General features: G+C 68.7%; 51 protein-coding genes (1 of these 51 running past the window's edge). 22 read left to right on the forward strand and 29 right to left on the reverse strand.

The features are described from left to right. Window positions 1-114 precede the first annotated feature (114 nt). A complete protein-coding gene (locus NNZ72_RS09125) occupies window positions 115-3447 on the reverse strand; it encodes a caspase family protein (RefSeq protein ID WP_257314981.1) in 3333 nt (1110 codons plus the stop codon). Window positions 3448-3531: 84 nt separating this feature from the next. After that, window positions 3532-4563, reverse strand: a complete 1032-nt coding sequence (locus tag NNZ72_RS09130; protein WP_257314982.1) for an extracellular catalytic domain type 1 short-chain-length polyhydroxyalkanoate depolymerase — start codon at window positions 4561-4563, stop codon at window positions 3532-3534. Window positions 4564-4799: 236 nt separating this feature from the next. On the opposite strand from NNZ72_RS09130, the gene NNZ72_RS09135 reads away from it, so the two are divergent. The 4 genes from NNZ72_RS09135 (at window position 4800) to NNZ72_RS09150 (ending at window position 8404) form a co-directional block, all read left to right on the forward strand. After that, window positions 4800-6023 (forward strand): acyl-CoA dehydrogenase, encoded by a 1224-nt coding sequence (locus NNZ72_RS09135; protein WP_257314983.1) that lies wholly within the window; start codon window positions 4800-4802, stop codon window positions 6021-6023. A gap of 229 nt (window positions 6024-6252) precedes the next feature. Further along, the gene (locus tag NNZ72_RS09140) at window positions 6253-6606 is read left to right on the forward strand and encodes a hypothetical protein (protein ID WP_257314984.1); all 354 of its coding nucleotides are present in this window, start codon (window positions 6253-6255) and stop codon (window positions 6604-6606) included. 109 nt (window positions 6607-6715) lie between these two features. Further along, entirely contained in the window at window positions 6716-7141 is a 426-nt protein-coding gene (locus NNZ72_RS09145) for a PilZ domain-containing protein (protein ID WP_257314985.1), read from the forward strand. A 141-nt stretch (window positions 7142-7282) separates the two neighbouring features. Beyond that, window positions 7283-8404, forward strand: a complete 1122-nt coding sequence (locus NNZ72_RS09150) for a pyridoxal phosphate-dependent aminotransferase (protein ID WP_257314986.1) — start codon at window positions 7283-7285, stop codon at window positions 8402-8404. Between the two features lie 90 nt (window positions 8405-8494). Here NNZ72_RS09150 and NNZ72_RS09155 read toward each other — a convergent pair whose 3' ends face one another. Continuing rightward, window positions 8495-8764, reverse strand: coding sequence for an SEL1-like repeat protein (locus NNZ72_RS09155; protein WP_257314987.1), 270 nt, complete (start codon window positions 8762-8764; stop codon window positions 8495-8497). A 460-nt stretch (window positions 8765-9224) separates the two neighbouring features. On the opposite strand from NNZ72_RS09155, the gene NNZ72_RS09160 reads away from it, so the two are divergent. The 6 genes from NNZ72_RS09160 (at window position 9225) to vapC (ending at window position 12285) form a co-directional block, all read left to right on the forward strand. Continuing rightward, a complete protein-coding gene (locus NNZ72_RS09160) occupies window positions 9225-9389 on the forward strand; it encodes a hypothetical protein (protein ID WP_257314988.1) in 165 nt (54 codons plus the stop codon). Between the two features lie 32 nt (window positions 9390-9421). Beyond that, entirely contained in the window at window positions 9422-9598 is a 177-nt protein-coding gene (locus tag NNZ72_RS09165) for a hypothetical protein (RefSeq protein ID WP_257314989.1), read from the forward strand. A gap of 100 nt (window positions 9599-9698) precedes the next feature. Further along, the gene (locus NNZ72_RS09170) at window positions 9699-10019 is read left to right on the forward strand and encodes a YnfA family protein (protein ID WP_257314990.1); all 321 of its coding nucleotides are present in this window, start codon (window positions 9699-9701) and stop codon (window positions 10017-10019) included. Between the two features lie 87 nt (window positions 10020-10106). Next, window positions 10107-11609, forward strand: coding sequence for an AMP nucleosidase (locus NNZ72_RS09175; RefSeq protein ID WP_257314991.1), 1503 nt, complete (start codon window positions 10107-10109; stop codon window positions 11607-11609). 59 nt (window positions 11610-11668) lie between these two features. Beyond that, entirely contained in the window at window positions 11669-11899 is a 231-nt protein-coding gene (locus NNZ72_RS09180; protein WP_257314992.1) for a type II toxin-antitoxin system VapB family antitoxin, read from the forward strand. Next, window positions 11896-12285, forward strand: coding sequence for a type II toxin-antitoxin system VapC family toxin (gene vapC, locus NNZ72_RS09185; RefSeq protein WP_257314993.1), 390 nt, complete (start codon window positions 11896-11898; stop codon window positions 12283-12285). The genes NNZ72_RS09180 and vapC overlap by 4 nt, the downstream gene beginning before the upstream one ends. A 3-nt stretch (window positions 12286-12288) precedes the next feature. On the opposite strand, the gene NNZ72_RS09190 is transcribed toward vapC, so the two are convergent. Continuing rightward, entirely contained in the window at window positions 12289-13662 is a 1374-nt protein-coding gene (locus NNZ72_RS09190; protein WP_257314994.1) for an aspartate aminotransferase family protein, read from the reverse strand. A 147-nt stretch (window positions 13663-13809) separates the two neighbouring features. Here NNZ72_RS09190 and NNZ72_RS09195 point away from each other — a divergent pair, with 147 nt between their 5' ends. Next, complete coding sequence (locus NNZ72_RS09195) at window positions 13810-15168, forward strand: glutamine synthetase family protein (RefSeq protein WP_257314995.1); 1359 nt, start codon at window positions 13810-13812, stop codon at window positions 15166-15168. Between the two features lie 185 nt (window positions 15169-15353). Here the strand turns inward: NNZ72_RS09195 and NNZ72_RS09200 are convergent, their stop codons facing one another. After that, window positions 15354-16292 (reverse strand): diacylglycerol/lipid kinase family protein, encoded by a 939-nt coding sequence (locus NNZ72_RS09200; RefSeq protein ID WP_257314996.1) that lies wholly within the window; start codon window positions 16290-16292, stop codon window positions 15354-15356. A gap of 330 nt (window positions 16293-16622) precedes the next feature. Here NNZ72_RS09200 and NNZ72_RS09205 point away from each other — a divergent pair, with 330 nt between their 5' ends. Continuing rightward, window positions 16623-17861 carry an MFS transporter gene (locus NNZ72_RS09205; RefSeq protein ID WP_371747741.1) on the forward strand — a complete coding sequence of 413 codons (1239 nt, stop codon included), beginning with the start codon at window positions 16623-16625 and terminating at the stop codon, window positions 17859-17861. Window positions 17862-18018: 157 nt separating this feature from the next. Then, a complete protein-coding gene (locus NNZ72_RS09210; RefSeq protein WP_257314997.1) occupies window positions 18019-18435 on the forward strand; it encodes a DoxX family protein in 417 nt (138 codons plus the stop codon). 112 nt (window positions 18436-18547) lie between these two features. Here the strand turns inward: NNZ72_RS09210 and NNZ72_RS09215 are convergent, their stop codons facing one another. After that, complete coding sequence (locus NNZ72_RS09215; RefSeq protein WP_257314998.1) at window positions 18548-19018, reverse strand: Lrp/AsnC family transcriptional regulator; 471 nt, start codon at window positions 19016-19018, stop codon at window positions 18548-18550. A gap of 136 nt (window positions 19019-19154) precedes the next feature. Here NNZ72_RS09215 and NNZ72_RS09220 point away from each other — a divergent pair, with 136 nt between their 5' ends. Then, on the forward strand, window positions 19155-20063 hold the full coding sequence (locus tag NNZ72_RS09220) for a DMT family transporter (protein ID WP_257314999.1): 909 nt from the start codon (window positions 19155-19157) through the stop codon (window positions 20061-20063). A gap of 60 nt (window positions 20064-20123) precedes the next feature. Here the strand turns inward: NNZ72_RS09220 and NNZ72_RS09225 are convergent, their stop codons facing one another. Next, window positions 20124-21011, reverse strand: coding sequence for an ABC transporter permease (locus NNZ72_RS09225; RefSeq protein WP_257315000.1), 888 nt, complete (start codon window positions 21009-21011; stop codon window positions 20124-20126). Here NNZ72_RS09225 and NNZ72_RS09230 point away from each other — a divergent pair. After that, on the forward strand, window positions 20998-21144 hold the full coding sequence (locus NNZ72_RS09230) for a hypothetical protein (RefSeq protein WP_257315001.1): 147 nt from the start codon (window positions 20998-21000) through the stop codon (window positions 21142-21144). The genes NNZ72_RS09225 and NNZ72_RS09230 overlap by 14 nt on opposite strands. Before the next feature lie 30 nt (window positions 21145-21174). Here the strand turns inward: NNZ72_RS09230 and NNZ72_RS09235 are convergent, their stop codons facing one another. From NNZ72_RS09235 to NNZ72_RS09245, 3 genes are all read right to left on the reverse strand, one after another. Continuing rightward, window positions 21175-22173 carry an ABC transporter substrate-binding protein gene (locus NNZ72_RS09235; RefSeq protein ID WP_257315002.1) on the reverse strand — a complete coding sequence of 333 codons (999 nt, stop codon included), beginning with the start codon at window positions 22171-22173 and terminating at the stop codon, window positions 21175-21177. Window positions 22174-22517: 344 nt separating this feature from the next. Then, window positions 22518-23147, reverse strand: a complete 630-nt coding sequence (locus NNZ72_RS09240; protein ID WP_257315003.1) for a L,D-transpeptidase — start codon at window positions 23145-23147, stop codon at window positions 22518-22520. A gap of 243 nt (window positions 23148-23390) precedes the next feature. Continuing rightward, window positions 23391-25055, reverse strand: a complete 1665-nt coding sequence (locus NNZ72_RS09245; protein WP_257315004.1) for an electron transfer flavoprotein-ubiquinone oxidoreductase — start codon at window positions 25053-25055, stop codon at window positions 23391-23393. 216 nt (window positions 25056-25271) lie between these two features. On the opposite strand from NNZ72_RS09245, the gene NNZ72_RS09250 reads away from it, so the two are divergent. Both NNZ72_RS09250 and NNZ72_RS09255 read left to right on the forward strand, forming a co-directional pair. Further along, window positions 25272-26675, forward strand: a complete 1404-nt coding sequence (locus NNZ72_RS09250; RefSeq protein WP_257315005.1) for an FAD-binding oxidoreductase — start codon at window positions 25272-25274, stop codon at window positions 26673-26675. 18 nt (window positions 26676-26693) lie between these two features. Next, the gene (locus NNZ72_RS09255; RefSeq protein ID WP_257315006.1) at window positions 26694-27482 is read left to right on the forward strand and encodes an SDR family oxidoreductase; all 789 of its coding nucleotides are present in this window, start codon (window positions 26694-26696) and stop codon (window positions 27480-27482) included. Between the two features lies 1 nt (window position 27483). On the opposite strand, the gene NNZ72_RS09260 is transcribed toward NNZ72_RS09255, so the two are convergent. Beyond that, a complete protein-coding gene (locus NNZ72_RS09260; protein WP_257315007.1) occupies window positions 27484-27804 on the reverse strand; it encodes a BrnA antitoxin family protein in 321 nt (106 codons plus the stop codon). Then, a complete protein-coding gene (locus tag NNZ72_RS09265; protein ID WP_257315008.1) occupies window positions 27794-28048 on the reverse strand; it encodes a BrnT family toxin in 255 nt (84 codons plus the stop codon). Before NNZ72_RS09265 ends, NNZ72_RS09260 begins: the two co-directional genes overlap by 11 nt. A 113-nt stretch (window positions 28049-28161) precedes the next feature. On the opposite strand from NNZ72_RS09265, the gene NNZ72_RS09270 reads away from it, so the two are divergent. Next, entirely contained in the window at window positions 28162-28998 is an 837-nt protein-coding gene (locus NNZ72_RS09270; protein ID WP_257315009.1) for a uracil-DNA glycosylase, read from the forward strand. A 186-nt stretch (window positions 28999-29184) separates the two neighbouring features. Further along, window positions 29185-29361 carry a hypothetical protein gene (locus NNZ72_RS09275; protein WP_257315010.1) on the forward strand — a complete coding sequence of 59 codons (177 nt, stop codon included), beginning with the start codon at window positions 29185-29187 and terminating at the stop codon, window positions 29359-29361. Window positions 29362-29428: 67 nt separating this feature from the next. On the opposite strand, the gene NNZ72_RS09280 is transcribed toward NNZ72_RS09275, so the two are convergent. Next, on the reverse strand, window positions 29429-30367 hold the full coding sequence (locus NNZ72_RS09280) for a DMT family transporter (protein ID WP_257315011.1): 939 nt from the start codon (window positions 30365-30367) through the stop codon (window positions 29429-29431). 261 nt (window positions 30368-30628) lie between these two features. Between NNZ72_RS09280 and pepN the strand changes: the two genes are divergently transcribed. Beyond that, a complete protein-coding gene (gene pepN / locus NNZ72_RS09285) occupies window positions 30629-33277 on the forward strand; it encodes an aminopeptidase N (protein WP_257315012.1) in 2649 nt (882 codons plus the stop codon). Window positions 33278-33592: 315 nt separating this feature from the next. Next, entirely contained in the window at window positions 33593-35935 is a 2343-nt protein-coding gene (locus tag NNZ72_RS09290) for a PAS domain-containing sensor histidine kinase (RefSeq protein WP_257315013.1), read from the forward strand. Between the two features lie 12 nt (window positions 35936-35947). On the opposite strand, the gene NNZ72_RS09295 is transcribed toward NNZ72_RS09290, so the two are convergent. The 10 genes from NNZ72_RS09295 to ccmI form a co-directional block, all read right to left on the reverse strand. Continuing rightward, entirely contained in the window at window positions 35948-36409 is a 462-nt protein-coding gene (locus tag NNZ72_RS09295; RefSeq protein ID WP_257315014.1) for a type II toxin-antitoxin system VapC family toxin, read from the reverse strand. After that, window positions 36406-36672, reverse strand: a complete 267-nt coding sequence (locus NNZ72_RS09300; RefSeq protein ID WP_257315015.1) for a type II toxin-antitoxin system Phd/YefM family antitoxin — start codon at window positions 36670-36672, stop codon at window positions 36406-36408. The genes NNZ72_RS09295 and NNZ72_RS09300 overlap by 4 nt, the downstream gene beginning before the upstream one ends. Before the next feature lie 65 nt (window positions 36673-36737). After that, window positions 36738-39695, reverse strand: a complete 2958-nt coding sequence (locus NNZ72_RS09305) for a bifunctional [glutamine synthetase] adenylyltransferase/[glutamine synthetase]-adenylyl-L-tyrosine phosphorylase (protein ID WP_257315016.1) — start codon at window positions 39693-39695, stop codon at window positions 36738-36740. Window positions 39696-39919: 224 nt separating this feature from the next. After that, window positions 39920-41341 (reverse strand): sensor histidine kinase, encoded by a 1422-nt coding sequence (locus tag NNZ72_RS09310; protein ID WP_257315017.1) that lies wholly within the window; start codon window positions 41339-41341, stop codon window positions 39920-39922. 3 nt (window positions 41342-41344) lie between these two features. Continuing rightward, on the reverse strand, window positions 41345-42028 hold the full coding sequence (locus tag NNZ72_RS09315; RefSeq protein ID WP_257315018.1) for a response regulator transcription factor: 684 nt from the start codon (window positions 42026-42028) through the stop codon (window positions 41345-41347). Between the two features lie 219 nt (window positions 42029-42247). Next, entirely contained in the window at window positions 42248-43816 is a 1569-nt protein-coding gene (locus NNZ72_RS09320) for a Do family serine endopeptidase (protein ID WP_257315019.1), read from the reverse strand. Between the two features lie 220 nt (window positions 43817-44036). Continuing rightward, window positions 44037-44492, reverse strand: coding sequence for a cytochrome c-type biogenesis protein (locus NNZ72_RS09325; protein WP_257315020.1), 456 nt, complete (start codon window positions 44490-44492; stop codon window positions 44037-44039). Then, a complete protein-coding gene (locus NNZ72_RS09330; protein WP_257315021.1) occupies window positions 44489-46474 on the reverse strand; it encodes a heme lyase CcmF/NrfE family subunit in 1986 nt (661 codons plus the stop codon). Before NNZ72_RS09330 ends, NNZ72_RS09325 begins: the two co-directional genes overlap by 4 nt. Continuing rightward, window positions 46471-46920, reverse strand: a complete 450-nt coding sequence (ccmE, locus tag NNZ72_RS09335; RefSeq protein WP_257315022.1) for a cytochrome c maturation protein CcmE — start codon at window positions 46918-46920, stop codon at window positions 46471-46473. Before ccmE ends, NNZ72_RS09330 begins: the two co-directional genes overlap by 4 nt. Further along, window positions 46917-48047: a c-type cytochrome biogenesis protein CcmI gene (gene ccmI, locus NNZ72_RS09340; RefSeq protein ID WP_257315023.1), complete on the reverse strand. Its 1131-nt coding sequence runs from the start codon at window positions 48045-48047 to the stop codon at window positions 46917-46919. Before ccmI ends, ccmE begins: the two co-directional genes overlap by 4 nt. A gap of 167 nt (window positions 48048-48214) precedes the next feature. Here ccmI and NNZ72_RS25440 point away from each other — a divergent pair, with 167 nt between their 5' ends. Then, window positions 48215-50680 carry a calcium-binding protein gene (locus NNZ72_RS25440; RefSeq protein ID WP_306766238.1) on the forward strand — a complete coding sequence of 822 codons (2466 nt, stop codon included), beginning with the start codon at window positions 48215-48217 and terminating at the stop codon, window positions 50678-50680. A 17-nt stretch (window positions 50681-50697) separates the two neighbouring features. Here the strand turns inward: NNZ72_RS25440 and NNZ72_RS09360 are convergent, their stop codons facing one another. The 6 genes from NNZ72_RS09360 to NNZ72_RS09385 all read right to left on the reverse strand — a co-directional run. Then, window positions 50698-51111, reverse strand: coding sequence for an RT0821/Lpp0805 family surface protein (locus NNZ72_RS09360; RefSeq protein WP_257315024.1), 414 nt, complete (start codon window positions 51109-51111; stop codon window positions 50698-50700). Window positions 51112-51184: 73 nt separating this feature from the next. Beyond that, window positions 51185-52618 (reverse strand): ATP-binding protein, encoded by a 1434-nt coding sequence (locus NNZ72_RS09365; protein WP_257315025.1) that lies wholly within the window; start codon window positions 52616-52618, stop codon window positions 51185-51187. Continuing rightward, window positions 52608-53279, reverse strand: a complete 672-nt coding sequence (locus NNZ72_RS09370; protein WP_257315026.1) for a response regulator transcription factor — start codon at window positions 53277-53279, stop codon at window positions 52608-52610. The genes NNZ72_RS09365 and NNZ72_RS09370 overlap by 11 nt, the downstream gene beginning before the upstream one ends. A 48-nt stretch (window positions 53280-53327) precedes the next feature. Next, the gene (locus NNZ72_RS09375; protein WP_371747742.1) at window positions 53328-53579 is read right to left on the reverse strand and encodes a hypothetical protein; all 252 of its coding nucleotides are present in this window, start codon (window positions 53577-53579) and stop codon (window positions 53328-53330) included. A 77-nt stretch (window positions 53580-53656) separates the two neighbouring features. Beyond that, window positions 53657-53863 (reverse strand): hypothetical protein, encoded by a 207-nt coding sequence (locus tag NNZ72_RS09380; RefSeq protein ID WP_257315027.1) that lies wholly within the window; start codon window positions 53861-53863, stop codon window positions 53657-53659. Window positions 53864-54220: 357 nt separating this feature from the next. Further along, window positions 54221-55730: the 3' end of a baseplate multidomain protein megatron gene (locus NNZ72_RS09385; protein ID WP_257315028.1), read on the reverse strand. 2330 nt of this gene lie beyond the right edge of the window; the window shows 1510 of its 3840 coding nt (coding positions 2331-3840); the start codon falls outside the window, past its right edge; it ends in the stop codon at window positions 54221-54223.

Genomic DNA, 55730 nt, shown 5'->3' on the forward strand with positions numbered 1-55730 from the left:
CTCGACCACGATGTAGAACTCGTCCAGTCCTCCACCGGAGGTGGAGGTTTACTTTGGTTACAACGAAAACGCCGGGGCCCCGCCCCGGCGTTTCTCGTTGCGGGCATGCCCACCTCAGGTGCGCGAGGCGAGCCGGTCGATCGCGTTCTGGGTGGCGATGCCGAAATCGCCGTCGATCGGGCCGGTATAGTAGCCGCGCTGCTTGAGGAGTTGCTGGAATTCCTTGCGGAACTGCGGCGTGAAGTTCGCGGGCGAGCCCTTCAGCTCCTGCAGCTTGCCCTGGTCGCCGCCCTCCACGCTCGCCGCCGCCCAGCGCGCGGCCTCCTTGGCGTCGGCGCGCGTGCCGAGGCCGTGGTCGTAGAGCCGCGACAGGTTGCCCATGGCGTAGGTGTTGCCGCCGTCGGCCGCCTTGCGGTACCAGTCGATCGCCTGGACGTAGTCCTGCTTCACGCCGTTGCCGACGTCGTAGAGCCAGCCGAGCGAGGCCATCGAGTAGAAGTCGCTGAAGGCGGCCGCCTTCTCGTACCACTTGCGTGCCTCGGCATAGTCGACCGGCACGCCGAGGCCGGACTGGTAGGCGTAGCCGAGCGAGGACATGGCGTTGATGTCGCCGTTCTCCGCGCCCTTCGTGTACCAGTCGAGCGAGGCGGCGAGATCCTTCGCCACGCCGACCCCCTCGCGGTAGAACCAGCCCATGGTAGCCTGCGCGTTGCCGTAGCCCTGCTCGGCCGCCATGCGGTACCACCTGACGGCCTCGACATGGTCCTGCCGCGTGCCGTTGTAGCCCTCGCGGTAGAGCCAGCCGAGCGAGGCCTGGGCATAGGCGTTGCCGGCATTGGCCGCCTGCTCGAACATGCGCGTGCCCCTGGCCATGTCGACCGCGCCGTCCGTGCCGTAGATCGAGTACCAGGCGAGGTTCGTCAGCGCGTAGAGGTTCCCGGCGTCCGCGGCCTTCTGGTAATGCTCGCGCGCCTGCGCGTAGTTGCGCGCGGCGTCATGCGCCCGCCCGAGCATGTTGCGGATCATGTCGTCGCCCGGATTGGCCGAGAGCGCCGCCTCGCAGGCGGGGATCGCCCGGCCGTAGTCGATCTGGGCGAAGAGCTTGCCGAGGAAGCCCGGCCGGAGGTTCGGCTCGCCGGCGAGCTCGTAGCACTGGTCGGCGTCCGAGCCGCCGGAGAGCGCCGTCGACGACTGGCCGGCATCGGTGTTGGAGACCGTGCCGCCGTCGCGGCCGCCCGCCAGGCTGTCGATGGCGGCGAGGGTCGCGGCGCCGAACTCGCCGTCGGCCGCGCCGGTGTAGAGGCCGCGGTCCTTGAGGAGGTTCTGCATCTCCTTGCGGAAGGCGAGCGTGAAGTTGCCGGGGGTCTCCTTCAGCTCCTTGAGCTTGGTGGCGTCGCCGCTCTCCACGCTCGCGGCCGCCCAGCGCACGGCCTCCTTCGCGTCGGCGGGCGTGCCGAGGCCCTGGTCGTAGAGGCGCGACAGGTTGCCCATGGCGTAGGACGAGCCGGCGTTCGCCGCCTTCTCGTACCAGTAGCGGGCCTCCACGTAGTCCTGCTTGACGCCGTTGCCGACGTCGTAGAGCCAGGCGAGCGAGGCCATGGAGTAGGAATCGCCGACATTGGCGGCCTTCTCGTACCAGACCTTGGCCTCGGCATAGTCCTGCGCGGTGCCGAGCCCGTTCTGGTAGGCCCAGCCGAGCGAGGACATGGCGTTGGCGTCGCCGGCGTCGGCCGCCTTGCGGTACCAGGCGAGCGACTGGACGTAGTCCTGCGGGACGCCGAGGCCCTCGCGGTGGAACCAGCCCATCGTCGCCATGGCGTTGGCATAGCCCTGGTTGGCCGACTGCTGGTACCAGCGCACCGCCTCGTTGTAGTCCTGCCGCGTGCCGCCGTAGCCCTCGCGGTAGAGCCAGCCGAGCGAGGCCTGGGCATAGGCGTTACCCGCCGTCGCCGCCTTCTCGAACATGGAGAGGCCCTTCGGCACGTCGACGGCGCCGTCGGTGCCGTAGACCGAGAACCAGGCGAGGTTCGTCAGCGCGTACATGTTGCCGAGCTCGATCGCCTTCTCGTAGTTGCGCCGCGCCTCGACATAGTTGCGGTCGGCGTCGTGCGCGCGGCCGAGCAGGTTGACGAGCATGCCGTCGGACGGGTTCTCGTTGACGGCCTGCGCGCAGGCGGTCAGCGCCCGCTTGGCGTCGATCTTCAGGAAGGTGACGCCCATGAAGCCCGGCAGCGACTGCGGCTCGCCGGCAAGCAGGTAGCAGTCGCGGGAGGCCGGCGTCTCCTTCGAGGCGACGTCGACGCTGAGCCCCTTCTTCGGCTCCAGTGCGGCGATGAGCTCCTCGGCCTCGCCGCGGTGGTGGCTGTCGGGATAGCGCTCGATGAAGCGCTGGAGCGCCGCCGCGTCGGTCGAGCCGCGCAGCGCCTCCCAGGCGATGGCGTCGGCGTCCTGGCCCTCCTTCTGGGTGGCCTCGGCGAGGCTCGCGAGCTTCTTCTCGGCCAGCATCTTGTAGACCGGGTCGCGGCCGTGCTTGGCGATGAAGGCTTCAAGCAGGTCCTTGTCGGCGAGGTCGCGGATGTTCTGCCAGTCGGCGGCCGCTTCGGACTGACCGTTCGGCGAGACCTCCTGCGTGTTGCCGCTGTTGGTGACGTTGATGTTGACTTCCTTGATGTTGAGGAAGATCTGCGCGCCGCCGAGCGAGCCGTAGACGAAGGGCTCCTGCTCGCGGTTGGTCGCCTGCACCACCTCGTCGCGCACCTTGCCGAGCGCGATGCGCACGTCGACGCCGGGCTCGACGAGATGCTTGGCGAGCGCGGTGGCGAAGGGGCTGTTCATGCCCTCGCCGTCGAGCGCCACGGTGCCGGCCTTCGAGGCGAAGGCGATCAGCGTGTCGGCCGATTCGGGCTCGACGCGGGCGAGGCCCCGGGTGACGGCGCGCGTGCCGATCGAGCGCGTCATCGACTGGGCGAACGGGTTGTTGCGGCAGGCGTCGAGGATGAAGAGCTTCAGCTTCTTGGCGCCTTCGAGCGAGCGCTGCACGCGGTCGATCGGCACGCTCTCGTCCTCGACGTCGCGGTCGCTCTTCAGCTGCGCGTCGACCGGCAGCAGGTAGTTGATGCCGTTCATCTCCATCGCGTGGCCGGAGAAATAGACGACGGCCACCTCGGCGTCGATCGCCTCGTCCTCGAAGTCGCGCAGCGCCTTGACCATGGCGGCGCGGTCGAGGTCGAAGACGGTCTTCACCGAATCGAAGCCCGCATTCTGGAACGATTCGCGCATCAGCTCGACGTCGTTGGCGGGGTTGTTGAGCTGGGCGGTCGCTTCGTATTTCTGGTTGCCGATCAGAAGCGCGACGCGCCTGGCCTCCGCGGCCCCCGCGTGGAAGACGACGATTGCGATCGACACGAAGAATACCGGCGCCCAGCGTTTTTGCAGTCGCTTGAACATGCCCTTCCCTCCGGCATTATTGCCGAAGAGTATTACGTATGGCCCCTGCCGTTTCAATGTGGACGCGGCCGGAATTTTTCGTCCTCAGCGCCGCCAGCGGCGCGTGATGCCCCAGGTCCTGGCGATCTCGCGCGTCGAGGAAAAGCCGGCCTCCAGCATGAACGGCTCGTCCGAGACGGCGAAGCCGCCGCCCGCGCCGCGGGTGACGGGCGTGCCGTGGCCGAGGCCCTCGATCTCGGTGAGGCTGACGAGCGCCCTGCCCTCGCCGTCCGGCCAGACGCGGGTGCGCCGGCTCTTCGTGCGCTTCTCGACGAAAGCCTCCTCCGGCAGGCGGTGGAGGTCGCGCCACTGCTCGACGAGCGCCGCGGCGTTGGAGAGCGCGACGGTGTCGTCCGCCGTGCCGTGCCAGATCGAGATCGCCGGCCTGCGGCCGCCGTCGGGTACCGCCGCGCGCACGAGGTCGCCCCATTCGCGGGCGCTGCGGCCGGGGGCCTCCGCCATCGCCTCGAAGGCGCGCGTGGCGTCGCGCGCCGCGCCGAAGGGAAGCCCGGCGATGACCGCACCGCCGGCGAAGACGTCCGGATAGTTGGCGAGCGCCGCCGCCGCCATCGCGCCGCCGGCCGACAGGCCGGTGACGAAGATGCGCCCGGCGTCGCTTGCGGCGAGATCGGCGGCATGCGCCACCATCTGGCGGATCGACATCAGCTCGCCGCGGTCGCGCGTCACCTCGCTCGGCCGGAACCAGGTGAAACAGAGACCGGGATTGTTGGAGCGCTTCTGCTCGGCATAGACGACGGCGAAACCGCGCTCCTCGGCGAGCGTCGACCAGCCGGCGGCCCGGTCGTAGCTCGCCGCATCCTGCCGGCAGCCGTGCAGCACGAGCACCAGCGGCCGGCCGGCGGGCAGGCCCTCGGGGATATGGGCGAACATCGAGAGGTTGCCGGGATTGGAACCGAAATCCGCCACGGCGGCAAGCACCGGCGGCGCGGCCTGCCGCCGCCGGCGCGGGCGGGCCGGCTTCGCCGGCTCGGGGCGGGAGAAGGGCCAGAGGGAGGCGCTGTCGGGCAGGTGGCCCTGCAGGAGGCGCATGACGGATCGCCGGAATCGGTTGCGCATGCGCCTGCTCGTGAATGAATTGCTCATCGTCAGGTAAATGACGCCCGCAGCCGCCACAATCAAGGCCCGAGGCTTGCAAGTCGCGGTAAAATTGCGCGCCGCTCATTCTGCCGGCTCATGAGGGCATTCGCAAATAGGGAGAGCGGCGGCCGCCGCCGCGGGCCCGTTCGTCTTCCGGTCCGCGCCAAGCTGGTGTAGCACTTCTGCCAGTCAAAACCCGCGACAGGACCGAAACGATGAGCGAGCACCACAGCGCCACCCCGCAACAGGCCCGCGCCAGGATGGCGCCCTTCGACTGGGCGGACCCCTTCCTGATCGAGGACCAGCTCAGCGACGAGGAGCGCATGATCCGCGACACGGCACGCGCCTACTGTCAGGACAAGCTCGCCTCCCGCGTGACCGAGGCCAACCGCCACGAGGTCTTCCACCGCGAGATCATGAGCGAGATGGGCGAGCTCGGCCTGCTCGGCCCGACGATCCCGGAAGAATACGGCGGCGTCGGTGCCAACTACGTCTCCTACGGCCTCGTCGCCCGCGAGGTGGAGCGGGTCGATTCCGGCTACCGCTCGGCGATGTCCGTGCAGTCCTCGCTCGTCATGCACCCGATCTTCGCCTACGGCACGGAGGAGCAGCGCAGGAAATACCTGCCGAAGCTCGCGTCCGGCGAATGGGTCGGCTGCTTCGGCCTCACCGAGCCCGACCACGGCTCCGACCCCTCGTCGATGATCACCCGGGCCAGGAAGGTCGACGGCGGCTATCTCGTCTCCGGCGCCAAGAACTGGATCACCAATTCGCCGATCGCCGACGTCGCCGTCGTCTGGGCGAAGTCCGGCGCGCATGACAACAAGATCAAGGGTTTCGTGCTGGAACGCGGCATGAAGGGCCTGGAAACGCCGAAGATCGAGGGCAAGTTCTCGCTGCGCGCCTCCGTCACGGGCATGATCATGATGCAGGACGTCTTCGTGCCGGAGGAGAACCTGCTGCCGGAGGTCTCCGGGCTTGCCGGCCCGTTCGGCTGCCTCAACCGCGCCCGCTACGGCATCGCCTGGGGCGCCATGGGCGCCGCCGAATTCTGCTGGCACGCCGCGCGCCAGTACACGCTCGACCGCAAGCAGTTCGGCAGGCCGCTCGCCGCCACCCAGCTCGTCCAGAAGAAGCTCGCCGACATGGAGACCGAGATCGCGCTCGGCCTGCAGGGGGCGCTCCGCCTCGGCCGCCTGTTCGACGAGCACCGCGCGCCCGCCGAGCTCATCTCGCTGATGAAGCGCAACAATTGCGGCAAGGCGCTCGACATCGCCCGCGTCTCGCGCGACATGCACGGCGGCAACGGCGTCTCCGACGAATACGGCGTCATCCGCCACGTCATGAACCTCGAAGCCGTCAACACCTACGAGGGCACGCACGACATCCATGCGCTGATTCTCGGCCGTGCCCAGACGGGGCTGCAGGCCTTCCAGTAAGGGACCAGCCCCCTCATCCGCCTGCCGCACCTTCTCCCCGAGGGGGAGAAGGCGGAAAGCGAGATGGCGTGCTCCTCCCTTCTCCCCTCGGGGAGAAGGTGGCCCGAAGGGCCGGATGAGTGAGATCGCCCTTGCGGCCGTTCGTTCAAATGCGAGCGGCCGTCTTCACGCTTTCTCCATCCCGTTTCGATACAGTCCGGACAGTTCCAACGAGGAGCGGGAGGGCGCCATGCCTCTCGAACACGTCCACGAGCAGGTCCGCCTGCACAACCCCAAGCGCAGCTTCGTCCAGTATCGCGTCGACAGGCCCGGCCGCATCATTCCCGTCGGCCACCGGCTCAGCGCCACGACGGCCCATCCCTGCGTCATCAGGAGCCTGTCGAGCGCGGGCGCCGTCATCGCCATCAGCGGGACGATCGGCCTGCCGGAGAACTTCTACCTGGAGGTGGAGGGCATCCGCGACGAGATCCCCTGCACGGAGTTCAAGCGCAGCGGCGACGAGCTGGTCGTCCGCTTCAACATGTTCCTCGACCCGGATTTCCTCGACCTCGCGCTCGGGCGGGCGGGCAGGAAAACGGAGTAGGAACGGGCGGTTAAACTTTTAGTCATTTGTTTTAACAAAAGACAATATCCGCCTGCGACAGTTCGCCCATCTCTGCCGGACATGACGTCCACGAATGGGGAATGCCGCAATGAACGACGATGCCAAAAGACCGTCGGGCCTCGGCCTCTACGAGCGCAAATGGGAGCGCTTCGCCGTCAACCGGCAGGGCATGCTGCTCACCGTCAACCTCGACCTCGCCCTCCCCAAGACGCGGCCCTGCCAGCTGATCGACATCTCGCTCGGCACCGCCACCTTCACCGTCAACACGACGATCGGCCTTCCGAGCCACTACTACCTCACCATCGTCGGCATCGCCGCGCGCATCGGCTGCGCCGAGGTCTATCGCAACGATCACCGCATCGCCGTGCAGTTCATCAAGGAGATCGACGAGGAGCTCCTGCGCGCGATCGTCCGCTCCGACTACTTCACCGGCGGCATCACCGGGCGCAAGAAGGAGGCGCGCGCCTACATGGCGGGCGTCGAGAAGGCCCCGATCGGCTCGGCCGTGCGCTGATCGCTCCGCCGGCCGGCGTCGTCGGCCGGGCATCTTTTCCGCACACGGCGATTCCGCCCGCGTGCGGGATGTTCTAGGGTTGCCGCGGGACGAGTCGCTTCCTCCTCCCGCTCCCGTCTCTTCCTTTCCAGGCAGCCCCTCATGTCCGCATTCTCCCGCTTCACCGCCCTTGCCCACAGCCTGCCCGCCACCGTTCCCTTCGTCGGGCCGGAGGCGATCGAGCGCAGCCGCGGCCTCGCCGTCACCGCCCGCATCGGCGCCAACGAGAGCGGCTTCGGCCCGGCGCCCTCCGTGCTGGAGGCGATGCGGGAGAAGGCCGGCACCACCTGGATGTATGCCGATCCGGAGAACGTCGCGCTGCGCGAGGCGCTCGCCTTCCACCACGACATCTCGCGCGACAACATCGCCGTCGGCGGCGGCGTCGACGGCCTGCTCGGCGAGATCGTCCGCCTCGTCGTCGAGCCCGGCACGCCGGTCGTCACCTCGCTCGGCGGCTATCCGACCTTCAACTACCACGTCAACGGCTTCGGCGGCCGCCTCGTCACCGTGCCCTATGTCGGCGACCGCGAGGACCTCGACGGTCTCGCGCAGGCCGTGCGCCGCGAGAACGCACCGCTCGTCTATCTCGCCAATCCCGACAATCCGATGGGAAGCTGGTGGGATGCCGATAGCGTCGTCGCCTTCGCCCGCGCGCTGCCGGAGACGACGCTGCTGGTGCTGGACGAGGCCTATTGCGAGACGGCGCCCGCGGACGCGATCCCCGCGATGGAAACGCTGATCGGCCAGCCGAACGTGCTGCGCATGCGCACCTTCTCCAAGGCCTACGGGCTTGCCGGCGCGCGCGTCGGCTATGCCGTCGGCACGCTCGGCAACGCGCAGGCCTTCGACAAGATCCGCAACCATTTCGGCATGGCCCGCCTGTCGGTGGAGGCGGCACTCGCCGCGCTGAAGGACCAGGCCTATCTTGCCGTCGTCGTCGACAAGATCGCCGCCGCGCGCGAGCGCATCGCCGCGATCGCCGCGGAAAACGGCCTGAAGCCGCTCGCGTCGGCCACCAATTTCGTCACGATCGACTGCGGCCGCGACGGCGCCTACGCCCGCGCCGTCGTCGACGGGCTGATGGAGCACGGCGTCTTCATCCGCATGCCCGGCATCGCGCCCCTCAACCGCTGCATCCGCGTGAGCACCGGCCCGGAGGAGGACATGGCACTGTTTTCGGCGGTGTTGCCGAAGGTCTTGAAGCGAATAGCGAATAGCGAATAGCGAATAGCGAATAGCGAATAGCGAATAGTTGGGCGGGAAATCGTTCTCGCTGTCAAACTATTCGCTACTCGCCATTCGCCATTCGCCCCTTCAATGCATCGTCATCCATTCCCGCGCCGCGCGCAGCGCCAGCGCGAGGTCGGCCTTGGTCATCGTCTGGGCGAGATCGGCGCGGAGTTCCGCGGCGCGCTCGCAGCCCTTGATGGCGGCGATGTTCAGCCACTTGTGGGCGGCGACCAGATCGACGTCGCATCCGCGTCCGGTCGCATACATCAGACCCATGTCGCAGAAGATCTCGGCGCGGGTCTCGCCGCCCGTCATGGCGGCCGTCTCGGAGGTCTGGAAGTCAAAGCGTGCCATTTCGATTGTCCCTGTCTTATGGTTTCGCGCTTGCAGTGCCCTGTCTTACCCCGCCTCGGGCGCCCGCCGTCTTCCGCGGCTCGGGTCTTCCCTCGGCGTTTTCGGGCCGGTTCGTTCCGGCTCGTCTTATGGCTCCACTATGCCACCGGCCCTTCAATGCACGCTTAAAATGCATGCTTAATTTGCGACAAACAAAGTCCAAACGCTTGGTAAAGTTGGATTTTCGTTAAACATCGCGATCCCTCTGAATCAGCGCATTCGCCTCAAAATTTACCGATCGTTCAACCCGCGGCTTCAACCCTTCGCTAACCACGAAGCGAGCCGGCGCTTTCCTTCCGCCGCCCGAAAGGCCGTCCACGCCTTTCCTGAACGGGAGATGAACCGCCCTCTCAGGACCCGTTCAGTCCCATCGTGCGACAAGAGCCGCACGACAGGACAGACAGACAGACGGACGGACATCATGGACATCCTCGCACGCCGCCTCACGATCATCACGCTGCTTCTGGCGATCTTCGCGATCCTGCTCGCGGCCGCCGTCGAGACGGACTACCGCCGCAACCAGAAAAGCCGCCACGGCGCACTCTCGGCCTGCGCGGTGCCGACCCTCTGCCGCGCCACCCTCTGACCCGCCACACCATCGAAGGACGAAACCGAGCCATGACGAGCACCCTCTCCCGGACCGCCTCCACCGCGCTGCGCATCCTCGCGCTCTCGGCGATGATGGTCGCGCCCTTCGGCGCACTCGCCTGGAGCAGCTCGGGCGGCCTCGGCATCGGGAAGCAGGGCGCCGGCCTCGTCCTCTTCGTGACCCTGCAGCGCCAGTCGATGAGCTGAGCGGGGAGTCTCTCCCCTTCCCCTTCCCCTTCCCCTTCCCCTTCCCCCGCCGCCGTTCCGTGCTAAACCGGAGACCTCCTCCAGCCGTCCGGGACCGCGCATGAAATCCTTCCTCGTCTTCTCCGCCGCCGCGCTCGCCGAGATCGCCGGCTGCTTCGCCTTCTGGGCCTGGTGGCGGCTCGACCGGACGGCGCTCTGGCTGCTGCCGGGCATGGCGTCGCTCGCGCTCTTCGCCTGGCTGCTGGCGCAGGCCGACAGCGCCTTCGCCGGCCGCGCCTATGCGGCCTATGGCGGGGTCTACATCGCCGCCTCGCTCCTCTGGCTGTGGCTTGCCGAAGGCATGCGGCCCGACCGCTTCGATCTCGCCGGCGCCACGCTCGTGCTCGTCGGCGCCGGCATCGTGCTTGCCGCGCCGCGCTGAGGCGTCCACATTTCGGGCGGGCGGGAGGGCTTGCGGCCCACGGCAACTTGTCGTTTGCTTGTCAGCGACGGCAAACTATAGTGATTCATGAGCAAACAGACCTTTTCCCTGAAGCCTCTCCCCTTCGCCACGCCCGAGCCCTTCGAGCCGCAGTCCTTCGACGATCCGGTCGCCGCGGTCGACGCGCTCGACGCGCTCTACGAGCGCAACACCCGCTTCCTCACCGAGGCCTTCGCCTCGCTCGGCGAGAACGGCGCGCCCGACCGGCGTTTCCGCGCCTGCTATCCGCAGGTCGGCATCGAGACGACGAGCTTCGGCCTCGTCGATTCGCGCCTGTCCTACGGCTACGTCGCCTCACCCGGCCTCTACACGACGACCGTGACGCGGCCGAAGCTGTTCCGCCACTATCTCAAGGAACAGCTCGGACACCTGATGCGCAATCACGGCGTGCGCGTCACCGTCTCCGAATCGGCGACGCCGATCCCGCTGCACTTCGCCTTCGGCGAGGGTGCGCATGTCGAGGCGGCGGTGGCGGAGAACATCGACCTGCCGCTGCGCGACCTGTTCGACGCGCCCGACCTCGGCAACACCGACGACGAGATCGCCAACGGCTCCTACGAGCCGGGTCCCGGAGAACCCTCGCCGCTCGCCCCCTTCACGGCGCAGCGCATCGACTATTCGCTCGCCCGCCTCAGCCACTACACGGCGACGAGCGCCAACCACTTCCAGAACTTCGTGCTCTTCACCAACTACCAGTTCTACATCGACGAGTTCTGCGAATGGGCGCGCCAGCAGATGGCGGAGGGCGGCAACGGCTACACCGCCTTCGTCGAGCCCGGCAACATCATCACGCCGGCCGGCAGCGATCGGCCGGAGCCGAACATCTCGCCCGGCCGGCTGCCGCAGATGCCGGCCTATCACATCAAGAAGAAGGGCCACGGCGGCATCACCGTCGTCAATATCGGCGTCGGCCCCTCCAACGCCAAGACGATCACCGACCATATCGCCGTGCTGCGCCCGCATGCCTGGCTGATGCTCGGCCATTGCGCGGGGCTCAGGAACAGCCAGACGCTCGGCGACTACGTGCTCGCCCATGCCTATGTGCGCGAGGATCACGTGCTCGACGACGACCTGCCGGTCTGGGTGCCGATCCCCGCACTCGCCGAGGTGCAGGTGGCGCTCGAGAGCGCGGTCGAGGAGGTGACGGGCTTCAAGGGCTACGACCTCAAGCGCATCATGCGCACCGGCACCGTCGCCACGATCGACAACCGCAACTGGGAACTGCGCGACCAGCGCGGGCCGGTCAAGCGCCTGTCGCAGTCGCGCGCCATCGCCCTCGACATGGAATCGGCCACCATCGCCGCCAACGGCTTCCGCTTCCGCGTGCCCTACGGCACCCTGCTCTGCGTCTCCGACAAGCCGCTGCACGGCGAGCTGAAACTCCCCGGCATGGCGACCGCCTTCTACCGCACGCAGGTCAACCAGCATCTGAGGATCGGCATCCGCGCGCTGGAGAAGCTTGCCGGCATGCCGCCGGAGAAGCTGCATTCGCGCAAGCTGAGGAGCTTCTTCGAGACGGCGTTCCAGTGAGATTGTGAGCGATCGGGCTTTGGTGTATGATTTTATAAGTTCATACACACGAGGTGGCCATGCGTACCAATATCGAGCTTGACGACGCCTTGATGGCCGAAGCCATGGAACTCACGGGGCTGACGACGAAAAAGGCCATCGTGGAGAAGGCCTTGCGCGAGATGGTCGAGGAACTTCGCCGGAGAAATGCGCTGAACGAGTTGCAGGGAATGGGCTGGGAAGGCGATCTCGACGCGATGCGCCTCGGCTGGGGGCCGGACTCGGACCACGCAAAAGACGCGGCTGAATGATCGTTGTCGACAGCTCCGTCTGGATCGCGCATCTGCGCGACCTCTCGACGCCGGAAACGTCTATGCTCCAGGCAGGCCTGAAACTCAAGCAAGTCGTTCTGGGTGACGTTGTTCTGCTGGAAATCCTGCAAGGCGCACGAAACGACGGCCACGCCGCCAATCTTCACAAGCGGCTGGCCGCCTTCGGCACCGTTTCGATGCTATCTCCCGAGCTCGCGGTGAAAGCCGCCGGAAATTTCCGCCGGCTTCGCGCGAAGGGCATCACCATCCGCAAGACCACGGATCTCGTCATCGGCACCTATTGCATCGAGCACGGCCACAGCCTGCTCCACGCCGACAGGGACTTCGATCCGATGGCCGAGCATCTCGGCCTTCGGATCGCCTGAACCTCAGGCCCTCAGCACCGCCCACGCGTGATCCAGCCCCTTCTTCGTGATGTCGATCATCTCGTCCACCTCGGCGTGGCTGATGACGAGCGGCGGGGAGAAGAGCATGCGGTCGCCGGTGGCGCGCAGCACGAGGCCGTTCTCCAGGCAATGGTTGCGCACCGTGACGCCGGCCTTCTCCCTGTCCTCGAAGCGCCTGCGGCTCGCCTTGTCCTCGGCGAGCTGGATCGCCGCCATCAGGCCGACCTGCTGGATCTCGCCGACGATCGGGTGATTCACAAGCGACCCGAAGCCCTCGGCGAGATAGGGGCCGATGTCGTCGTGGACGCGCTCGACCAGCCTCTCCTCCTCGATGATGCGCAGGTTCTCCAGTGCGGCGGCGGCGCAGACGGGATGGCCGGAATAGGTGAAGCCGTGGTTGAAGTCGCCGACCTCCTCGACCAGCACGTCGCCGACGCGGTCGGAGACCATGACGCCGCCGATCGGCAGATACCCCGAGGAGAGGCCCTTGGCGATCGGTGCCAGATCCGGCTCGACGCCGAAATGCTGGTGGCCGAACCATCGGCCGGTACGGCCGAAGCCGCAGATCACCTCGTCGGCGACGAGCAGGATTTTCCGCGCCTTGCAGATGCGGGCGATCTCCGGCCAGTAGGTGGCGGGCGGCACGATGACGCCGCCGGCGCCCTGGATCGGCTCGGCGACGAAGGCGGCGACGTTGTCCTCGCCGAGCTCGTCGATCTTCTCCTCCAGCTCGCGCGCGACCTTCAGGCCGAAATCCTCCGGCGAGAGGTCGCCGTCCTCGCCGTACCAGTAGGGCTGGCCGATGTGGTGGATGCCGGCGATCGGCAGGTCCCCCTGCTCGTGCATCCACTTCATGCCGCCGAGCGAGGCGCCGGCGACGGTGGAGCCGTGATAGCCGTTGCGCCGCGCGATCACCGCCTTCTTGGTCGGCCTGCCGACGGCGGCCCAGTAGACGCGGGCCATGCGGAACCAGGTGTCGTTCGCCTCCGAGCCGGAGCCGGTGAAGAAGACGCGGTTGATGGCCGGGCCGGCATGCGAGGCGATCTTCTGCGCCAGCAGCACGGCGGGCGGCGTCGTGGTGCCGAAGAAGGTGTTGTAGTAGGGAAGCTCGTTCATCTGGCGGACGACGGCGTCGGCGATCTCCCCGCGGCCGTAGCCGATGTTGACGCACCAGAGGCCGGCGAAGCCGTCGAGATAGCGCTTGCCGTGATTGTCGAAGATGTGGCAGCCCTCGCCGCGCTCGATGATGCGCGTGCCGGTCGCATTCAGCTTCTTCATGTCCGAGAAGGGATGAAGATGATGGGCGGCATCGAGGGCACCGAGGTTCGAGACGGCTGCTGCACTGCTGGTCGACATGGGAGACATCCTTCGAGAAGCGCCCCCCGTGTTGAACGGCGGGACAGAATGGGCTAGGAAAATGCCCTTGCAACAGGCATTTGGCAAGAGATCGGCCACCCCCCGGCCGGTCTGTCCAAAGGCTTCCAGCCAGACGAAGCAGGCATCATGACAAACGACAAGACGGCGGCCGGTTCCCCGCCCGCCAATGCGCCGCCCCGTATCGAAATCCTCCTCGTCGGCATGAACGGGGACCTGCGCGGCAAGCAGGTGCCGCCGGAGGGCGAGGCGAAGATCTGGGACGGTTCCGTCCGCCTGCCCTCCTCCACCCAGTCGCTCGACATCTGGGGCGACGACAACGACGACATCACCGGCCTGTCGCTCTCCGCCGGCGATCCGGACGGCGTATGCATCCCCGACCGCCGCTCGCTCGCGCCGATGCCCTGGGCGCCGGAAGGCTCGCGGCAGGTGCTCGCCACCATGCACGAGTTCGACGGCACGCCCTCCTTCATGGACCCGCGCGCCATCCTGGCGCGCATGATCGAACGCTTCGCCGAACGCGGGCTGACGCCGGTCGTGGCGACGGAGCTCGAATTCTACGTGGTCGAGGACGACTGGCGCGAGACCGGCCGCCCGCGCCCGCCGGCGGCGCTGACGTATCACGGCGAGCCGAACGGCTTCCAGCTCTACGACATGCGCGCCACCGACGCGCTCGACGGCTACCTCCAGACCGTGCGCGCCTGGGCGAAGGCGATGGACCTGCCGGCCGACGCCACGACGGCGGAATTCGGCCCCGGCCAGTTCGAGGTGAACCTGCTGCACCGGCCGGACGCGCTGGCGGCGGCCGACGACTGCATCTATCTCAAGCGCATCGCCGAGGAAGCCGCCCGCCGCTTCGGCCTCAAATCCACCTGCATGGCCAAACCCTATGCCGAGCATGCCGGCTCCGGCCTGCACGTGCATGCGAGCATCGTCGACGGGGACGGCCGCAACATCCTCGACGCCAGGGGCGGCGAGCCGGCGCTCCTGAAATCGATCACCGCCGGCATGCTTGCGACGATGCGCGCCGCGCAGCTCGTCTTCGCGCCGTTCGCCAATTCCTACCGCCGCTTCCAGCCGGGCTCGTTTGCGCCGGTCGACCTCACCTGGGGCTTTGGCCATCGCGGCACGGCGATCCGCATCCCCGACAAGGACGGGCCGGCGGCGCGCGTCGAGCACCGCGTGGCGGGCGCCGACGTCAATCCCTACCTGCTGCTGACGGCGATCCTCGGCGGCATCCTCTCGGGCCTCGACGGCGACCTCGATCCGGGGCCGGCGACGGAGCCCGGCAAGGACGTGCCCGGGGCGACGCGGCTCACGCACGACTTCCTGACGGCGGTCGAGGAGTTCGCCGCCTCGCCCTTCATCGCCGACGCCTTCGGCGCGGCCTACCAGAAGCTCTATGCCGACACGAAGCGCAAGGAGGCGATCACCTACCTGCGCACCGTCTCGGACTTCGACTACCGGACCTATCTGCCGCGGATCTGAGGCGTCGGCCCCTCATCCGGCCTGCCGGCCGCCTTCTCCCCGCAAGCGGGGAGAAGGAGATATGCCGCATCGTTTTCCTCGACCAACGACCGTTCGCAGGGCACGTCCCCTCTCCCCGCTTGCGGGGAGAGGGTTAGGGTGGGGGGCAAATCGCATATGTCCTATCGGGCAGAAGGGGTCGCATCCTACGCCGCCGCCGTCTCGCTCGGCGCGGTGCTCTCCGCCCCCGCCTTCGGCACGATGACCTTCAGTTCGCCGGGATGGAGGCGGATCGAGACGTCGCGGCCCATCGGCAGCAGCTCGCCGTCGATGACGCAGTTGATCGACCGGTCGACGCTGGGGAAATGCAGGTCGACGGCCGTGCCGGTCATCTCCGTCACGTCGGCGTTCTCGCGCAGCCGGCCGCGCAGGATGTCGGCGGCGAGGCGCGCGACGCCCGCGGGCTTCAGCGGCGCCGTCGTGTAGAAGCCGAGATGGCCGCCGGAGATGTCGTCGGCATAGAGCAGGCCGTTCTCGCCGAAGCGGTTGTTCGACACGTTGATGGCCGAGACCTTGGTATGCGCCTCGATGCCGTCGACGGCGTATTCCACGTCGAATTCCGGCGGGTCGAGAATGACGCCGACGGCCGCACGCACGTTGGCGGCGATCTTGCCGAGGCGGGAACGGAAGGTCATGGCGTTCCTGAGGCGCACCATGCGGGCATGCAGCCCGGCGGAGAACTGGTGCACGAAGGCGCGCCCGTCCGCCGTGCCGATGTCGGCGGCGGCGACCTCGCCGGCGGCGAGCGCTTCGAGCGCCAGACGGATGTCGAGCGGGATCTTCAGCGAGCGGGCGAAGAGGTTCATCGTGCCGGCCGGGACGATGCCTAGCGGCATGCCGCTTTCCCAGGCGACGCCCGCCGCCGCCGAGATCGTCCCGTCGCCGCCGCCCGCGAGCATCGCGTCGAGGTCGGTACGGTCGGCGCAGCGGCGCAGCGCCATCTCCATGTCGGCGCCCTCGACGATGTCGCAGTCGAGATGGTGGCCCGCGTCGCCGAAGATGCGTTCCGCCTCGCGCGCATAGGCCTCCATGTCGGTCGTGCGGAACGTTCCGCCGTCCTTGTTGAAGATCGCCTGAATTCTCATCCGCATACTCCGCGTGAAGCCGGAAGCCGGGCACGTTTCCATAGATAGCCGAGAAAGCGGCGATTAGCAGGCAACGGCCTGCAAGAAATCTTGATCGGATAACCGGGCCGAGGCGAAAATTGGCAATAGGCAAGGCCGCCGGCTCTGCTATATCTGGTGGCGGCCGCGGGTGTCGGGAGAGCGCCTGGCCGGCCGGACCATTCTTCATTTCCAGACCTATTCCGGACACGGCCTTCGGCCAGACCACCGCAGAGGCAGCCGGGAGGAGCGGCCTTCGCCCAAGGGTCCGCCATCCGACCGCCGCGCCCGGACCATTCCCGCGGAGCCGCCGTGTCCGAACCTGCCCTGCCCCATGCCGCCCTCTCCTCGGGGCAGCCCTCGCTTTCCCCGCTCACCGTCAGCCTGATCATCCTGGCGCTCGCCGTCGGCAGCTTCGGCATCGGCACGGGCGAGTTCGCCATCATGGGCCTGCTGCCCGACGTCGCCCGCACCTTCGGCGTCACGACGGCCGAGGCCGGCTACGTCATCAGCGCCTATGCGTTCGGCGTCGTCGTCGGCGCGCCGGTGATCGCCGTCACCGGCGCCCGCTTCCGCCGGCGCGACCTGCTCGTCGTGCTGATGGCCGTGTTCGCGCTCGGCAATCTCGCCAGCGCCATGGCGCCGACATTCGAGAGCTTCATCCTCATGCGCTTCGTCTCCGGCCTGCCGCACGGCGCCTATTTCGGCGTCGCCGCGCTCGTCGCCGCGGCGATGGTGCCGGCGAACCGCCGCACCCAGGCGGTCGGCAAGGTGATGCTGGGGCTGACGGTCGCCACCCTGATCGGCACGCCGCTCGCCGCCTTCTTCGGCCAGGTGTTCGACTGGCAGGTGATGTTCGTCGGCGTCGGCGTCACCGGCCTGCTCACGGTCTGCCTGATCGCGATCTTCCTGCCGCGCGACAAGGCGCCGAAGGGCATCAATGCGCTGACCGAGCTCGGCGCGCTGAAGCGCAAGCAGGTCTGGCTGACGCTCGGCATCGCCGCGACCGGCTTCTGCGGCATGTTCGCGGTCTTCAGCTACATCGCGCCGATCGTCACCGAGGTCGCGGGCCTCGGCCCGTCCATGGTGCCGGTGATGATGGCGATCTTCGGCTGCGGCATGATCGTCGGCAACGTGTTCGGCGCCAAGCTCGCCGACCTGTCGCTGATGCGCACGATCGGCTGGTCGCTGGTGCTCTATTTCGGCGTGCTCGTGGCGCTGTCGCTGACGGCGCAGGACCCGGTGCTGCTCGGCCTCTGCTGTTTCCTGATCGGCTGCAGCTTCGTCGTCGGCCCGGCGCTGCAGACGCGGCTGATGGACGTCGCCGGCAATGCGCAGACGCTCGCCGCCGCCCTCAACCACTCGGCCTTCAACGTCGCCAACGCGCTCGGGGCGCTCTTCGGCGGCCTGTCGATCAGCGCCGGCTACGGCTATGCCTCCGTCGGCTTCGTCGGCGCGGCGACCGCCGTCGTCGGCCTCGGCGTCTTCCTGCTGTCGCTCACGCTCGAAAGGCTCGACCGCGAGGAGGCCTGCGCCTGCCCCGCGGAGTAAGCGGGTCCGGCACGAGCGTGCAGCGGTCTTGCGTCCGGACTGGCGTGAGAACAGGCTGTTCCCTCGGTGACAGGACGGCGCTGCGGGTCTGCTAGAGATAGTCGCAACGAACGGGGACGCCGCGTGGCGCTCCCGCAACCCTGAACCGGAGCCTATCATGTCCAGCCTCATCGAACGCCTGACCGCAACGTCCTGGTTCGGCTTTCTCGCCCGCACCATCCTCACCTTCATGTTCTGGATGAGCGGCATCGCCAAGCTCGCCGACTTCGACGGCGGCGTCGCCGAGATGGCGCATTTCGGGCTGGAGCCGCCGGCCGTCTTCGTCGTCGTCACCGCCGTCACGCAGCTCGTCGGCTCGGCGCTGATCATCGCCAACCGCTGGACCTGGCTCGGCGCCGGCATGCTCGCCGTCTTCACCGCGCTCACCATCCCGATCGCCCACGCCTTCTGGACGATGGAGGAGCCGATGCGCACCGTCGAGTTCTACGTCGTGATGGAGCACATCACCGTCATCGGCGCGCTGATGGTCGTCACCTGGAAATCCGCGAAAGCGCCTGCCGTCCCCGCGCATTGACGACAGGCCGGGCGCCGTCCGCCTCTCTCCGGGGCGGCGCCCACAGGACGGCGGCCGCCTCTCCGACCGTCCCGGGCCGCCCCGGCGCCTCTCGCCGGGGCGGCCTTCCGCGTCACAATGCCGGCAGCTTCAGCGGCCCGCCGGTCTTGATGCTGCGGATCGCGAAGTTGGAGCGGATGTCGGTGACGCCCGGCATGGCGAGCAGGGTCTCCGTGAGAAGCCGCTCATAGGCCGCGAGATCCTCCACCACCACCTCCGCCAGGAAGTCGGCGTCGCCGGAGATCAGGAAGCAGGAGACGATCTCCGGGACGGCGAGCAGCGCCTCCTGCTGGGCGACCGCGTTCTCGCGGTTGTGGTGCCCGACCTTGATCTCGACGAAGACGGTAAGCCCCAGCCCCACCTCCTTGCGGTCGATGTCGGCCCGGTAGCCGCGCAGGACGCCGGATTTCTCCAGGTTGCGGATGCGCCGGAGGCAGGGCGACGGCGAGAGGTTGACCTTCTCCGCGATCTCCACGTTCGTCGCGCGGGCGTCCTCCTGCAGCACCGTGAGGATGGCGATATCGAATTTATCGAGTTTTGGCATATCCGGGAACTTTCACAGGCATTCGTGGCAGGATCATGTGCAGGATACATGCTCCGACGCGGAACTCGCAAGGACATGCCGCAGCCTTCGGCGCTAGGATCCGTCCGTGACAGAGCCGCACGGAAAGGACACCGCCATGGCCATGATCTCGCTTCCCTCCGACGGGAAATCCAGTGCGGCCGCCGCCGGCTATGCCGGCGCGATGGTCACGGTGCTGATCTGGGCGACCTGGGTGCTGGCGACGCGCCATTCCGCCACCACGCCGCTCGGCACCGTCGACATCGGCCTCATCCGCTACGGCGTGCCGACGGTGCTGCTCGCGCCGGTCTGGCTGCGCACCGGGCTGCTGCCGAAGGGCCTGCCGGTGACGCTCCTCGCCGTGATGGTGGCGGGATCGGGCGCGCTTTTCTTCCAGGTCACGGCGGCGGCGCTGCATGCGACGCCGGCGGCCCCCGGCGGCATCCTGCTCGGCGGCGCCATGCCGCTCGCCACCGCGCTGATCGGCATCGTGCTCTTCGGCGAGCGGCCGGACCGCATGCGGCTCGCCGGCCTTGCCGCCATCGTCGCGGGCGTCGCGGTGCTGCTCGTCGCCAGCCTGCGGACGAGCGGCATGACGTCCGCCGGCTTCCTGCTGCTGCCGCTCGGCGCCGCGCTCTGGGCGGGCTTCACCCATGCCTTCCGGCGCTCGGGGCTCTCCGCGCTCGAGGGCGCCGCCCTCGTCGCCGTCTGGTCGTTCCTGATCCATCTCGCGCTGGCGGCGGTCTTCGGCACCCACCTTGACGCCGCGTCGCTGCCGGACCTCGCCCTCCAGGTCGGCAGCCAGGGCATCCTGTCCGGCCTCGTCGCCACCTTCGCCTACGGCACGGCCGTGCGGGCGCTCGGCGGCAGCCAGGCGGCGGCCTTCACCGCGATCACGCCGGTGCTGGCGACGCTCGGCGGCGCGGTCTTCCTCGGCGAGCCGTTCGGCGCGGCGGAGATCGCCGCCGCCCTCATCGTCGGCACGGGCGTGGCGCTGTCGACCGGCGCCCTGTCGCCCAGGCGCTGAAAACGGCAAGGGCGCCCGCGGCCTTCGCCGGGGCGCCCCTTCGTGCACGGAAAGGCGGGATCAGCCGTGGATGACCTCGCGGTGGCGCTGCAGGCGCTTGCCGTAGGCCTGGCTGACGCGGTCGAAGATGATGGCGATGCCGACGATGGCGAGCCCGTTGAAGATGCCGAGCGTGAAATACTGGTTCGAGATCGCCTTCAGGACCGGCTGGCCGAGGCCCTGCACGCCGATCATCGAGGCGATGACCACCATGGCGAGCGCCATCATGATCGTCTGGTTGATGCCGGCCATGATGGTCGGCAGCGCCAGCGGCATCTGCACGTTCTTGAGCTTCTGCCAGCTCGACGAGCCGAAGGCGTCGGCGGCCTCCAGCACGTCCTTGTCGACGAGGCGGATGCCGAGATTGGTGAGCCGGATCATCGGCGGGATGGCGTAGATGACGACGGCGATCAGCCCCGGCACCTTGCCGATGCCGAGCAGCATGACGACCGGGATCAGGTAGACGAAGCTCGGCATCGTCTGCATGACGTCGAGGATCGGGTTGATCGCGTTCTGCACCCGGTCGGAGCGCGACATCAGGATGCCGATCGGGATGCCGATGACGATGGAGAGCACGGTGCAGACGAAGATCATCGAGATCGTCTTCATCGTGTCGTCCCACATGTCGAAATAGCCGATCACCAGCAGCGTGGCGACGGAGCCGGCGACGATCTTCCAGTTGCGGCTCGCGAACCAGGCGACGAGCGCGATCAGGATCAGGATGATCGGCCAGGGCGTGCGCGTCATGAAGCGCTCGGACCAGATGAGGAAGTGCTGCAGCGGCTCGAAGATGCTCTCGATGCCGTCGCCATAGGCGCGGGTGAAGGCGCGGAAGCCCTCGTCGATCGCCTTCTTCAGATCGCGCAAGGACGCGTCGTTCATATGCGGAAATTTCGTGAACCATTCCATGACGATCCCCTTTTTTCGTGCTGCGGCCAGTCTTGCGCCGGCTTTCTTTCGTTTTCACGCCGATCGCGGACGCAAGGCCGCGCCGCGCCTTGCCGGGATGGCCCTGGGCAAGACGGCCGCGGCGGCGCGGTGACGCGCCGCCGCGGCGTTCATGCGGGCCGGATCAGAGCGCGGCCTTGATCTTCTCGGCGGCTTCCGGCGAGACCCATTCCGTCCACAGCGCCTCGTTCTCCTCGAGGAAGTGCTTGGCGCCATCGTCGCCGCTCGCCTGGTTGTCGGTCATCCAGGCCATCAGCTTGTTGACCGTGTCGTTCGACCAGGCGCGCTTGTTGAGATAGGCCATCACGTCCTCGCCGGCGCGTTCGGCGAAGCTCTTGGTGACGAGCGTCTGGACCTTGTCCTTCGGCCAGTCGTTCTTCTTCGGGTCCGGGCAGTCGGCGACGGTGTTGCAGCGCTTCCATTCGGCCTCGTCATAGGGCACGCCGTGGTCGAGCTTCACCATCTCGTACTTGCCGAGCAGCGCGGTCGGCGCCCAGTAGTAGCCGACCCAGCCCTGCTGGCGCTCGTAGGCCTTGGCGATCGAGCCGTCGAGGCCGGCGGCCGAGCCGGTGTCGACCAGCGTGAAGTTCGCGGCCTCGCCGCCATAGGCCTTGTAGAGCTGCGAGGTCACGACCGTGCCGCCCCAGCCCTGCGGGCCGTTGTGGACGGCGCCCTTGCTGGAATCCTCCGGATCCGGGAACAGTTCCGGATGCTTCAGCGCGTCGTCGATCGTCTTGATGTCGGGATGGGCGTCGGCGATGTATTTCGGAATCCACCAGCCCTGGACGGCGGCGTCGGAGAGGGCCACGGCCGCGCCGATCAGCTTGCCTTCCTCGATGCCGCGGTTGACGACGTCGGGCAGCAGGTCGACCCAGCCTTCCGGCGCGAGGTCCGGCTCGCCCTTCTCGATCATCGAGGTGATGGTCGGCACCGTGTCGCCGACGATGACGTCGGCATTGCAGCCGTAGCCTTCGTTGAGGATGAACTTGTCGAGCGCGGCCAGCACCTCGGCGCTCTGCCAGTTCATGCTGGCGATGGTCAGGTCGCCGCATTCGGCGCGCGCCGCGCCGGTCATGGCGAGGAGGCCGGCGACCAGGCAGGTGGATGCAAGAAGATGTTTCATGTCCGTTCCCTCATTTTCGGCGGTATCGTTACGCCCGTTGGAAGCCCGCTCCGCCGCGCCGGGCCTCTGAATTGCGAAGCGGTGGTCCCCGTGCGGAACCACGGGGCCGCATCCTCGACTTTTGCAGGTGCGGGGTCGAATGCCGGCACGAATGCGTCCGCCATTGCTCCCGATGCGTCATGGCGGCGGCAAATTTGCGCGGTCGCACTGGCCCGCCCGCCCGCTCCTTTCGCGCAATGTTATGATACGGTTCAGCTTTTTCAAAGCGCGACGGTATCAAAAAACGACGAGGGGCCGGCGAAAACCGGCCCCTCCCGTGCGATCCGCGTCGCAAATATGCGTGATCAGGCCTCGCGCCGGCCCTGGATGACGTAGACCCGGTCGCCGGTCTTGACGCGGCCGTAGAGGTCGATGACGTCCTGGTTGAGCATGCGCACGCAGCCGCTCGACATGGCCTGGCCGATCGACCAGGGCTGGTTGGTGCCGTGGATGCGGAACATCGTGTCGTTGCCGCCCTGGTAGAGATAGAGCGCGCGGGCGCCGAGCGGGTTGTTGAGGCCGCCGGGGACGCCGCCGGCATATTTCAGGTTCTTCTTCGGGTCGCGGCGGATCATGTTCGGCGTCGGCGTCCAGCTCGGCCATTCCGCCTTGCGGCCGATGGTGGCGCTGCCGGCGAGCGAATAGCCCTGGCGGCCGACGCCGATGCCGTAGCGGATCGCCCGGCCGTTGCCGAGCACGTAGTAGAGCCGGCGCGCCGGCGTGTCGACGACGACGGTGCCGGCCGCGTGCCGCGTCTCGTAAGCCACCTCCTGCCGGCGCAGCTCGGGCTTGATCTTGTCGAGCGGGATCGCCTTCAGCGGGAAGGCCTCGTCCGGACGCGCGCCGTAGTTGGCGCGGTCGCTGTTGCCGTTCGTCGCACAGCCCGCCAGCAGAGCGGATGCGCCGAGCAGGAAGCCGCGGCGGGAAATCGACATGTTCAAGCCCCTCAACACCTTGTTTACGGGGCAGAAATTATGCGGTTATGGTTAATGGCGGGTTAAACCGGCGCCTTGCGGTTGGGCATCGCCCCGCATGCCCCGCCGCGCCCCTCTTCCGAAGGCGGGCGACGGCATGTGCCGCAAATTTTCGGGATGGAGGAAAACCGCCGCCTCGCTCCCCTTCTCCCCGCCTGCGGGGAGAAGGTGCCGGCAGGCGGATGAGGGGCAGCCCCGCCGCCATCACATGTTCGGATAGACGGGTCCCTCGCCGCCCTGCGGCGGCACCCAGTTGATGTTCTGGTTGGGGTCCTTGATGTCGCAGGTCTTGCAGTGCACGCAGTTCTGCGCGTTGATCACGTAGACTTGCTCCCCGTCCCTTTCCACCCACTCGTAGACGCCCGCCGGACAGTAGCGCGTCGACGGACCGGCATAGACGTCCAGCTCCGACGTCTTCTGCAGCGCCGGGTTCTTCAACTGGAGATGGATCGGCTGGTCCTCCTCGTGGTTGGTGTTCGACAGGAACACCGAGGAGAGACGATCGAAGGTCAGGACGCCATCCGGCTTCGGATAGTCGATCTTGTTGTGCTTTTCCGCCGGTTCGAGCGACTGCGCGTCCGTCTTGCCGTGCTTGAGCGTGCCGAAGACGGAAAAGCCGAACAGCGTGTTCGTCCACATGTCGAGCCCGCCCAGAGCCACGCCCACAGCCGTGCCGAACCGCGACCACAGCGGCTTGACGTTGCGCACCTTCCTGAGATCCGAGCCGATGGCGCTCTCGCGCCAGCCGTGCTCGATCTCCACCGGCTCGTCATTGGCCCGGCCTGCCGCGATCGCATCCGCAAGCTTCTCCGCCGCGAGGATGCCCGACAGCACCGCATTGTGGCTGCCCTTGATGCGCGGCACGTTGACGAAGCCCGCCGAGCAGCCGAGCAGCGCCCCGCCCGGGAAGGACAGCTTCGGCACCGACTGCCAGCCGCCCTCGGTGATGGCGCGGGCCCCGTAGGAGAGCCGCTTGCCGCCCTCGAAGGTGCCCCTGATGGCCGGATGCGTCTTGAAGCGCTGGAACTCCTCGAAGGGATGGAGATAGGGGTTCTTGTAGTTGAGGTGCACCACGAAGCCAACGGCGACCATGTTGTCTTCGAGGTGATAGAGGAACGAGCCGCCGCCGGTCTTCATGCCGAGCGGCCAGCCGAAGGAATGCTGCACGAGGCCGGGCCTGTGGTTCTCGGGTTTCACCTGCCAGAGCTCCTTCAGGCCGATGCCGAATTTCTGGGGCTCACGCCCCTCGTCCAGCTTGAACCTCGAAATCAGCTGCTTGGCGAGCGAGCCGCGCACGCCCTCGCAGATCAGCGTGTATTTTCCGAGCAGCGCCATGCCGCGGGTGTAGTTGGGGCCGGGCTCGCCGGAGCGCTCGATGCCCATGTCGCCGGTCGCCACACCGATCACCGCGCCCTCGTCGTTGTAGAGCACCTCGGTGGCGGCGAAGCCGGGATAGATCTCGACGCCGAGCTCTTCCGCCCTGGCCGCCAGCCAGCGACAGACGAGCCCAAGCGAGACGATGTAGTTGCCGTGGTTGTTCATCAGCGGCGGCATGAAGGCGTTCGGCAGGCGCACGGAGCCGGCCGGGCCGAGGAACAGGAAGTGGTCGTCCGTCACCTCGGTCCTGAACGGATGGCTCTCGTCCTCGCGCCAGCCGGGCAGCAGGCGGTCGATGCCGATGGGATCGACCACCGCGCCCGACAGGATATGCGCGCCGACCTCCGCGCCCTTCTCCAGCACGACGACCGAAAGCTCCGGGTTCACCTGCTTCAGCCGGATCGCCGCCGACAGGCCCGCAGGCCCCGCACCGACGATCACCACGTCGAATTCCATGCTCTCCCGTTCGGGAAGGTCCATCTCTTCGCTCATCAGGTTCTCCATCCCGCCGCCCCGCGCACAGGCGGCGGCAATCCTCCGCTCCAGCCTGTCATGGCAAATGAGAGGGGGCTTGTCGAGCCGCTGTGCGACAGACCATGTCCCCTTTTGCGCATGACGTCATGACGCAGGCGCCCTCCGTTTGCTCCGGCGCGGGCGTCCTCCTATTGTCGCATCGCCCGATGATTCCCGGTGGAGGAGCCCGCCCGCATGTCCGAGATGATCCGATCGCTCCGGCGCGACCTGAACGAATTCGGCGACGCGCTCGTCCTTGCCGGCGCCGACGTGCTCGAAAGCTGCCACCCCGGCGAGCATCCGGACAATCTGCGCGCCGGCGCCATGGCCATGCCCGCCACGCCCGAGGCCGCCGCCGCCGTGGTGCGCTGGTGCGGCGCGCACGGCGTCGCCATCGTGCCGCAGGGCGGGCTGACCGGGCTCGTCGGCGGTGCCACGAGCCGGCCGGGCGAGCTCATCCTCTCCACCGCCCGGCTGACGCGGATCGAAGCGATCGACCCGCTCGCGCGCACCGCGACCGTCGAGGCCGGCGTGACGCTCGAGGTGCTGCAGGCGGCCGCCGCCGCGCACGGCCTCACGCCCGGCATCGACCTTGCCTCGCGCGGCAGCGCCACCGTCGGCGGCATGATCGCCACCAATGCCGGCGGCATCCTCGCCTTCCGCAACGGCGTGATGCGCCACCAGGTGCTCGGCATCGAGGCGGTGCTGCCGGACGGCGGCCTGTTCAGCGACATGACGGAGGTCATGAAGGTCTCCGCCGGGCCGGACGTGAAGCAGCTGCTGATCGGCTCGGAGGGCGCCTACGGCTTCGTCACCCGCGCCGTGCTGAAGCTCGAAAGCCGCAACCCGATGCGGGCGACCGCGCTCGTCGGCGTGCGCCATGCCGCCTCGGCGCTCGAAGTCGTCGGCCGTTTCCGCGCGCTGCCCGCCGTCCAGCTCGAAGGGGCCGAGCTGATGTGGCGGCGCTTCTTCGCCGACAGCGCCGCGCAGCGGGGTTTCGACACCGGCTGGCTGGAGGCGGACGCGCCGGCCGTGCTGCTCCTGGAACTTTCCGCCGCAAGCGAGGAGGAGGCGCGCACGGCGCTGGAGGACGGGCTTGCCGCGCTCTGGGAGGCGGAGGCGATCGCCGGCGGCATCGTCGCCGCCTCGCTCGACCAGGCGCGGCGCTTCTGGGCGCTGCGCGAGGAGAGCGACTTCATCTACCGGCTGCATCCGGCCGCCCCCTCCTTCGACGTCTCCGTGCCGCCGGGCAGCCTCGACGGCTATGTCGCGACGCTCAGGTCGCGGCTCGCGGCGCTTGCCGGCGGGCTAGACGCCTATGTCTACGGCCACATCGCCGACGGCAACCTCCACCTCTCGGTCTTCGGCGAGGGTGCGACGGACCCGGCGTCCAGGGACGCGATCGAGGATGCGGTCTATGACGGCGTCGCGGCGCTGGGCGGCAGCTTCTCCGCCGAGCACGGCGTCGGGCTGGAGAAGCGCCGGGCCTATCTCGCCTACGGCAATCCGGCGCGCCGCGCCGTCGCACAGGCGATCAAGGCGGCGCTCGACCCGAACAACCTCTTCAATCCCGGCAAGGTGCCCTACCGGGCGAATTGAGCACAGAAGGAGAGTTCCATGGATCTCGGCATCACCGGCAAACGCGCCCTCGTCCTCGCCGCCTCGCGCGGCCTCGGCAAGGGCATCGCCGTGGCGCTCGCGCGCGAGGGCGCCGACGTGCTGCTCTGCGGCCGCAGCGCCGAGACGCTCGCCGCCAATTGCGCGGCCATCAACGCGGAGGGCCGCGGCCGGGCGGACTGGGTGCGGGCCGACCTGGAGGACGCGGCCTTCGTCGAGACGGTGGCGCAGGCGGCCGGGGACCGCCTCGGCGGCGTCGACATCCTCGTCAACAATTCCGGCGGGCCGAAGCCGGGCGCGACGGAGGACATGGGCGCCGACGTGCTGCTCGCCTTTTTCCAGTCGATGGTGCTGCGCCAGATCACGCTTGCCAACCGGCTGCTGCCCGGCATGAAGGCGCGCGGCTGGGGCCGCATCCTGACGGTCGCCTCCTCCGGCGTGATCGAGCCGATCCCGGGGCTCGCGCTCTCCAACACGCTGCGCCCGGCGCTCGCCGGCTGGTCGAAGACGCTCGCCGCCGAGGTCGCGCGATACGGCATCACCAGCAACCTGCTCCTGCCGGGCAGCATCCTCACCGACCGGCTGGTGAGCCTCGACGCCGCGGCGGCGGAGCGCAGCGGCCGGACGGTCGAGGCGGTGCGCGCCGAATCGGAAGCGGCGATCCCCGCCGGCCGCTACGGCACCGTCGAGGAATTCGCCGCCACCGCCGCCTTCCTCTGCAGCCAGCCCGCAAGCTACGTCACCGGCAGCCTGATCCGCTGCGACGGCGGCGCGGCGCGGTCGGTGTAGGCTATAGACCGGCGATCTTGCGCAGATCGTCGTTCATCCGGCTTTGCCACCCTTTGCCGGTGGCCTTGTAGTGATCGACAAGATCGGGGTCGAGCCGGATGGTGACGGATCTTTTCGTCAGAACGGTTCTCGGCCGGCCCTTGGCCTTGCGGGCCTGTCCCAGCGCCTTGAAGAAGGCGGGCGGCAGAACCTCTTTCGCGGGGCGCAGGTTTTCGATTTCCTCTTGCGTGAGAGGAGGATTGTCACAAACGGCGTCCCAATCCTCCTTTGAATATCCGCGCCCCGGCTGAAAAGCCGCTTCGCGTCCGGGCTTATCTGCCATCGAACAGGCTCCTTTCTTCGCGTTTCGCAACGCGGAAGCTGATGATTGAGATCGCCTCGACCCCGAGCTCCGCATAGACGATGACGGTGACAAGTCCTCCGAATTCGCCGATGGCCTTCATTCGGCTGGAGTGGGTCGGAGCGATGTGCGCGGTTTCCCACCGGAAGAAAACGACATCCTCGAAATTGAGGTGATGCTTGTCGAGATTGGCGATCCGCTTCGGCTCGTCCCAGACGATCTTCATGGAATGTATGTACAATAATTGCCGCCGGACCGCAATCGATATATGTATGTACAATAATTGGCGGGCGCTCCCTGCCCCTTCCCCCCTCCCTGCCGATCCGGTAGAACGGACGCATGATCCCCGTCCGCGACCTCTCCCCGGCAGAGCTTGCCGCCCTCCTGCATTTCCATGCGGATGCGGGCGTGGAATGGCTGCTGGAGGAGGAGGCGGTCGACCGGATCGCCGAGTTCGAGGCGATGCGAGCCGCACGCGGCGCGCCGGCGGCTTCCGTCGACAGGCCGGCGCCGCCCCGGCCCGAGCCGCCGCGCCCGGTGGCCGCGGCCCCGCTGCCGGCGGTGGCGATCCCCGACGGGCAGGCGGTGGCGGAGGCGGCCTTCGCGGCCGAAAGCGCCCGCTCGCTCGAGGAGCTCCGCGTCGCGATGGAGGCCTTCAACGGCTGCAACCTGAAGACCAGCGCGCGCTGCCTCGTCTTCGCCGAGGGCAATCCCAAGCCGCGGGTGATGGTGATCGGCGCGATGCCGAATGCCGACGACGACCGCGACGGAAGGCCCTTCTCCGGCCGGCAGGGCGTCCTGCTCGACCGCATGCTCGCCGGCATCGGCCTCGACCGCGCCGGCCTGCTCGTCACCAACGTCGTGCCGTGGCGCCCGCCCGGCAACCGCCCGCCCTCGCCGCGCGAGGCGGACATCTGCCGGCCCTTCGTCGAGCGGCAGATCGCGCTCGCCGAGCCGGAGCGGCTGCTGATCCTCGGCAATTTCGCCGCCCGCTTCCTCTTCCGCGCCAGCGAGACGATCCACCAGCTGCGCGGGGAATGGCGCGAAGTGGCCGTCGCCGGGCGGTCCATCCCCGCCTTCGCCACCCTGCATCCGCAGGATCTCGTGTCGGCGCCGATCAGCAAGCGGCTCGCCTGGCAGGACCTGCTTGCGTTCCGTGCAGGCCTCACGGCCTGAATCACCCGCCAGCCGGCCGGCGAAGGAAGCATTTGCCCGACACGCCGCGATTCTGCCCAAAGTATGAACAGTTTATTTCAGAAGCCATGCGGATTGCGCATATCAGCCGGGCATTATGCCGCATTGCAAAATCGATGATGCGGCGCAATATGCGACAACGGGAGGAACAGAGTAAGGAATCGACCCATGACCGCCCGCTTTCGGCCCATCCATTCGAGCTTCGAGACGCTCCGCCATGCCGGTATCCGCGCCGGCCACGGCTTCGGCGCCATCGCCGCCCCGGCCAACGAGCAGATGACGGCGACCGGCTTCGCCCGGATCAACCGGCCGGTCCAGATCTTCTCGGAATTCATCCAGCGCTGACCGGACCTGCGCAACCGCCTTGCCCGAGGGCGCCGTCGCGGCGCCCTTTTTTGCGTCCGGTCCCCGCTCATCCCTGCGGCGTCATGTGCCGCCGCGCCGCGCGCCGGCGCAGGCCGAGCTGGTGCTCGCGCAGGATCACGAAGATGCCGGCGGCAACGACGATGGCGGTTCCCGCCAGCATCGGCGGCGTCGGCACGTCGCCGAACAGGACATAGCCGACGAGGATGCCGAGCACGATCGACGTGTATTCGAAGGGCGCGATGGTGGAGACGTCGGCGTAGCGGTAGCTCGCCGTCAGCAGGAGCTGCGCCACGCCGCCGCAGACGCCGGCCAGCGCCAGCAGCACCAGAGCCTCCAGGCCGATCGGGCTCCAGCCGAAGGGAAGCGTGGCGAGCGAGAAGACGGAGGCCGAGATCGAGAAATAGAGCACGATGGTCGGCGTGGGCTCGGTCTTCACCAGCTTGCGCACGAGCACCATGGCGCAGGCGCCGAGCGTCGCCGAGGCGAGCACCGCGAGCGCCCCCGTCGCCTCCCCGGAGCCGGCCCCGCCGTCGCGGAACAGCGTCAGCCGCGGCCAGACGATGACGATCACCCCCGACAGCCCGACGAGCACCGCCGTCCAGCGGTAGATGCCGACCGCCTCCTTGAGGAAGACGGCGGCGATGACGACGGCGATAAGCGGCATGGCGTAGCCGATGGCGATCGCCTCGGGCAGCGGCAGATGGACGAGACCGTAGAAGCCGCAGCCCATGGAGAGGATGCCGACGAAGCCGCGCGTGAGGTGCCCGATCGGATAGTCGGTGCGCCAGGCCGTGCGCAACTGCCCCTGCAGGGCGAGCATCGCCACGATCGGCAGGAGGGCGAAGGCGGAGCGCAGGAAGGTGATCTGCCCGGCGGCGATGTCCTTGCCCGCCGCCTTGATCAGCGTCGACATGCAGAGGAACACCACCACCGACGCGACCTTGAGGACAATCCCCTTCATCGGGGTGGGAGGATCGACTTGCATGCGGGGACTCGTTTGGACCGCTGCAAGTCTAGCGGGAGAACGGCACCGGAGCGATCAATTCCGCTGATGTGGCGGCGATAACTTTGATCGGTCGGCGGGCGCCGGACGGGGGCCACGAAAATGTGAACGGCGTGCGGCTGGAAATGAGATGTTAAGCCAATAAGCCTATCTATTCGTGACATTCGGGGGCACATCGTCCGGGCCCGCCGGCCGCCCATGTGCCGGAACGGGACAGGACAGACGCGAGAAGGCAGGCAGCACATGCGCACAGAGGACGGCCGGATCATTCATCTGGCAGACTATCGCCGGACCGATTTCGTTCTGGAGCGCGTCGACCTCACCTTCGAGCTGGACCCGACGGAAACCAGGGTGGAGGCCCGGCTGATCTTCCACCGCCGCGAGGGCGCCGATCCCGCCGCCCCCCTCGTGCTCGACGGCGACGAGCTCACGCTTGCCGGCCTGCTCTTCGACCAGGTGGAGATGGAGCCTTCCCGCTACGACGCGACGCCGGACAGCCTGACGATCCGCGACCTGCCGGCAAGCGAGCCCTTCGAGATCACCATCACCACCGTCATCAATCCAGAAGCCAACACGCAGCTGATGGGCCTCTACCGCACCAACGGCGTCTATTGCACGCAGTGCGAGGCCGAGGGCTTCCGCCGCATCACCTATTTCCCCGACCGGCCGGACGTGCTCGCCGTCTACACGGTCAACATCATCGCCGACAAGGCGAGCTGCCCGCTGCTGCTCTCCAACGGCAATTTCCTCGGCGGCGCGGGCTACGGCGAGGGAAAGCACTTCGCCGCCTGGTTCGACCCGCATCCGAAGCCTTCCTATCTCTTCGCGCTGGTCGCCGGCGACCTCGGCGTGGTCGAGGACACGTTCGTCACGATGTCCGGCCGCGAGGTGGCGCTGAGGATCTATGTCGAGCACGGCAAGGAGCCGCGCGCGGCCTATGCGATGGACGCGCTGAAGCGCTCGATGAGATGGGACGAGGAGGCGTTCGGCTGCGAATACGACCTCGACATCTTCATGGTCGTGGCCGTCTCCGACTTCAACATGGGCGCCATGGAGAACAAGGGGCTCAACGTCTTCAACGACAAGTACGTGCTCGCCGACCCGGAGACGGCGACCGACCAGGACTATGCCAATATCGAGGCGATCATCGCGCATGAGTATTTCCACAACTGGACCGGCAACCGCGTCACCTGCCGCGACTGGTTCCAGCTCTGCCTGAAGGAAGGCCTGACGGTCTACCGCGACCACGAGTTCTCCGCCGACCAGCGCTCGCGCGCCGTCAAGCGCATCGCCGAGGTCAGGCACCTGAAGTCGGAGCAGTTCCCGGAGGACGCCGGGCCGCTGGCCCATCCGGTGCGCCCGGTGAAATACCGCGAGATCAACAACTTCTATACGACGACCGTCTACGAGAAGGGCTCCGAGGTGACGCGGATGATCGCCACGCTCGTCGGCCGCGAGACCTTCCGCAAGGGCATGGACCTCTATTTCGAGCGGCACGACGGCGACGCCGCGACGATCGAGGACTTCGTCAAATGCTTCGAGGCGGCGAGCGGCCGCGACCTCACGCAGTTCTCGCTCTGGTACCACCAGGCGGGCACGCCGCTCGTCACCGTCTCCTCCGCCTATGACGCCGGCAAGGGCGTGCTGACGCTGTCGCTGGAGCAGACGATCCCGCCGACGCCGGGCCAGGCCGTCAAGGAGCCGATGCACATCCCGCTGCGCTTCGGCCTGCTGCTTGCCGACGGCTCGGAGGCCGTGCCCTCCGCCGTCGAGGGCGCGGAGGTGACCGGCGACGTGCTGCACCTGACCGCCCGCCGCCAGACCGTCACCTTCTCGGGCATCGCCTCGCGCCCGGTCGTGTCGCTCAACCGCGGCTTCTCCGCGCCGATCAACCTGCATTTCGAGCAGGCGCCGGCCGACCTCGCCCATATCGCCCGCAACGACAGCGACCTCTTCGCCCGCTGGCAGGCGCTGACCGACCTCGCGCTGCCGAACCTCGTCGCCGCGGCGCGGAACGCCCGCGCCGGCACGCCGGTCGAGCCGGACGCCATGCTCGCCGACACGCTGCTTGCCATCGCCGCCGACGAGACGCTGGAGCCCGCCTTCCGCGCGCAGGCGCTGGCGCTGCCGTCCGAATCCGACATCGCCCGCGAGCTCGCCAGCAACAACGATCCCGACGCGATCCGCGCCGGCCGCGAGGCGGTCTTCGCCTTCGTCGCCGGGCGCGATCCGGCGGTCTTCGCCGCCCTCACCGAACGCCACCGCACCGAAGGCCCCTTCGCGCCGGACGCCGCGAGCGCCGGCCGCCGGGCGCTGCGCAACGCGGCGCTCGCCTATCTCGCCGTCGCCGAGGGGACGCCGGCGCGCGCGGCCGGGGCCTTCGCGGCCGCCGACAACATGACGGACCTCAGCGCCGCGCTCGGCGTGCTCGCCCACCGCTTCCCCGACGCGCCGGAGACGGCGGAGGCGCTGGAGGCCTTCCGCGCCCGTTTCGCCGATAATGCGCTCGTCCTCGACAAGTGGTTCTCGATCCAGGCGACCATCCCCGGCGCCGGCGCGCTCGACCGCGTGAAGCGGCTGATGGGAAGCCCGCATTTCACCATGGCGAACCCGAACCGCGTGCGCGCCCTCGTCGGCACCTTCGCCTTCGCCAACCCGACCGGCTTCAACCGGGCGGACGGCGCCGGCTACCGCTTCCTTGCCGAGCAGATCCTCGCCATCGACCCGAAGAACCCGCAGCTCGCCGCGCGCATCCTCACCGCCATGCGCTCCTGGCGCGCGCTGGAGGAGGTCCGCGCCGACCATGCGTTGAACGCGCTGCGCTCGATCTCCAACGCAGGCAAGCTCTCCTCCGACGTGGCCGACATCGTCGAGCGGATGCTGAAGGGGTAGCGGACGCAACCGCCCCTCATCCCGCTGCCGCGACCTTCTCCCCGCAGGCGGGGAGAAGGGAGATGACGCAACGTTTTCCTCTCTTAGAGGGAAGCCGTCGCCACTTGTCTCCTTCGCCCCGCTTGCGGGGAGAAGGTGGCCGGCAGGCCGGATGAGGGGGGCATTCCACCCCGCGCAATCCCAAATTCCCAACCACAAGAATTGGTTAAGAATCCGTTAGCTTTCCCTCTGGACAAGCCGAATCACAATTGATTCATTAGGGCAGATTCGGGCGAGCGGCGCGCCGAATCGGCAAGAGACACGATTGGAAGACGAATGGCGGACGCGCAACGAGGACGCGCAGCCGGCGGTTGGTTTCGACTCAAATTTCCGGGCGTGGCGGCCTGGGAAGAGGAGTTGACGGGTCAGGCGAAGATCTTCGCCGGACCGGCCGCGCGGCACCTGACACGGGCGGAGCCCGTGCTCAAGCGATCGATACCGGTCCTGATCATCGCCTTCCTCCTGGTCGTCGCGGTCTCCCGCATCGTCGGCATCATGGTCGAGCACGACCGGATGGACGCGAACGTGCGCGAGGCGACGGCGCTGACGGCCGTCGCGGTCGAGGCGATGTTCGCCGAGAAGAAGGACAGCTTCGCGGCCGCCGACCGGCGCCAGGTCGAGGCGGTGCTCTCCGCCCGCCTGCCGCAGGACCGCATGCAGCCGGGCGGCCTCGTGCTCTTCGTCGAGGACAAGGGACGCGTCTTCGGCGCCTCGCTCGCCGGCGCCCGCTATGTCGGCCTGACGCTGGCGCGCTTCGCGCCGGAACTGGCGGCGATGCAGTATTTCGGCGATCCCGCCGGCGTCTCCGGCACGCTGATCGGCGGCGAGGACCACTATGCGGCGCTCGTCGAGATGCCCGACAAGGCCGGCTTCATCGTCGTCGCCAATCCGCTCGGCCATGTCGCGGCGCTGTGGCGCGACGAGGTGGCGCTGAACGTCACGCTGTTTTCCGGCATCTCGGCGATCCTGCTCGTCATCCTCTACGCCTATTACATCCAGGCCAAGCGCGCCCGCGACGCCGACGCGATCTTCGCCGAATCGAACCTGCGGGTGGAGACGGCGCTCGCCCGCGGCCGCTGCGGCCTGTGGGACTTCGACCTCTCGCGCCGCCGGCTGTTCTGGTCGCGCTCGCTCTACGAGATGCTCGGCATGCCAGCCAAGGACAGCGTGCTCTCCTTCGGCGACGCCGCGCGCCTGATGCATCCCGACGACGACGGCATCTACCAGGTCGCCCGCGCGGTCGCCCGCGGCGAGGCGCGCCAGGTCGACCAGGTGTTCCGCATCCGCCATGCCGAGGGGCACTATGTCTGGATGCGCGCCCGCGCCCAGCTCATCCGCATGGCGTCCGGCCGCATGCACATGATCGGCATCGCCATGGACGTGACCGAGCAGCACCGGCTCGCCCAGCGCTACCAGGAGGCCGACCAGCGGCTCGCCGACGCCATCGAATCCACCTCCGAGGCCTTCGTGCTGTGGGACAAGCACGACCGGCTGGTGCTCTGCAACGCCCACTACCAGCAGGCCTACGGCCTTCCCGACGAGGTGCTGGCGCCCGGCACCGAGCGTGCGGCGGTGCTGCGCGCGGCGGCGCGGCCGGTGATCGAGCGGCGCGTGGCGAATGCCGACGGCGGCGGCACGTCGCAGACGACCGAGGTGCAGCTCGCCGACGAGCGCTGGCTGCAGATCAACGAGCGGCGCACGCGCGACGGCGGCCTCGTCTCGGTCGGCACCGACATCACCATGATGAAGCGCCACCAGGTGCGGCTGCGCGATTCCGAGCGCCGGCTGATGGCGACGATCGGCGACCTTTCGGCCTCGCGCGCCAAGCTGGAGCGGCAGAAGGCCGAGCTTTCCGTCGCCAACGCCAACTACCAGGCGGAGAAGGAGCGCGCGGAGGCGGCGAACCGCGCCAAGTCGGAATTCCTCGCCAACATGTCGCACGAGCTGCGCACGCCGCTCAACGCCATCCTCGGCTTCTCGGAAATCCTGCAGAACCAGATGTTCGGCCCGCTCGGCTCGGACAAGTACCGGGAATATTCGCGCGACATCCACGAGAGCGGCAAGCACCTGCTCAACGTCATCAGCGACATCCTCGACATGTCGAAGATCGAGGCCGGCCACATGCGCATCAATTGCGAGGCCGTCGATCTCGCGCCGCTGATCGAGGAGACGCTGCGCCTCACCATGCTGCAGGCGGAGAAGAAGAATATCCGCGTGCGGCAGGATTGCCCCGAGGCCCTGCCGACGGTCGCCGACCGGCGGGCGATGAAGCAGATCCTGCTCAACCTCATCTCCAACGCCATGAAGTTCACCAACCAGGACGGCGAGGTGCGGGTGCGCGCCCGCAAGGTCGAGGGCGCGGTGACGCTCACCATCGCCGACACCGGCATCGGCATCCCGAAGGCGGCGCTGGAGAAGATCGGCCAGCCCTTCGAGCAGGTGCAGAGCCAGTATGCCAAGAGCAAGGGCGGCTCCGGCCTCGGGCTTGCCATCTCCCGCTCGCTCGCCCACCTCCACGGCGGCGCCATGCGCATCCATTCCGTCGAGGGCAAGGGCACGATCATCTCCGTGCGCATCCCCGACCGGGAACGGGTGGCCGCCCGGCAAAGGGCGGCGTGAGCAGAACCGGCCCTATCGCCGCGGGCTCAGGGGAAAGGCCGCGGCATCGTCCTCCCAGGGATTGAAGACGACGGCGCCGCTTTCGCACACGTCCCGCCCGTTCCGCGTCACGAGGTAGAGATCGTGGACGACGGCGGTCGCGGCCAGCAGCGTGTCGATCACCGGGGGCGCGGTGCCGGTCCTGCGCCGCGCCTCTCCCGAGACCCGGCCCCACAGCCGCACGCAACGGTCGTCGAGCGGCAGGATGCGGCTGGAGAACCGCGCCTCCAGCGCGTCGCGCGCCGCCGCGTAGCGCCAGCGCTCGGGATGGTCCCCGGCGAGATTGGCGATCCCCTTGTCGTATTCGGCGAGCGTCAGCACGCTGAGGAAGAAGCTCTCCTCGGCCTGCGCGGCCGCCCATCGCTTCACGGACGGGGCGCCGTTCGGACTGATCAGCGCGGCGATGACGTTGGTGTCGAGCAGCCAGCCGATCAAAGCTCGGCGTCCCGGCCCCGGTCGGTCTCCCGGGTGAGATCCAGACCGTCCAGATGCAGCTGCTCCATGAAGGCGACGAAGGGCTTCTCCGGCTCGCGGCGCGTCAGCCGGTCGAACTCCTCCGCACTGACGACCACCACCGCGTCGCGCCCGCGCACGGTGACGCGCTGCGGACCCTCGGCGCGGGCGCTGCGCACGACTTCGCTGAGGCGCGCCTTGGCGTCCTCCAGCTTCCAGCGTCCCTTTTGCACCGTCGTCGCCATCGCACCCATCCCGAACTGGTCAGATGGTCAGAATAGCAGGCCCGGGCCGCCTGCGCCAGTTCCGCTCACACCTTGACCGTCGCCTGGAAGATCTTGCGGACCGCCTTCGATATCCGGCGGATCTCGGCCTCCAGCGTGCGCAGGTCCGGGCAGTCGCCGGCGCGGCAGACGCGGTCGACGAGGCCGGCGGGGGCTTCCTTCGGATCGAAGCCGCCGTCGATGCAGAGGCGGACGATCTGCGAGATCTCCGTATAAAGGGTGAGCGCCTTCATGACCGTGTCGAGGTCGTTCGGGTCCATCATCGCGGGGCCGAGGACGGCGAGCGCATCGCCGGTCGGCATCGCCCCGTCCGGCTGCGCCACGCCGCGCGCGGGGGCGGCAAGCGCCAGGAACTGGGCGATGAACTCGATGTCGATCAGGCCGCCCGGGATCAGCTTCAGGTCCCAGATGTCCTTCGGCGGCTTCTCCTTGTCGATGAGCGCGCGCATCTCGGCGACGTCCTTCGCCACCTTGCCGGGGTCGCGCCGCTTGCCGAGCACCTCGCGGAAGATCGCCCCGGCCTCCGCGACGAGGCTTTCGTCGCCGCAGACGAGGCGGGCGCGGGTGAGTGCCATGTGCTCCCAGGTCCAGGCCTCCTCCGCCTGGTACTTGGCGAAGGCGTTGATGCGGGTGGCGACCGGGCCCTTGTTGCCGGAGGGCCTCAGCCGCATGTCGACCTCGTAGAGCACGCCCTCCGCCGTCGGCGCCGAAAGGGCGGCGATCAGCCGCTGGGTGATGCGGGTGAAGTAGCGCACCATGTCGAGGGGCTTCGCCCCGTCCGATTCCAGCGCGTCGCTGTCGTGGTCGTAGAGCAGGATCAGGTCGATGTCGGAGCCGGCCGTCAGCTCGAAGCTGCCGAGCTTGCCCATGCCGACGAGCGCCACCCGGCCTCCGGGGAATTTTCCGTGCGCCGCCTCGATCTCGGCGAGCACCGCGGTCAGCGCCGCCTCGACGATGAGGCCGGCGACGTGGGTGAAGGCACGCGCCGCCTGCTTTCCGGTGATCGCCCCGGTCAAGAGCCGGATGCCGATGAGGAAGCGCTGCTCGGCGGCGATGATGCGCAGCCGGTCGAGGATCTCCTCGTAATGGTGCGCGCCGGAGAGGAAGCCCTCGATGCGCTCGGAGAGATAGGCGCGCGTCGGCAGTTCCGCGAGCAGGCCCGGATCGAGCATGCCGTCGAAGACGTGGGGCTTGGCCGCGATCACCTCGGCAAGCCGCGGCGCCGAGGACATGATATCGACGATGAGGGAGAGCAGCGCCGGATTGTTGCCGAGCAGCGAGAAGAGCTGGATGCCCGCCGGCAGGCCGGAGATGAAGCTGTCGAAGCGGAGCAGCGCCTCATCCGCCCGCGTGCTCTCGCCGAAGACGCGGAGCAGCTCGGGCGTCAGCTCGGTCAGCCGCTCGCGCGCCTCCACCGACTGCGTGGCGCGGTAGCGGCCGTAATGCCAGGTGCGGATGGTGCGGGAGATGTCGGCCGGCCGCTCGAAGCCGAGACGCTTCAGCGTGTCGAGCGTATCGGGATCGTCCTTCTGGCCGGTGAAGACGAGGTTGCCGGTCTCCGTGGAAAGCTTCGCCTCCTGCTCGAACAGCGCCGCATAGCGCCGCTCGACGGTCTTCAGCACCGCGACCAGCCGGGCGGAGAAGGCGGCGGTATCCTCGAAGCCCGCCATGAAGGCGATGCGCTTCAGCTCGGCCTCGGTCTCCGGCAGCACATGGGTCTGCTCGTCGCGCACCATCTGGATGCGGTGCTCGACGTCGCGCAGGAACCAGTAGGCCTCGACGAGCTCCCCGCAGGTCGCCGCGTCGATCCAGTTGGCCTTCGCCAGCGCCTCCAGCATCGGCTCGGTCGCCTTGAGGCGCAAGGCCGGCACGCGGCCGCCGGCGATCAGCTGCTGCGTCTGCACGAAGAACTCGATCTCGCGGATGCCGCCGCGGCCGAGCTTGACGTTGTGGCCCTTGACGGCGATCTCGCCGTGGCCCTTGTGGACATGGATCTGCCGCTTGATCGAATGGATGTCGGCGATCGCCGCATAGTCGAGATATTTTCGGAAGACGAAGGGGGTGAGCTCCTTGAGGAAGGCCTCGCCCGCTTTCAGGTCGCCGGCCACGGGACGCGCCTTGATGAAGGCCGCGCGCTCCCAGTTCTGCCCCCTGCCCTCGTAATAGAGCATGGCCGAATCGACGGTGATGGCGAGCGGGGTGGCGCCCGGATCGGGCCTGAGGCGCAGGTCGGTGCGGAAGACGTAGCCGTCCGCGGTGCGCTCCTGCATGATGCGGATGAGGCGGCGCACGATGCGGGCGAAGGTGTCGACGCCCTCGCTCGGGTCGGCGAGGATGCCGGCCAGCGGATCGAAGAAGACGACGAGGTCGATGTCGGAGGAATAGTTGAGCTCGAAAGCGCCGAGCTTGCCCATGCCGAGCACGACGAGGCCGGATTTCTCCGAAGGCCGTGCCGGATCGCCAAGCTTCAGCTTGCCGCTCTCGTGCGCGGAAAGCAGCAGGTGGTCGACGGCGGCGGAGACGGCGGCCTGCGCGAGGTCGGAGAGGAGCGCCGTCGTCAGCCGCGCGTCGATGAGCCGGGCGAGGTCGGCGAGCGCCACGAGGAAGGCGACCTCGCGCTTGGCGAGACGCAGCCGCGTCATCACCTGCGCCTCGCTCGTCTCGGCGCCGTTTTCCGCCGGATCCCAGGCCGCGCGCGCGCCGGCGATCGCCGCCTCGACCGCCGGCAGCACCGGCCCTTCCAGGGCGCGGACGATCAGGCCGGGATCGATGCGGGCGGTGTCGCGCAGATAGGGCGAGAGCGAGAGCGCGGCGACGAGGAAATCCCGGACCGGCCCTTCCGAAGCGTGAAGTGCTGCGATCTCCGGATGGTCGCGGCCCCAGTCCCTGAGGTCGGCGAGGACCGACTTCGCCTCCGCCTGGCTGAGCGGCCGGATCGGCGAGGCCGAAAGATCGGAAAACCGCGTCAATTCCGTCGCACCCATGCCGCCTCCACCCGTGATCCCTGTAGGAGAGGCCGCCGCCGCCGTCCCCTTCTCCCCACCGGGGAGAAGGTGGCCCGTAGGGCCGGATGAGGGGGCTTCGCGCGCGATGTGTCCCCCCTCATCCCGCTGCCGCGACCTCTCCCCGTCGGGGAGAAGGAGCAAGGCGCACCCTCGTCATGCCATAGGCGATCGTTTCCTCTGCCGAACGATAGCGAAAGCTCTTATCAGCCCGGGCGGGCGGGGAAAACCATCCTGACCGTCAGCCCCCGATTGTTTTCCCGCTCCGGATGGGTCGCGTCGAGCTCCAGATGGCCGCCGTGCATCTCCATCACCGCCCCGGCGAGCGACAGGCCGAGCCCGGTGCCGGGCTTGGAGCGGCTCTCGTCGAGGCGCACGAAGCGCTTCACCACGTCGTCGCGCTTGTCCTCCGGCACGCCCGGCCCGCTGTCGGCGACCGACAGCACGACATCGCCGCCGTGCCGGGCAAGCGTCACACGGATGTCCGGCTCGCCGCTTCCCTCGGCATATTTGATCGCATTGTCGATGAGGTTGCCGAGCGCCTGGCCGACGAGCTCGCGGTTGCCCTTGATCTCGACGCCCGCATCGACTGTACCGGCGAGGCGCAGCCCGCAATCCTCCGCTACCGGCTCGTAGAGCTCGATGCTGTCGCGGGCGATGCCGGAGAGGTCGATGGCGCGCATCTCCGCCGGCGCCTGCCCCGCCTCGACGCGGGAGATCATCAGGAGCGCGTTGAAGGTGCGGATGAGCTGGTCGGATTCGCCGATCACCTCCTCCAGCGCCGCGCGGTAGTCGGCAGCCGCCCCGTCGCCGGCCAGCGCCGCCTCCGCCTTGTTGCGCAGCCGCGTCAGCGGCGTCTTCAGGTCGTGAGCGATGTTGTCGGAGACCTGCTTCAGCCCCTCGTCGAGCTTCTCGATGCGCCCCAGCATGGTGTTGAGCGATTCGGAGAGCCGGTCGAACTCGTCGCCGGAGCCGCTGGTCGGCAGGCGCTGCGAGAGGTCGCCGGCCATGATCGCCTGGCTCGCCCCCGACATGCGGTCCATGCGCTTGAGCGCGTTGCGGCCGATCAGGTACCAGATCGCGAGCGCCCCCGCCCCCATCACGCCGAGCGCCACCATGAGGGCCTGGCGCACCAGCACGCGAAAATGCTCCGGCTCGCCGAGGTCGCGGCCGACGAGAACGCGCAGCCCGTTCGACAGGAGGACGATCTGGGCGCGCGCCATGTGCCGGTCGCGCGCGTCCTCCTCCTGGAAGCGCTGGTAGCGGAAGGGGGTCTCGGTCCAGCCCTCGCTGTCGAGCACGCCGGGCTGGAGCGACAGCACGTTGCCGGCGAGCACCTCGCCGGTCGGGCTGGCGATGATGTAGAGGTTGGCGCCCGGCTGGCGCGAGCGGCGCTCCAGCGTGCGGAGCAGGCCGTTCATGCCGTTATTGTCGAAGACGGCCTCGATCTCGGCCGTCTCCGCCGCCACGGCGTCGCGCATCTGCTGCTCCAGCAGGCTTTCCGACATGGAGGTGACGTAGAAGACGAGGAAGGCCGCGCAGACGGCGAAGAGCAGCAGATAGAGCGCCGAGAGGCGGACCGCCGTCGTGCGGTAGAGCGCGGTCAGTCGGCCGAGGAGCCTCACCATCGATCAGCCCGCCGCCTCGTCCTTCATCATGTATCCGGCGCCGCGCACGGTGCGCAGCAGCGGCTGGTCGAAATCCTTCTCGATCTTCGAGCGCAGCCGCGAGACGTGGACGTCGATGACGTTGGTCTGCGGGTCGAAATGATAGTCCCAGACGTTTTCCAGCAGCATGGTGCGCGTCACCACCTGCCCGGCGTTCTTCATCAGGTATTCGAGCAGGCGGAACTCGCGCGGCTGCAGCAATATTTCCTTGCCGGCGCGCCTGACGGTGTGGGAGAGCCGGTCGAGCTCCAGGTCGCCGACGCGGTAGACCATGTCCTGCTCCGGCGTGCCCTTGCGCCGGCCGAGCACCTCGACGCGCGCGAGAAGCTCGCTGAAGGCATAGGGCTTCGGCAGGTAGTCGTCGCCGCCGGCGCGAAGGCCCGTGACGCGGTCGTCGACCTGCCCGAGCGCCGAGAGGATGAGGACCGGCGTGTGGATGTTGCGCCGGCGCAGTTCCGAGATCAGCGACAGGCCGTCGCGGCGCGGCAGCATGCGGTCGACCACCAGCACGTCGTAGGTGTTCTCGGTGGCGAGGAAGAGCCCGCTCTCGCCGTCGCTCGCATGGTCGAGCACGATGCCCGCCTCGCGGAACGCCTTCGCGAGATAGGCCGCGGCTTCGAGATCGTCTTCGACAATCAGTATCTTCATGGTCTCGACCCTAGCGCATGGGGGACGGACTGGAAAAGACCCCTCATCCCCCTGCCGGGACCTCTCCCCGCAAGCGGGGAGAAGGAGGAAAACGGTGAGCCCATCCTTCCTCGCCCCGTTTACGGGGAGAGGATGCCGGCAGGCAGGTGAGGGGCAAAAGCCCGAGACGCCAACGCCGCGGGATCATCAGACCCCGCGGCGCCCATTTCATATCACCGGTCAGCCCTGGTCGATCGGCAGGGCCAGGAAGCGGCTGCCGTCGTTGGTCTCGACCTGGAACAGCGCCTTGGAGCGGCCGTCCTTGCGGGCGTTGTTGATGATCTTCACCACGTCGTCGGCCGACTTGACGGCCTGGTTGTTGACCGACGTGATGCGGTCGCCGGCCTTGAGGCCGCGGTCGCTGGCGTCGGACTCGGGATCGACCTCGGCCACCGTCAGGCCGTCGTCGGAGGGCGTCACGACGATTCCGAGGTCGGCGAGCGCCTGCTCGCTGCTCTCGCTCCCGGGTGCCGCCTGCTCCTCGCCGGTCGCGGCCTGGATCTGCTCGCCCTCGAGCGTGCCGATCTCGACCTGGAGGTTCTCGGACTTGCCGTCGCGCCAGACCGAGACGTCGACCTTGGTGCCGGGCGCGATGGCGCCGACGCGGCGGGCGAGGTCGCGCGGGTCCTTGACGGGCTCGCCGTCGAGCGCGGTGATCACGTCGCCCTTCTTGATGCCGGCCTTGGCGCCGGGCGAGTCGGCCTGCGGCTCGACCACCAGGGCGCCGGCGGCATCCGCCAGGCCGAGCGAATCGGCGATGTCGCGGCTCACCGGCTGGATCTGCACGCCGAGCCAGCCGCGGTCGACCTTGCCGTCCTTCATCAGGTCGGCGACGACGCCCTTGGCGACGGAAGCCGGGATGGCGAAGGCGATGCCGACATTGCCGCCCGAGGGCGAGAAGATCGCCGTGTTGATGCCGACGACCTGGCCTTCGAGGTTGAAGGTCGGGCCGCCCGAGTTGCCGCGGTTCACGGCGGCGTCCACCTGCAGGTAGTCGTCATAGGGGCCGGAGCCGATGTCGCGGCCGCGCGCGGAGATGATGCCGGCCGTCACCGTGCCGCCGAGGCCGAACGGGTTGCCGACGGCCACCACCCAGTCGCCGACGCGGATCTTGCTGTCGTCGGCGAAGTCGACATAGGTGAACTTGCGCTCGTCCTTCTCGTCGACCTTCAGCACGGCGAGGTCGGTGCGGCTGTCCTTGCCGACGAGCTTGGCGTCAAGCTCCGTGCCGTCGTTCATGACGATGGTGAAGGCCGTGCCGTCGTTGACGACGTGGTTGTTGGTGACGATGTAGCCGTCCTCGGAGATGAAGAAGCCGGAGCCCTGCGAGGTCGGGCGCAGATGGCCCTTGCGGCCGCGCCGGTCGCCGCGATCGCCGAAGCGGCGGCCACGGTCGCGGTCGCCGTGGAATTCGTCGGGACCGCCGAACTCGCGGAAGAAGCGCTTCAGCGGATGGTCGTCCGGCAGGTCCTCGAAGCCGCGGCCGCCGAAGTTGAAGCTGAAGCCGCTCTCGTCGCGGGCGGGCTTGGCCTCGGACTGCACGCGGACGGAGACGACGGCGGGCGAGACGGCCGCCACGACGTCGGCGAAGCTCGCCACCTGCGGCGCCTGAACCGAAACGGCTTCCGCAAAACTGTCGGTCACGCGCGCGGGAATGCCGGTCGCGAGCATCACGGCCGCAAGTCCGGCGACGGTCGTCGTCTTCAATACGGTCTTGAGAGTGGGACGGAATGCTGGGTTCGTTGACATCCTTGGCACCTTTTTCGTTGCGCGATGGCCGCGTCCGGCGGCCGATGGCCAAGAGATAGGACGGCGCACCTTACCGTGCACTGTCTGCGTCATGAATTTTTGGTAATGTTGAATGCGCGAATAGCGAATAGCGAATAGTGAATGGAGGCAGCGGCATCTTTTCCCTATTCCCTATTCCCTATTCCCTATTCCCTATTCCCTATTCCCTATTCGCTATTCGCTATTCGCCCATCAATCTCTCCAGCTCCGCCTTCTCGGCGTCCGAAAGCGGCGTGCCGGTCGCCGCTCCCGCGCGGCGGCGCACGAAGAGCACCATGGCGACGGTCCCGGCCAGGAAGAGGATCGCCGGCGCGCCCCACAGCAGCAGCGTCTCGCCGCGCAGCCGCGGCTTCAGGAGCACGAACTCGCCGTAGCGCGAGACGACATAGTCGATCACCGCCTCGTCGCTGTCGCCGTTCTTCAGCCGCTCGCGCACGAGGAGGCGGAGGTCGCGGGCAAGCTCGGCGTTGGAATCGTCGATCGACTGGTTCTGGCAGACCATGCAGCGCAGCTCGGCGGAGAGCGCGCGGGCGCGCGCCTCCAGCGCCGGGTCGTCCAGCACCTCGTCCGGATTGACGGCGAAGGCGGGCGAGGCCGCCAGCACGAGGAGAAGGACGGCGACGAGGCGGCGCATCATTCGGCCGCCTCCAGCACGGGTCGCACCCGGCGCGCCTTCTGCGGCGCGCCGACGCGGAGCCTGCGGTCGAACAGCGAGATGGCGCCGCCCGCCATCATGATCAGCGCGCCGAGCCAGATGCAGAGGATCATCGGCTTCCACCAGACGCGCACGACGATGCCGCCGCCGGCGATGGGATCGCCGAGCGAGACGTAGAGCTGGCTGAGCCCGAAGGTGCGGATGCCGGCTTCCGTCGTCGGCATGCGGCGCGCGGTATAGAGCCGCTTGGAGGACCAGATATCGGTCACCACCACGCCGCCGCGCGCGACGGTGAAATGGCCGGACTCCTCGGTATAGTTCGGCCCCTGCCCCTTGCGCATGCCGTCGAAGGTGAGCGTGAAGCCGCCCGATTCCACCTGCATGGTCGGCTTCATCTCGACGACGTGCTCGGTCTCGAAGGCCGTGACGGAGACGATGCCGATCAGCGTCACGCCGATGCCGATATGGGCGAGCGCCGTGCCGAAGGCCGAGCCCGGCAGGCCGACGAAGCGGCGGAAGGCGATCGCCGGCGTCACCTTGCCGATGCCGGCGCGCAGCCAGAGATCCGTGAGCGCGCCGGCGATGAGATAGACGCCGGTGGCGATGCCGAAATAGGCCATGACCGGCCCGCCGTGCTCGATGTAGAGCGCGACCGCCCCTGCCACGAGGCCGATCCCCGCCGCCGCGAAGAGCCGCTGGCCGGCGGCGAGGATGTCGCCGCGCTTCCAGGCGAGCAGCGGCCCGAAGGGCACCGCGACGAGCAGCGGGATCATCAGCGAGCCGAAGGTGAGGTTGAAGAAGGGCGCGCCGACGGAGATCTTCTCGCCCGTCAGCGCCTCCAGCACCAGCGGATAGAGCGTGCCGGTGAGCACGGTCGCCGCCGCCGTCGTCAGGATCAGGTTGTTGAGGACGAGCGCGCCCTCGCGCGAGATCGGCGCGAACAGCCCGCCGGCCTTCAGCGTCGCCGCCCGGAAGGCGAAGAGCGAGAGCGCGCCGCCGATGAAGAAGACGAGGATGGCGAGGATGAAGACGCCGCGCGTCGGGTCGGTGGCGAAGGCATGCACGGAGGTGAGCACGCCCGAGCGCACGAGGAAGGTGCCGAGCAGCGACATCGAGAAGGTGAGGATGGCGAGCAGCACCGTCCAGACCTTCAGCGCCTCGCGCTTCTCCATGACGAGGGCGGAGTGCAGGAGCGCCGTGCCGGCGAGCCAGGGGATGAAGGAGGCGTTCTCCACCGGGTCCCAGAACCACCAGCCGCCCCAGCCGAGCTCGTAGTAGGCCCAGTAGGAGCCCATGGCGATGCCGGCGGTGAGGAAGCTCCAGGCCGCCAGCGCCCAGGGCCTCACCCAGCGCGCCCAGGCCGCGTCGATGCGCCCGTCGATCAGCGCGGCGATGGCGAAGGAGAAGCAGACGGAGAAGCCGACATAGCCGAGATAGAGCAGCGGCGGATGGATGGCCAACCCGATGTCCTGCAGCACCGGATTGAGGTCGCGCCCCTCGGCCGGCGCCGGCGCGAGCCGGACGAACGGATTGGAGGTGAGCAGGATGAACAGCGCGAAGGCCGTCGAGATCAGCCCCTGCACGGCGAGCACGTTGGCGCGCAGCCGCTCCGGCAGGTTGGCGCCGAAGGTGGCGACGAGCGCGGAGAAGAAGACGAGGATGAGGAGCCAGAGCATCATCGAGCCCTCGTGGTTCCCCCAGACGCCGGAGATCTTGTAGATCATGGGCTTCAGCGAATGCGAGTTCTCCCAGACGTTGGCGACGGAGAAGTCCGAGACTACGTAGGCGAAGGTCAGCACCGAGAAGGAGAACAGCACGAGGAGGAAGCCGGCGAGTGCCGCCGCCGGCGCCACCGCCATCAGCGAGCGGTCGCCGCGGATCGTGCCGGCGACCGGCAGCACGAACTGGACGATCGCCGTCGCCAGCGCCAGGACCAGTGCGTAGTGCCCGATTTCGATGATCATTTGATCGTTTCCTTGCCGGAAAGCTCGACGCCCTGCGCGGCCAGCCGGTCCGCCACGTCCTTGGGCATGTAGGTCTCGTCGTGCTTGGCGAGCACCGTGTCGGCGACGAAGAGCCCGCCCTCGGCGAAGGCGCCCTCGGCCACCACGCCCTGCCCCTCGCGGAAGAGGTCGGGCAGGATGCCGGTATAGGTCACGGGCACGGTGCCGATCGTGTCGGTCACGGTGAAGGTGATGGTCGAGCCCTCGCCGCGCGTGAGCGACCCCGTCTCGACCAGCCCGCCGAGGCGGATGCGCGTGCCCGGCTCGATGGTCGTCGTCTTGAGGTCCGCCGGCACGTAGAAATAGGCGATCGACTGGCTGAAGGCGAACATCACCAGCAAGACGGCCGCCACGAGGAAGGCGACGCCGCCGCCGATGACTGCCAGGCGTTTCTGTTTGCGTGTCATTGTCCGCTATCCTTGGGTCCGCCGCCCTCGGCCGAAATGGAAAGGTCCCGGGCGAGCGCCGTCAGTTGCCTGCCCCGGTCGCTGTCGGCCGGGAAGGTCTTCAGCGCCGTCCTTAGCGCCGCTTCCGCCTTCGGCCTTTGATCCAGAACAACATAGGAACGGATGATGCGCATCCATCCTTCGAAATTGTCGGGATTTTCCTGAAGCTTCGCCGCGAGCCCCTCGACCATGCCGGCGATCATCTCGCGCCGGTCGCCCTCCGCCATGTCCTCGGCCGCCGCCACGTCCTCGGCGGACGGGCCGCCGGGAGCATTGGAAAGACCGGCGATGTGGCGATCGACGAGCGGCAGCCAGGGCGCGTCGGCGGGCGATTCCTTCCTGAGCGCCTCGTAGGCGGCGCGCGCCTCGTCGCGCCGGCCCTCCTGCTCCAGCGCCAGCGCCAGATAGTATTTCGCCCGCGGATTGTCGGGCTGCAGCGTCAGCGACTGTTCGAGCTTCTCGCGCGCCTCGCGGGTGACGATGCCGTTCGCAAGCGCGATCAGCACCTCGGCCGAGCCGTCGAGCCGGTCGGTGCTGGGGCCGACGAGCCGCAGCGCCTGGGCATAGGCGTTGGCCGCGTCCTCCATCCGGCCGCTGCGGTAGTAGATCGGCGCGAGCAGGTCCCAGCCCGCCCCGTCGTCGGGGTTCTTCGCCAGATGGTTCTCGGCGCGCGCGATCAGGATGTTGATGTCGTCGCCCGGATTGGCGAGCCGTTCGGCGAGCGGCTGCGAGGGCAGGTCGGGACGCCCGGTCCCGAGATAGAGACAGAGCCCGACCGCCGGCAGGAGCACGATGACGAAGGCCTGCGCCAGCCGGTTGCGGCGTGCGACCGGGCCGGCCGCCTCCTTCTCCTCGGCCTTCTTCGCGGCGATCAGCCGGCGGGCGACCTCGGCGCGGGCGAGTTCCGCCTCGGCGGCGCCGATCAGGCCGGAGGCCTCGTCGCGGGCAAGCTCGTCGAGCTGGTCGCGATAGACCTCCGCGTCATGGCGCGCGTCTGCCTCCGCCTCCGCGGGCCGGCGCAGGAGCGGCAGGATGAGGACGGCGGCGACGGCTGCCGTCAGGACGGCGACGAGAATCCAGAAAACCATGCCGTTGAATTACTGGAACCCTGGAACGTTTCCAATTCCAAAAGGAACAATGACGCGAATTTGAGGCGTTTCGCCGCAAGCTTCCGCCGGCCCTCCTCCATTCGGGTGATGGACAGGGGAAACTGTCGGCAATACCCTTTTCCGGCCGGACATCGGAGGCACGGCGCATGGCGATATCGGCAGGCAGCGAAACGCAGGTCAATACCTACACCGCGGGCGCGCAGAAATACCAGCGCATCCTGATGCTCGCCGACGGCGGCTGGGTCGTCGTCTGGAACTCGGACGGACAGGACGGCAGCTTCAACGGCGTCTACCAGCAGCGCTACAAGGCCGACGGCACGGCGGTGGGCACCGAGACCCAGGTCAATTCCCACACGACCAACAGCCAGACGCTGACGCTGGCCGACACCGGGTCGGTCATCGCGCTTTCCAACGGCGGCTGGGTGGTGGCCTGGACCTCCTGGGATCAGGACGGCGAATATGCCGGCGTCTACCAGCAGGCCTATCGCGCCGACGGCACGCGCATCGGCTCCGAGCGGCAGGTCAACATCGCCACGGAGCTCAGCCAGCAGGACCCGCTCCTCGTGCCGCTGGCGAACGGCGGTTGGGTGGTCTACTGGATCTCGCAGGAGGAGGACGACACGTCCTTCGGCACCCATCGCCTCTATCACCGCACCTATGACGCCAATGGCGCGCCGACCTCGGGCGAGGTGCGGATCGCGCCGATCCACGAGTCGAACATCGGCGAAGCGCAGCTTCGGGTCGCGGCACTCGACGGCGGCGGCTGGGTGGCGACCTGGGTCAACGCCTACCGCAGCAACCCGCACGTCGACAACGACGTCTATTACGAGATGTTCAACGCAAGCGGCACCCGCGTCGGCTCGGGCCGCGTCAACACCGCGGCCGAAGGCAACCAGGGCAACCCTGCGGTGGCAGGGCTTGAGGGCGGCGGCTGGGTCATCGTCTGGAAGGACGGGGCCAACATGTACCAGCGGGCCTATCACGGCGGCCAGGCCGGCGCGGTGCAGACCGTCGCCACCACCGGCTTCTACGAGGCCGACGTCACCGCGCTGGAAGGCGGCGGCTGGGTCGTGACCTGGCAGACCAGCGTCAGCAACCCCGGCCTGAGCATGAGGGCCTACGATGCCACCGGCAAGAGCCTCGGCGCCAGCACGGTCGTCATGTCGGGCACCGGCACCCAGCCCTTCTTCCAGACCGTCGCGCTCAAGGGCGGCGGCTGGGTCACCGCCTGGTCGCACAAGGGCACCGGAACCGACATCGCCGCGCAGGTCTACAAGGCGGACGGCAGCAAGGACGGCAACGCGATCTTCCTGAACTCCACCCGCGGCGGGGCGCAATATTCGGTGAAGCTGGCCGCGCTGAAGGACGGCGGCTTCGTCGCCACCTGGACCTCGGACGGACAGGACGGCAGCGACGCCGGCGTGTTCCAGCGGGTGTTCCGGACGGAGGAGGCGAAGAACGCGCCGCCCGTCGCGCGGGACGACAGCGCCTCGGTCAAGCTGTACGGCAAGGCGCTCGGCAACGTGATCACGGACGCGGCCGGCAAGGACAGCGATCCGGACGGGGACGCGCTGAGCGTCGTCAAGCTCGCCGGCGGCAGCGTCGGCAAGGCGCTCGCGGGCAAGTTCGGCACCCTCACCCTGAACAGGGACGGCCGCTACACCTATGTCGCCGACCGTGCCGAACCGCTCGCCGTGGGCGAGAAGGCGAAGGACGTCTTCACCTATACCGTCTCCGACGGAAACGGCGGGACGGCCAGCGCCAAGCTCGTCGTCACCGTCACCGGCGTCGCGACCGGCACGCCCGGCAAGAACCATCTCCTCGGCACGGCGAAGGCCGATACGCTGAAAGGCCTCGGCGGCAACGACATCCTCGACGGACGCGCCGGCAACGACACGCTGGACGGCGGCGCCGGCGCCGACCGCATGATCGGCGGCAAGGGCAACGACACCTATGTCGTCGACAACAAGGCCGACAAGGCGATCGAGAGGAAGGGCGAGGGTACCGACCTCGTCAAGGCCTCCGTCTCCTTCACCCTCCCCGACCACGTCGAGAAACTGGCGCTCACCGGCTCCAGGGCCATCGACGGCACCGGCAACGGCCTTGCCAACACCGTCACCGGCAACAGCGGGAACAACCGGCTGAAGGGGCTCGGCGGCAACGACATCCTGAATGGCGGCAAAGGCAACGACACGCTCGACGGCGGCAAGGGCAACGACACGCTCGCGGGCGGCACGGGCGCCGACAAGCTCGTAGGCGGTGCGGGCGCCGACAAGCTCATAGGCGGCGCCGGCAAGGACACCTTCATCTTCAAGTCGGTGAAGGATTCCACCGTCGCCGCCTCCGGCCGCGACACGATCTACGATTTCTCGAGGAAGGACGGCGACAAGGTCGATCTCAAGGCCATCGACGCCAGCACGGCGAAAGCCGGCAACCAGGCCTTCACGTTCCTCGGCACGGAGAAATTCCACAAGAAGGCGGGCGAGCTGCGCTACGAGAAGAAGAGCGGCGACACCTTCCTGCAGGGCGACGTGAACGGCGACGGCAAGGCCGACTTCGCCATCAAGTTCGACGACTCCCTCAATTTCACGAAAGCCGACTTCATCCTGTGACGCGAGGCGGCGCCCCTCTACGAGAGCGGCGTCCAGCTTCCGTCGGCGTTGCGGCAGGCGGCACCCCGGCTGGCGATCTCGCGTCCGCCCGTCGTCACGGTGTGGCTGTACTGGCGGCAGTTCTGCGAGCCGACCTGGTAGGGCGCGGCCGCCACGACCGAGCCGGTCATGTCCTTGCCCTGCCAGGTGACGGGCTGGCCGCCGGGCGCGGCTTCGAGCGCGCGGTACTCGGCCTCGAGCGCGCGCTGCGTGTCCGCCTTGGAGAGGGACGCGCCCGGGATGCGGCCGACGAGGCCGCCCTGCAGCGCGGCGATGTAGAGGGCCGCGCCCTTCGCCTCCGCGCCGCGGCCTGTCGTGCTCGTGGAACATCCGGACGCAGCGACCGCTGCAAAAACGAGAGGGAAGAATGCGCCGCGCAAATCCGTCATCATCCGCTGGGACCGTCTCTTTCCACGCTTCCGGCCCGATGATCGCCGGCCTTTCCTTTTTGCATTGTCCGCCCCGTCAGGCAACCTCCTTTGTCACCGCCGGCAGCACCAGCCGCGCCCTGAGGCCGCCCGCGGAACCCCGCGACAATTCGAAGGTCCCCTGGTACTCCGAGGCGATCTCGCTGACGATGGAGAGGCCGAGGCCGGTGCCGGGCTTGCTCTCGTCGAGCCGCTTGCCGCGCTTCAGCGCCTCGCGGATCTCGTCCGGCTCCAGCCCCGGCCCGTCGTCCTCCACCTCGACCACCGCCCAGGCCCGGCGCGCCGGGTCGCTGCCGGCCATGCCGGCGGGCGCGGGAAAGGCGCGGACGGCGACGGTCCTGCGCGCATAGCGCGCCGCGTTCTCGAGCAGGTTGCCGACGGTCTCCTCGACGTCCTGCTGCTCCATGGCGAGCACCAGGCCGGGCGGGTCGACGGACAGCGGAAAGGCCCTGTCGGCGTTGAGGCGGCGCATCACCCGGACCAGCCGTTCGAGCGTGCCCTGCGCCTCCGTGCGGGCGAGCACGGATTCGCGCTGCGCGGCGATGCGGGCGCGGTTGAGGTAGGACTGCACCTGGCTCTGCATCGCCTCGGCCTGCGTGCGCACCAGCTCGCCCTGCGGGGCGGCGATCGTCCGCGATTCGTTGAGCAGCACCGCGATCGGCGTCTTCAGCGAATGCGCGAGGTTGCCCACCTGCATGCGGGCGCGCTCGACGATGCGGCGGTTGCTGTCGATCAGCGCGTTGATCTCGCTTGCGAGCGGCTGGATCTCGCGCGGGAAATCGCCGTCGAGCCGCTCGCTGTCGCCGGCGCGGATGCGTTCCAGCGCCTGGCGCGCGTGGTCGAGCGGCTTGAGGCCGATCAGGATCGCCACGACGTTGAGCAGCAGGCTGCCGATGCCGAAGCCGGCGAGCGCCAGGTAGAGGCTGCCGGAGAAGTCGTCGATGTCGGCCTCCAGCACGTCGCGGTTGCCGACGACGCGGAAGCGCGCCGTGCGCCCCTCGTCGTCGAGCACCACCTCGGTCTCCACCACCTCGACCGCGTTGTCGAAGGAATCGCGCGTCGTGTAGAAGCGCTCGTAGCGGGTGTCGAAGGGGATGGCGTCGGTGTCGGGGATGGGGATGACGGCGGAGCCGAGCGAGGCCGAGGTGAGCGGTTCGCTTTCGAGCGTCCCGCCGATCGGCTCGACGATCCAGTACCAGCCCGATTGCGGCTGGAAGAAGCGCAGGTCCCCGAGCTGCGGCGCGCCGGCGAGCCGCTGGCCCTCCTCCGCCGAGACGGAATTGATCACGTTGTAGAGCTGCGCGCGCAGGAGATCGCGGAAGCTCTTCTCCGCGCTCTGCCGGTAGAGCGCGGAGATGACGACGGCGATGACGACGAGGGCGACGGCCGCCCAGAGCGTGGCGAGGAAGAGGACGCGGAAGGTGAGCGAGCGCGAGCGCCCGGCGTTGGCGGCCCGCTCGCTACTGGCCATCGGCGGGCGCTTGCATCCGGTAGCCGAGGCCGCGCACGGTCTCGATCAGGTCGACGCCGATCTTCTTGCGCAGCCGGCCGACGAAGACCTCGATCGTGTTGGAATCCCGGTCGAAGTCCTGGTCGTACATGTGCTCGACCAGCTCCGTGCGCGAGACGACCTGGCCCATGTGGTGCATGAGATAGGAGAGCAGCCGGTATTCGTGCGAGGTGAGCTTCAGCGGCTCGCCGTTGACGGTCGCCTTGGAGCCCTTGGTGTCGAGCCGCACCGGGCCGCAGACGATCTCCGGGCTCGCATGCCCCGCCGCGCGGCGGATCAGCGCGCGGATGCGCGCCAGCACCTCCTCGACATGGAAGGGTTTGGCCACGTAGTCGTCGGCGCCCGCGTCGATGCCGGCGACCTTGTCGCTCCAGCGGTCGCGGGCGGTCAGGATCAGCACCGGCATGGCCTTGCCGTCGGCGCGCCATTTCTCCAGCACGGTGATGCCGTCCATCTCCGGCAGGCCGATGTCGAGGATGACGGCGTCATAGGGCTCGGCGTCGCCGAGATAGTGGCCCTCCTCGCCGTCGAAGGCCTGGTCCACCACGTAGCCGGCTTCCTTCAACGCGTCGGTGAGCTGCCGGTTCAGGTTGACGTCGTCCTCGACCACCAGAATGCGCATGCGTCCCCGTCCTTGTTCCCGTCCCCGTTTCCCGCTCCGCCCGCGCCGTCACATCGGCACGCGCACCGTCACCTTGCGCGGGCGTCCGTTGCCCTTGCCGGGCACAAGCACCGTCACCACGCAGGTGTCGCCGCGGGGCTGCGCCGAAAGCAGTTCGCCGCCGGTCTGCGCCACCACCTGCGCGGCGGCGGCGCTGCAATCGCCGGCAACCCGCACGACATCCGGACCGCCCCCGGTGTCGGGGGTGCCCGGAAGCATCAGGCTGGCCGCGAAGGCGACCGTGAGAAGGGGCGAGGCCATGAACATACTTTCAGGTGCGGATCATCTTGATGCAAGCATTAAACGATCAACACTGAACGGCAAATGAATGTCGGCCGCTAGCCCGCCCGCCGCCGCGCCGAAAGCCGCCCGAGGAGCGCCACGATGCCCCCGAGCGCGCCCGCGGCCGTCACGATCAGGTCGGCCATCTCCGCCTCCTCGGCCGCCGTGACGCCGACGCCGGCGAAATGCGCCAGCGAGGCGAGGACGGCCACCAGCGCGCCCCAGACGGTGCGCGAACGATACCAGGCGACGACGTCGTTCATGGATGTCTCCTTTGCTTGTCGTTGATGATCGCAGCGCCCCTCATCCCCCTGCCGGGACCTCTCCCCGCAAGCGGGGAGAAGGCAGATGCCGGGCTGTTTTGCTGACGGGAAACCATCGCCCCTTTCCCCTTCTCCCCGCTTGCGGGGAGAAGGTGGCGGCAGCCGGATGAGGGGCAAATCACGCCTTCACCGCCAGCACTTCCCGCGCCGGCAGGCCGCGCGATGATCTGGCGCATACGGATGACGGTTGCCGCCTACAGCATGCGGAAATCGACAACCTCGTCAGTCGCCGCATAGAGGTGCCCTGGGCGCCCCGTTTCGACGCTGCGCACCGCGCGGTCGCCGGATGAGGGGCAATCACGCCTTCATCGCCAGCACCGCCCGCGCCGGCAGGCCGAGCGGCACGGCGCGGCCGATCTGGCGCACGCGGATGGCGATCGCCGCCTGCGGCGCGCCGAAGTCGGCGATCTCGTCGGCCGCCGCATAGAGATGCCAGGGCATCCCCGTCTCGACGCTGCGCACCACGCCGTCGCCGGAGAGGATGTCGAGCCGGTAGGCCTCGGCCGGCTCGTCGAGCGGGATGTCGGCGGCAAGCCAGCCGTCCGCGTCGATCCGCCCGCGCCGCACCCAGGAAAGCCGCACGCCGCCCGTCCCGCGCCGCGCCGCAAGATGCACCGGCGCAAGCGGCGTCAGCGCCCGCTCGCCGCCGGCGAAGGCGAAGGGGCCGGCCCGTCCGCCCGCCATGCCGGCCGCCTCGGCAAGCCAGTTGGCGAGCCGCCCCGCCTCCCCGGCGCCGAGCCCCAGCGGCCGCACCGCCTCGTCGAGCAGCACGGCCTCCGCCCCCGCGGCATGGCCCGCCGCCATGGCGTCCTCCGTGCCGCCGAGCGCCCGCAGGAGCCCGGTGAGCCGGAAGCGCCGCGGAGAAATCTCGCTCGCCTCGGCAAAGCCGATCACCTCGAAGCCGCCGTCCCCGGCCCGGACCGCGATCCGGTTCGTCCCGTTCAGCAGCGCGACGGTCGCCACGCCGGCAAGCCCGCCGAAGGGCAGGTCGAGGACGAGCGCATTGCCCCGGTCGAAGCGCCCGACAGGTCCGCTCCCGAGCGCCTCCGCCAGCCGTCCGATCCGCGCCGGCCGGTCGAGCCGCACACGCGGCGAAAAGCCCTCCACCCCCGCCGAGCTCGACAGCACCACCGGCCTCCAGGGCGCGGCATAGGCCGCGACGCGGGCGAAATCCTGCACCGCCCCCTCGCCCGTGACCGGCAGGTCGAGGAAGACCACCTCCGGCATGAAGGCCTCCGAAGGTGTCGCGCCCTTCGCCGCACGGCGCGGCGTCTCCACCGGCGTCGGCGCCGGGCTGTCGCCGGAGGCGATGGCGCGCGCCTCCACCTCGCGGACGAGCCCGTCGGTGATCGCCGTGACCAGGAACCGCCCCTCCGGCCCGTCCACGAGCCGCACCACGTCGCCCGGCACGGGGCCGAGCGCCGTCGGCGGCAGGCGGAAGGTGAGCCGCCGCTGGGCCGCGCGCTGGTCGCGCAGCGCCGCCTCCGCCGAGGACGCGGCCGCCCCCGGATGCATGACCGCCGGCAGCGCCAGCCGCAGCACCCGGTCGCTGCCGGAGGCCATGCGGCGCGAGCGGGCGGTGGCGCGCGGATAGCCGCCCGCCTCCTCGAAATGGTCGAGGATCGCCTCGCCCGCGAAATCGCTCGCCTGGCCGCGGCTCTCCTCGAAGGCGGCCTCGTCCGGCCGCTCGGCGAGGACGTCGATCGCCTGCGCGGCGAGCCCCGAGCGCAGGCGCGAGCGGAAGACGAGCGTGCCGCCCGCCTCCGCCGCGTCGATCTGGAAGGCCTCCATCAGCGGTTCGAGGAGC

This window comes from Shinella pollutisoli, assembly GCF_024609765.1.
Taxonomy (GTDB): domain Bacteria; phylum Pseudomonadota; class Alphaproteobacteria; order Rhizobiales; family Rhizobiaceae; genus Shinella; species Shinella pollutisoli.

Coding starts and splice junctions, on each gene's coding strand:
- NNZ72_RS09125 (WP_257314981.1), bottom strand. CDS start 3,447: ATGTTCAAGCGACTGCAAAAACGCTGGGCGCCGGTATTCTTCGTGTCG.
- NNZ72_RS09130 (WP_257314982.1), bottom strand. CDS start 4,563: ATGCGCAACCGATTCCGGCGATCCGTCATGCGCCTCCTGCAGGGCCAC.
- NNZ72_RS09135 (WP_257314983.1), top strand. CDS start 4,800: ATGAGCGAGCACCACAGCGCCACCCCGCAACAGGCCCGCGCCAGGATG.
- NNZ72_RS09140 (WP_257314984.1), top strand. CDS start 6,253: ATGCCTCTCGAACACGTCCACGAGCAGGTCCGCCTGCACAACCCCAAG.
- NNZ72_RS09145 (WP_257314985.1), top strand. CDS start 6,716: ATGAACGACGATGCCAAAAGACCGTCGGGCCTCGGCCTCTACGAGCGC.
- NNZ72_RS09150 (WP_257314986.1), top strand. CDS start 7,283: ATGTCCGCATTCTCCCGCTTCACCGCCCTTGCCCACAGCCTGCCCGCC.
- NNZ72_RS09155 (WP_257314987.1), bottom strand. CDS start 8,764: ATGGCACGCTTTGACTTCCAGACCTCCGAGACGGCCGCCATGACGGGC.
- NNZ72_RS09160 (WP_257314988.1), top strand. CDS start 9,225: ATGGACATCCTCGCACGCCGCCTCACGATCATCACGCTGCTTCTGGCG.
- NNZ72_RS09165 (WP_257314989.1), top strand. CDS start 9,422: ATGACGAGCACCCTCTCCCGGACCGCCTCCACCGCGCTGCGCATCCTC.
- NNZ72_RS09170 (WP_257314990.1), top strand. CDS start 9,699: ATGAAATCCTTCCTCGTCTTCTCCGCCGCCGCGCTCGCCGAGATCGCC.
- NNZ72_RS09175 (WP_257314991.1), top strand. CDS start 10,107: ATGAGCAAACAGACCTTTTCCCTGAAGCCTCTCCCCTTCGCCACGCCC.
- NNZ72_RS09180 (WP_257314992.1), top strand. CDS start 11,669: ATGCGTACCAATATCGAGCTTGACGACGCCTTGATGGCCGAAGCCATG.
- vapC (WP_257314993.1), top strand. CDS start 11,896: ATGATCGTTGTCGACAGCTCCGTCTGGATCGCGCATCTGCGCGACCTC.
- NNZ72_RS09190 (WP_257314994.1), bottom strand. CDS start 13,662: ATGTCGACCAGCAGTGCAGCAGCCGTCTCGAACCTCGGTGCCCTCGAT.
- NNZ72_RS09195 (WP_257314995.1), top strand. CDS start 13,810: ATGACAAACGACAAGACGGCGGCCGGTTCCCCGCCCGCCAATGCGCCG.
- NNZ72_RS09200 (WP_257314996.1), bottom strand. CDS start 16,292: ATGAGAATTCAGGCGATCTTCAACAAGGACGGCGGAACGTTCCGCACG.
- NNZ72_RS09210 (WP_257314997.1), top strand. CDS start 18,019: ATGTCCAGCCTCATCGAACGCCTGACCGCAACGTCCTGGTTCGGCTTT.
- NNZ72_RS09215 (WP_257314998.1), bottom strand. CDS start 19,018: ATGCCAAAACTCGATAAATTCGATATCGCCATCCTCACGGTGCTGCAG.
- NNZ72_RS09220 (WP_257314999.1), top strand. CDS start 19,155: ATGGCCATGATCTCGCTTCCCTCCGACGGGAAATCCAGTGCGGCCGCC.
- NNZ72_RS09225 (WP_257315000.1), bottom strand. CDS start 21,011: ATGGAATGGTTCACGAAATTTCCGCATATGAACGACGCGTCCTTGCGC.
- NNZ72_RS09235 (WP_257315002.1), bottom strand. CDS start 22,173: ATGAAACATCTTCTTGCATCCACCTGCCTGGTCGCCGGCCTCCTCGCC.
- NNZ72_RS09240 (WP_257315003.1), bottom strand. CDS start 23,147: ATGTCGATTTCCCGCCGCGGCTTCCTGCTCGGCGCATCCGCTCTGCTG.
- NNZ72_RS09245 (WP_257315004.1), bottom strand. CDS start 25,055: ATGAGCGAAGAGATGGACCTTCCCGAACGGGAGAGCATGGAATTCGAC.
- NNZ72_RS09250 (WP_257315005.1), top strand. CDS start 25,272: ATGTCCGAGATGATCCGATCGCTCCGGCGCGACCTGAACGAATTCGGC.
- NNZ72_RS09255 (WP_257315006.1), top strand. CDS start 26,694: ATGGATCTCGGCATCACCGGCAAACGCGCCCTCGTCCTCGCCGCCTCG.
- NNZ72_RS09260 (WP_257315007.1), bottom strand. CDS start 27,804: ATGGCAGATAAGCCCGGACGCGAAGCGGCTTTTCAGCCGGGGCGCGGA.
- NNZ72_RS09265 (WP_257315008.1), bottom strand. CDS start 28,048: ATGAAGATCGTCTGGGACGAGCCGAAGCGGATCGCCAATCTCGACAAG.
- NNZ72_RS09270 (WP_257315009.1), top strand. CDS start 28,162: ATGATCCCCGTCCGCGACCTCTCCCCGGCAGAGCTTGCCGCCCTCCTG.
- NNZ72_RS09275 (WP_257315010.1), top strand. CDS start 29,185: ATGACCGCCCGCTTTCGGCCCATCCATTCGAGCTTCGAGACGCTCCGC.
- NNZ72_RS09280 (WP_257315011.1), bottom strand. CDS start 30,367: ATGCAAGTCGATCCTCCCACCCCGATGAAGGGGATTGTCCTCAAGGTC.
- pepN (WP_257315012.1), top strand. CDS start 30,629: ATGCGCACAGAGGACGGCCGGATCATTCATCTGGCAGACTATCGCCGG.
- NNZ72_RS09290 (WP_257315013.1), top strand. CDS start 33,593: ATGGCGGACGCGCAACGAGGACGCGCAGCCGGCGGTTGGTTTCGACTC.
- NNZ72_RS09300 (WP_257315015.1), bottom strand. CDS start 36,672: ATGGCGACGACGGTGCAAAAGGGACGCTGGAAGCTGGAGGACGCCAAG.
- NNZ72_RS09305 (WP_257315016.1), bottom strand. CDS start 39,695: ATGGGTGCGACGGAATTGACGCGGTTTTCCGATCTTTCGGCCTCGCCG.
- NNZ72_RS09310 (WP_257315017.1), bottom strand. CDS start 41,341: ATGGTGAGGCTCCTCGGCCGACTGACCGCGCTCTACCGCACGACGGCG.
- NNZ72_RS09315 (WP_257315018.1), bottom strand. CDS start 42,028: ATGAAGATACTGATTGTCGAAGACGATCTCGAAGCCGCGGCCTATCTC.
- NNZ72_RS09320 (WP_257315019.1), bottom strand. CDS start 43,816: ATGTCAACGAACCCAGCATTCCGTCCCACTCTCAAGACCGTATTGAAG.
- NNZ72_RS09325 (WP_257315020.1), bottom strand. CDS start 44,492: ATGATGCGCCGCCTCGTCGCCGTCCTTCTCCTCGTGCTGGCGGCCTCG.
- NNZ72_RS09330 (WP_257315021.1), bottom strand. CDS start 46,474: ATGATCATCGAAATCGGGCACTACGCACTGGTCCTGGCGCTGGCGACG.
- ccmE (WP_257315022.1), bottom strand. CDS start 46,920: ATGACACGCAAACAGAAACGCCTGGCAGTCATCGGCGGCGGCGTCGCC.
- ccmI (WP_257315023.1), bottom strand. CDS start 48,047: ATGGTTTTCTGGATTCTCGTCGCCGTCCTGACGGCAGCCGTCGCCGCC.
- NNZ72_RS25440 (WP_306766238.1), top strand. CDS start 48,215: ATGGCGATATCGGCAGGCAGCGAAACGCAGGTCAATACCTACACCGCG.
- NNZ72_RS09360 (WP_257315024.1), bottom strand. CDS start 51,111: ATGATGACGGATTTGCGCGGCGCATTCTTCCCTCTCGTTTTTGCAGCG.
- NNZ72_RS09365 (WP_257315025.1), bottom strand. CDS start 52,618: ATGGCCAGTAGCGAGCGGGCCGCCAACGCCGGGCGCTCGCGCTCGCTC.
- NNZ72_RS09370 (WP_257315026.1), bottom strand. CDS start 53,279: ATGCGCATTCTGGTGGTCGAGGACGACGTCAACCTGAACCGGCAGCTC.
- NNZ72_RS09375 (WP_371747742.1), bottom strand. CDS start 53,579: ATGGCCTCGCCCCTTCTCACGGTCGCCTTCGCGGCCAGCCTGATGCTT.
- NNZ72_RS09380 (WP_257315027.1), bottom strand. CDS start 53,863: ATGAACGACGTCGTCGCCTGGTATCGTTCGCGCACCGTCTGGGGCGCG.